Origin of the sequence: Liquorilactobacillus satsumensis DSM 16230 = JCM 12392 (assembly GCF_001435195.1) — a bacterium.
In the GTDB taxonomy this organism is placed as follows: Bacteria; Bacillota; Bacilli; order Lactobacillales; family Lactobacillaceae; genus Liquorilactobacillus; species Liquorilactobacillus satsumensis.
Genome location: NZ_AZFQ01000052.1, coordinates 7,095 through 52,835, shown reverse-complemented (window position 1 = coordinate 52,835; position 45,741 = coordinate 7,095). Strand labels below are relative to the sequence as shown.

Annotated in this window: 46 protein-coding genes; 41 read left to right on the top strand and 5 right to left on the bottom strand. The window is 40.2% G+C overall.

The features are described from left to right. Positions 1 to 87: 87 nt before the first annotated feature. Positions 88 to 774: a hydrolase gene (locus tag FD50_RS08880; RefSeq protein ID WP_390625170.1), complete on the bottom strand. Its 687-nt coding sequence runs from the start codon at positions 772 to 774 to the stop codon at positions 88 to 90. Positions 775 to 1,213: 439 nt separating this feature from the next. On the opposite strand from FD50_RS08880, the gene FD50_RS08875 reads away from it, so the two are divergent. The 9 genes from FD50_RS08875 (at position 1,214) to FD50_RS08835 (ending at position 11,182) form a co-directional block, all read left to right on the top strand. Beyond that, positions 1,214 to 1,858 carry a L,D-transpeptidase gene (locus FD50_RS08875; protein ID WP_056961199.1) on the top strand — a complete coding sequence of 215 codons (645 nt, stop codon included), beginning with the start codon at positions 1,214 to 1,216 and terminating at the stop codon, positions 1,856 to 1,858. 241 nt (positions 1,859 to 2,099) lie between these two features. Then, entirely contained in the window at positions 2,100 to 3,500 is a 1,401-nt protein-coding gene (locus FD50_RS08870; RefSeq protein ID WP_228889349.1) for an amino acid ABC transporter substrate-binding protein/permease, read from the top strand. After that, positions 3,500 to 4,240 carry an amino acid ABC transporter ATP-binding protein gene (locus FD50_RS08865; RefSeq protein ID WP_054757487.1) on the top strand — a complete coding sequence of 247 codons (741 nt, stop codon included), beginning with the start codon at positions 3,500 to 3,502 and terminating at the stop codon, positions 4,238 to 4,240. Before FD50_RS08870 ends, FD50_RS08865 begins: the two co-directional genes overlap by 1 nt. Before the next feature lie 79 nt (positions 4,241 to 4,319). After that, entirely contained in the window at positions 4,320 to 4,583 is a 264-nt protein-coding gene (locus tag FD50_RS08860; protein WP_054757489.1) for a hypothetical protein, read from the top strand. A 188-nt stretch (positions 4,584 to 4,771) separates the two neighbouring features. Beyond that, positions 4,772 to 5,071 carry a DUF2316 family protein gene (locus FD50_RS08855; protein ID WP_054757491.1) on the top strand — a complete coding sequence of 100 codons (300 nt, stop codon included), beginning with the start codon at positions 4,772 to 4,774 and terminating at the stop codon, positions 5,069 to 5,071. 192 nt (positions 5,072 to 5,263) lie between these two features. Continuing rightward, positions 5,264 to 6,118 (top strand): BglG family transcription antiterminator LicT, encoded by an 855-nt coding sequence (gene licT, locus FD50_RS08850; protein ID WP_054757493.1) that lies wholly within the window; start codon positions 5,264 to 5,266, stop codon positions 6,116 to 6,118. A gap of 114 nt (positions 6,119 to 6,232) precedes the next feature. Next, positions 6,233 to 8,059: a beta-glucoside-specific PTS transporter subunit IIABC gene (locus tag FD50_RS08845; protein WP_056961197.1), complete on the top strand. Its 1,827-nt coding sequence runs from the start codon at positions 6,233 to 6,235 to the stop codon at positions 8,057 to 8,059. 20 nt (positions 8,060 to 8,079) lie between these two features. Beyond that, positions 8,080 to 9,534 carry a glycoside hydrolase family 1 protein gene (locus tag FD50_RS08840; RefSeq protein WP_056961196.1) on the top strand — a complete coding sequence of 485 codons (1,455 nt, stop codon included), beginning with the start codon at positions 8,080 to 8,082 and terminating at the stop codon, positions 9,532 to 9,534. Positions 9,535 to 9,976: 442 nt separating this feature from the next. Next, on the top strand, positions 9,977 to 11,182 hold the full coding sequence (locus FD50_RS08835; RefSeq protein ID WP_056961195.1) for an MFS transporter: 1,206 nt from the start codon (positions 9,977 to 9,979) through the stop codon (positions 11,180 to 11,182). 100 nt (positions 11,183 to 11,282) lie between these two features. Here the strand turns inward: FD50_RS08835 and FD50_RS08830 are convergent, their stop codons facing one another. Then, entirely contained in the window at positions 11,283 to 11,621 is a 339-nt protein-coding gene (locus FD50_RS08830; protein ID WP_235803457.1) for a hypothetical protein, read from the bottom strand. 101 nt (positions 11,622 to 11,722) lie between these two features. Between FD50_RS08830 and FD50_RS08825 the strand changes: the two genes are divergently transcribed. From FD50_RS08825 to FD50_RS08810, 4 genes are all read left to right on the top strand, one after another. Next, positions 11,723 to 12,364, top strand: a complete 642-nt coding sequence (locus tag FD50_RS08825) for a histidine phosphatase family protein (protein ID WP_056961194.1) — start codon at positions 11,723 to 11,725, stop codon at positions 12,362 to 12,364. 11 nt (positions 12,365 to 12,375) lie between these two features. Beyond that, positions 12,376 to 13,392 carry a serine hydrolase domain-containing protein gene (locus FD50_RS08820; protein WP_187328412.1) on the top strand — a complete coding sequence of 339 codons (1,017 nt, stop codon included), beginning with the start codon at positions 12,376 to 12,378 and terminating at the stop codon, positions 13,390 to 13,392. A gap of 41 nt (positions 13,393 to 13,433) precedes the next feature. Then, positions 13,434 to 14,402 carry a mannose-6-phosphate isomerase, class I gene (manA, locus tag FD50_RS08815; RefSeq protein ID WP_056961192.1) on the top strand — a complete coding sequence of 323 codons (969 nt, stop codon included), beginning with the start codon at positions 13,434 to 13,436 and terminating at the stop codon, positions 14,400 to 14,402. A 109-nt stretch (positions 14,403 to 14,511) separates the two neighbouring features. Continuing rightward, positions 14,512 to 15,315: a Cof-type HAD-IIB family hydrolase gene (locus FD50_RS08810; protein WP_261909459.1), complete on the top strand. Its 804-nt coding sequence runs from the start codon at positions 14,512 to 14,514 to the stop codon at positions 15,313 to 15,315. A gap of 456 nt (positions 15,316 to 15,771) precedes the next feature. Here FD50_RS08810 and FD50_RS08805 read toward each other — a convergent pair whose 3' ends face one another. Together FD50_RS08805 and FD50_RS08800 are read right to left on the bottom strand one after the other, a co-directional pair. Further along, positions 15,772 to 16,476 carry a type 1 glutamine amidotransferase gene (locus FD50_RS08805; RefSeq protein ID WP_056961191.1) on the bottom strand — a complete coding sequence of 235 codons (705 nt, stop codon included), beginning with the start codon at positions 16,474 to 16,476 and terminating at the stop codon, positions 15,772 to 15,774. Further along, complete coding sequence (locus tag FD50_RS08800) at positions 16,476 to 17,825, bottom strand: Mur ligase family protein (RefSeq protein WP_056961190.1); 1,350 nt, start codon at positions 17,823 to 17,825, stop codon at positions 16,476 to 16,478. Before FD50_RS08800 ends, FD50_RS08805 begins: the two co-directional genes overlap by 1 nt. Before the next feature lie 215 nt (positions 17,826 to 18,040). Here FD50_RS08800 and FD50_RS08795 point away from each other — a divergent pair, with 215 nt between their 5' ends. From FD50_RS08795 to sufB, 25 genes are all read left to right on the top strand, one after another. After that, the gene (locus tag FD50_RS08795) at positions 18,041 to 18,625 is read left to right on the top strand and encodes a thymidine kinase (RefSeq protein ID WP_056961360.1); all 585 of its coding nucleotides are present in this window, start codon (positions 18,041 to 18,043) and stop codon (positions 18,623 to 18,625) included. Positions 18,626 to 18,692: 67 nt separating this feature from the next. After that, on the top strand, positions 18,693 to 19,775 hold the full coding sequence (gene prfA / locus FD50_RS08790) for a peptide chain release factor 1 (protein WP_054757507.1): 1,083 nt from the start codon (positions 18,693 to 18,695) through the stop codon (positions 19,773 to 19,775). After that, on the top strand, positions 19,768 to 20,643 hold the full coding sequence (gene prmC, locus FD50_RS08785) for a peptide chain release factor N(5)-glutamine methyltransferase (protein WP_056961189.1): 876 nt from the start codon (positions 19,768 to 19,770) through the stop codon (positions 20,641 to 20,643). Before prfA ends, prmC begins: the two co-directional genes overlap by 8 nt. Further along, positions 20,630 to 21,658, top strand: a complete 1,029-nt coding sequence (locus FD50_RS08780) for an L-threonylcarbamoyladenylate synthase (protein WP_056961188.1) — start codon at positions 20,630 to 20,632, stop codon at positions 21,656 to 21,658. The genes prmC and FD50_RS08780 overlap by 14 nt, the downstream gene beginning before the upstream one ends. Positions 21,659 to 21,716: 58 nt before the next feature. Further along, positions 21,717 to 22,346: a uracil phosphoribosyltransferase gene (gene upp / locus FD50_RS08775; protein ID WP_056961187.1), complete on the top strand. Its 630-nt coding sequence runs from the start codon at positions 21,717 to 21,719 to the stop codon at positions 22,344 to 22,346. Positions 22,347 to 23,026: 680 nt separating this feature from the next. Continuing rightward, positions 23,027 to 23,740, top strand: coding sequence for a F0F1 ATP synthase subunit A (gene atpB, locus FD50_RS08770; protein WP_056961186.1), 714 nt, complete (start codon positions 23,027 to 23,029; stop codon positions 23,738 to 23,740). A gap of 17 nt (positions 23,741 to 23,757) precedes the next feature. After that, positions 23,758 to 23,979: a F0F1 ATP synthase subunit C gene (gene atpE, locus FD50_RS08765; protein WP_056961185.1), complete on the top strand. Its 222-nt coding sequence runs from the start codon at positions 23,758 to 23,760 to the stop codon at positions 23,977 to 23,979. Between the two features lie 61 nt (positions 23,980 to 24,040). Continuing rightward, complete coding sequence (gene atpF / locus FD50_RS08760; RefSeq protein ID WP_056961184.1) at positions 24,041 to 24,565, top strand: F0F1 ATP synthase subunit B; 525 nt, start codon at positions 24,041 to 24,043, stop codon at positions 24,563 to 24,565. Beyond that, positions 24,552 to 25,094 carry an ATP synthase F1 subunit delta gene (gene atpH / locus FD50_RS08755; RefSeq protein ID WP_056961183.1) on the top strand — a complete coding sequence of 181 codons (543 nt, stop codon included), beginning with the start codon at positions 24,552 to 24,554 and terminating at the stop codon, positions 25,092 to 25,094. Before atpF ends, atpH begins: the two co-directional genes overlap by 14 nt. A gap of 22 nt (positions 25,095 to 25,116) precedes the next feature. After that, positions 25,117 to 26,628: a F0F1 ATP synthase subunit alpha gene (gene atpA, locus FD50_RS08750; protein WP_056961182.1), complete on the top strand. Its 1,512-nt coding sequence runs from the start codon at positions 25,117 to 25,119 to the stop codon at positions 26,626 to 26,628. An 18-nt stretch (positions 26,629 to 26,646) separates the two neighbouring features. Then, positions 26,647 to 27,594: a F0F1 ATP synthase subunit gamma gene (locus tag FD50_RS08745; protein ID WP_056961181.1), complete on the top strand. Its 948-nt coding sequence runs from the start codon at positions 26,647 to 26,649 to the stop codon at positions 27,592 to 27,594. Positions 27,595 to 27,615: 21 nt separating this feature from the next. Next, on the top strand, positions 27,616 to 29,025 hold the full coding sequence (gene atpD, locus FD50_RS08740) for a F0F1 ATP synthase subunit beta (RefSeq protein ID WP_056961180.1): 1,410 nt from the start codon (positions 27,616 to 27,618) through the stop codon (positions 29,023 to 29,025). Positions 29,026 to 29,039: 14 nt separating this feature from the next. Further along, a complete protein-coding gene (locus FD50_RS08735; RefSeq protein ID WP_056961179.1) occupies positions 29,040 to 29,465 on the top strand; it encodes a F0F1 ATP synthase subunit epsilon in 426 nt (141 codons plus the stop codon). A gap of 330 nt (positions 29,466 to 29,795) precedes the next feature. Beyond that, positions 29,796 to 30,032: a DUF1146 family protein gene (locus tag FD50_RS12550; RefSeq protein ID WP_315972239.1), complete on the top strand. Its 237-nt coding sequence runs from the start codon at positions 29,796 to 29,798 to the stop codon at positions 30,030 to 30,032. 55 nt (positions 30,033 to 30,087) lie between these two features. Further along, the gene (murA, locus tag FD50_RS08730) at positions 30,088 to 31,392 is read left to right on the top strand and encodes a UDP-N-acetylglucosamine 1-carboxyvinyltransferase (RefSeq protein ID WP_056961178.1); all 1,305 of its coding nucleotides are present in this window, start codon (positions 30,088 to 30,090) and stop codon (positions 31,390 to 31,392) included. Positions 31,393 to 31,569: 177 nt separating this feature from the next. Further along, the gene (mreB, locus tag FD50_RS08725; protein ID WP_056961177.1) at positions 31,570 to 32,577 is read left to right on the top strand and encodes a rod shape-determining protein; all 1,008 of its coding nucleotides are present in this window, start codon (positions 31,570 to 31,572) and stop codon (positions 32,575 to 32,577) included. Positions 32,578 to 32,601: 24 nt separating this feature from the next. Further along, the gene (yidD, locus tag FD50_RS08720; protein ID WP_056961358.1) at positions 32,602 to 32,853 is read left to right on the top strand and encodes a membrane protein insertion efficiency factor YidD; all 252 of its coding nucleotides are present in this window, start codon (positions 32,602 to 32,604) and stop codon (positions 32,851 to 32,853) included. 21 nt (positions 32,854 to 32,874) lie between these two features. Further along, positions 32,875 to 33,096 carry a DUF2969 family protein gene (locus tag FD50_RS08715; RefSeq protein WP_054757533.1) on the top strand — a complete coding sequence of 74 codons (222 nt, stop codon included), beginning with the start codon at positions 32,875 to 32,877 and terminating at the stop codon, positions 33,094 to 33,096. An 87-nt stretch (positions 33,097 to 33,183) separates the two neighbouring features. Continuing rightward, a complete protein-coding gene (locus FD50_RS08710; protein ID WP_235803456.1) occupies positions 33,184 to 34,383 on the top strand; it encodes an FtsW/RodA/SpoVE family cell cycle protein in 1,200 nt (399 codons plus the stop codon). 483 nt (positions 34,384 to 34,866) lie between these two features. Further along, positions 34,867 to 35,220 (top strand): arsenate reductase family protein, encoded by a 354-nt coding sequence (locus tag FD50_RS08705; RefSeq protein ID WP_054758127.1) that lies wholly within the window; start codon positions 34,867 to 34,869, stop codon positions 35,218 to 35,220. A 120-nt stretch (positions 35,221 to 35,340) separates the two neighbouring features. Beyond that, on the top strand, positions 35,341 to 36,120 hold the full coding sequence (gene sufC, locus FD50_RS08700; RefSeq protein ID WP_056961175.1) for a Fe-S cluster assembly ATPase SufC: 780 nt from the start codon (positions 35,341 to 35,343) through the stop codon (positions 36,118 to 36,120). Between the two features lie 12 nt (positions 36,121 to 36,132). Beyond that, positions 36,133 to 37,425, top strand: coding sequence for a Fe-S cluster assembly protein SufD (sufD, locus tag FD50_RS08695; protein ID WP_056961174.1), 1,293 nt, complete (start codon positions 36,133 to 36,135; stop codon positions 37,423 to 37,425). Beyond that, positions 37,406 to 38,644, top strand: coding sequence for a cysteine desulfurase (locus tag FD50_RS08690; protein WP_056961173.1), 1,239 nt, complete (start codon positions 37,406 to 37,408; stop codon positions 38,642 to 38,644). The genes sufD and FD50_RS08690 overlap by 20 nt, the downstream gene beginning before the upstream one ends. Next, positions 38,631 to 39,071, top strand: coding sequence for a Fe-S cluster assembly sulfur transfer protein SufU (sufU, locus tag FD50_RS08685; RefSeq protein ID WP_056961172.1), 441 nt, complete (start codon positions 38,631 to 38,633; stop codon positions 39,069 to 39,071). The genes FD50_RS08690 and sufU overlap by 14 nt, the downstream gene beginning before the upstream one ends. A 61-nt stretch (positions 39,072 to 39,132) precedes the next feature. Further along, positions 39,133 to 40,536, top strand: a complete 1,404-nt coding sequence (gene sufB / locus FD50_RS08680; protein ID WP_056961171.1) for a Fe-S cluster assembly protein SufB — start codon at positions 39,133 to 39,135, stop codon at positions 40,534 to 40,536. 419 nt (positions 40,537 to 40,955) lie between these two features. Here sufB and FD50_RS08675 read toward each other — a convergent pair whose 3' ends face one another. Continuing rightward, the gene (locus tag FD50_RS08675) at positions 40,956 to 41,621 is read right to left on the bottom strand and encodes a GIY-YIG nuclease family protein (RefSeq protein ID WP_054758143.1); all 666 of its coding nucleotides are present in this window, start codon (positions 41,619 to 41,621) and stop codon (positions 40,956 to 40,958) included. 511 nt (positions 41,622 to 42,132) lie between these two features. Between FD50_RS08675 and FD50_RS08670 the strand changes: the two genes are divergently transcribed. The 3 genes from FD50_RS08670 to FD50_RS08660 all read left to right on the top strand — a co-directional run bounded on the left by FD50_RS08670 (position 42,133) and on the right by FD50_RS08660 (position 45,709). Next, the gene (locus tag FD50_RS08670; protein WP_156653523.1) at positions 42,133 to 43,386 is read left to right on the top strand and encodes a hypothetical protein; all 1,254 of its coding nucleotides are present in this window, start codon (positions 42,133 to 42,135) and stop codon (positions 43,384 to 43,386) included. Positions 43,387 to 43,402: 16 nt separating this feature from the next. Then, positions 43,403 to 44,551: a hypothetical protein gene (locus FD50_RS08665; RefSeq protein ID WP_056961169.1), complete on the top strand. Its 1,149-nt coding sequence runs from the start codon at positions 43,403 to 43,405 to the stop codon at positions 44,549 to 44,551. Positions 44,552 to 44,869: 318 nt separating this feature from the next. Beyond that, positions 44,870 to 45,709: an aminoglycoside phosphotransferase family protein gene (locus FD50_RS08660; protein ID WP_056961168.1), complete on the top strand. Its 840-nt coding sequence runs from the start codon at positions 44,870 to 44,872 to the stop codon at positions 45,707 to 45,709. The last annotated feature ends 32 nt before the right edge of the window (positions 45,710 to 45,741 follow it).

Below are 45,741 nucleotides of genomic sequence, written 5' to 3'. Positions count from 1 at the left end.
TATGTTCGTAATTTCGAGTTAGCACTCAAATTTTCCCGACTTATGTCACACTCGCTAGTTTATTTTTGGAGTATCTCTTAAAAATAATTAATTTTCGCGACGATATTGCTCCATCTTTTTTTGAAATGTGGCTTCGGTCACTCCATATGCTGTGAAAGAAATTGCGTTCGCTCCAGCTTCAATTGTTTTCATAATCTGTGCATCACCTTTTCCTCCCGAAGCGATGATGGGGAAGTTAGGATCGAGCCCATTTTTACTGAGTTCTTGACGAACCCATGCAACCAATGCAGGTGTTTCTTTACCACCAGCGACATTGAAGGCTTTTACGCCCGCTTCGATGCGTTCTTTAAGATCTACACTTTGATTGACAACTGTATAGATGATCGGAACATCGACAACTTTTACCACGCTCTGAATTGTTTCAATGGTTGTGGGAGCGTTCAGCACCACTGCCTGAGCACCGCTTTCTTCAGCAAAAAAGCCGACAACGGCAGAACGGAGTCCCTTCGTTAGGCCACCACCGATTCCAGCTAAGATTGGAATATTCGAGACTGTTGAAACTGCGTCTAAGATTCGGGTGTTAGGTGTCCAAGGATATACGACTAAGACGGCATCTGCATTGCAGTTTGCAATCACTGCTACATCAGTTGTATAGACAATGCTCTTGATTCTTTTACCGAAAAGGTTGATACCAGAGACGCGGCGAATAATTTCCGGGGTTTCAACAATATCGGATCTTAGTTTTGACGATAAATTAGGAATTTTTTCATTGATCTGTTTCATAAATTAAGGACCTCATTTCTGACATTAAGATAGCAAAAAATTAAATTCAAGTTTTTGTTTTGAAATCGTTATTTTAACACCACTGCTATTATGCAAGCAATTACACATAAAATCAAAGAAAAATGGTTAAAAATTAAGGCGGATCAGGAAATGAACGGCAAAAAGTTCAAATTTCATTAATATCTCCGAAATTTGGTTATTTTTTGTAAGTTAGCGCCTAATATTAGAATAGAATTGTAAAGAATCTGGTTCAAAGTGGGGCGAGGCGTGCTGAATTTGTTATAATGAAAATTATTCATGCAGTTGTTGGAGTTTTTTTGCTGACATTTTTTTAATGTCGAGCAGTTGAAGACGCAGCATTTTGGAATTACTGATTTTGCTGGAATCTGAGTAAACAGCTAATCAGATTATTTTGGGAGGAACATTGGAAATGAGAAGAAACATTGCGTTGGTTGTGCTAGTGATAATTGTTTTGGGATTGGTCGGTTGGAAACTGTCAGGGCAATCCACAGCACAAAAGAAAACTGATAGTTCTACTAAGCAGACGGCGGTAAAAACAAATGGAAAGCAAAAAGCTCAAAAACAAAAGACCCAAAAAAAATCAGTAATGCGAACCCCGATTGATTGGAGAAAATCTTCCGAAACAGTTGCTTATCCAGATTTAAGTAAAGTACAGAATTTTTGGATTGAAGTTTCTACCAAAAATCAACGGGTTTATTTAAAAGATGGTGCTAAAGTTATCTACACGATGTATGCTTCTACCGGGAGTGGGGAGAAAACCGCGACGGATGACAATAGCACTCCGCTTGGAACTTATGCAGTCCAAGAAGAAAAGGGTGACTTTTTCTATAATGCTGCTTCGGGTGAAGGAGCACATTACTGGGTTTCTTGGAAAGATCATGGGATCTATCTTTTCCACAGTGTTCCCACTGATCAAAGCGGCAACTATATTGTAAGCGAGGCTGAAAAGCTCGGGAAACATGCTGCTTCTCATGGATGTGTGCGTCTATCAGTTCCGGACGCAAAGTGGATGTACGAAAACTTAAAAGTTGGTACAAAAGTTGTGATCAAATAATGGATAAAAGATTAAATGGAAGGAAAAGTTCCATTGAAGTTTTTGCTTATAAAAGTTTGGCAAGCTTTTAGCTTTGAAAGACAAAGTGTTGGTTAGTATAAACCGCTATCATCAAAGTCCTTGCTCTTTCTCTGATAATTTTATGATATACTTATAACTATTATGAGAAATAGGAGTAGGTTAGATGAAAAAGATTTTTGTTTTATTCAGCTGTATTTTCAGTTTTACAATCGCTGGAATTATGTTTTCACAGTCGACAGTCCAGGCTGCTGAAAAAACATATACGATCGGGACCGACGTGACTTTCCCACCTTTTGTGTATGCGAACTCAAATAACAAGTATGTCGGAATCGATATGGAATTGATTCGCGCAATTGCAAAACAAGAGGGATTCAATGTTGACATTAAGCCAATTGGGTTTAATGCCGCAGTGCAGTCACTAAGTTCAGGACAAATTGATGGTGTGATTGCTGGGATGACGATTACAGATGAACGGCGGCAAAAATTTGATTTTTCAACGCCATACTATGAATCAGGGATTGTCATGGCAGTTGCTCCCAAGAGCAGCATTCAGAATTTGAGTGCATTAAAAGGTAAACGGGTTGCAGTTAAAACCGGAACCTCAGGTGCTGATTACGCCAATTCGATTAAAGATCGCTACGGGTTTAAGGTCGTGACTTTTGACGACTCAGATAATGTTTATAACGATGTCAAAAATGGTAATTCAGCAGCTTGTTTTGATGACAGTGCTGTTTTGAACTATGGAGTTAAAACTGGTCTTGGCTTGAAGATTGTTACTAAACCTACGAACACGGGCAAATATGGATTTGCAGTTCAAAAGGGCAAGAATCAGGAATTGTTAGCCAAGTTCAATAGTGGGTTGCAAAAGCTTAAGAAGAACGGCAAGTACGCACAGATTATTGAAAAGTATACTGGAGCTGCCGCGACTAGTTCAAAGAAAGCTTCTAATCAGAAAAGTGAAGCAGAAAGCCACACCTTCTTTGGTCTACTTAAGCAAAATAAAGATGCTCTGTTGAGCGGTGTCTGGGAAACCATTGAATTGACGGTTGTTTCAATTATTTGTGCAACAATCTTCGGTGTGCTGATTGGTCTTTTGGGGGTACTTCCTAGCAAATTTGCGCAAGGTGCTTCCACCACCATAATTTATATTTTCCGTGGGTTACCGTTGCTTGTGCTTGCATTATTTATTTATAATGGGATTCCAAGTTTGACTGGCTCGAAAATTCCAGCGTTTGTCGCAGGAATTATTACCCTTACTTTGAATGAAGGGGCGTATACAGCTGCTTTTGTTAAGGGTGGAATCGAGGCCGTAGATGTTGGACAGATGGAGGCAGCACGTAGCTTGGGCCTTCCATTTGGAAAAGCTATGCGCAGGGTTATTTTGCCACAAGGTTTGAAGATTATGGTACCTTCATTTATTAATCAGTTTATCATTACCTTAAAAGATACTTCCATTCTGTCAATAATTGGAATTCTTGAACTTACTCAGACTGGGAAGATTATCATTGCCCGTAACTTAGAGGGCTTTAAAATCTGGACAATTATTGCGGTGATCTATTTGGTGATTATCACTGTCTTAACATTATTGTCCAAATGGGTTGAACGGAGGGTCAAAGACTAATGAAACCATTAAAAGTTGATGTCTCGGATTTAAATAAAAGTTTTGGTGACAACCATGTTCTAAAGGGAATTGATTTCAAAGTTGCAAACAATGAAGTGGTTGTTCTAATCGGACCATCTGGTTCTGGTAAAAGTACATTGCTACGTTGTTTAAACAGACTTGAAGAACCAACCTCAGGTAAAGTTGTGATTGATGGCAATGATATCAGTGACAAGAGTACAGATATTGATAAGGCTCGTCAAAATATCGGCATGGTTTTTCAGCACTTTAATCTTTTCAATAACCTGACGGTTGGTGAAAACATTGAACTAGCACCCACGGAGTTAGGCAAAGATAACAAAGAAGAAGCGCGCGCCTTAGCCAAAAAGTTATTACAGACAGTTGGGCTTGAAGATAAGTACGAAGCCATGCCACAATCACTTTCAGGTGGTCAAAAACAGCGTGTAGCCATTGCACGTGCACTTGCGATGAAACCTGATATAATGTTATTTGATGAACCGACGTCCGCACTAGATCCTGAGATGGTCGGGGATGTTCTTGCTGTCATGAAAGATCTTGCAAAAGATGGAATGACAATGGTGGTTGTCACACATGAAATGGGCTTTGCTAAAGAAGTTGCTGATCGAGTTGTCTTTATGGCTGATGGAAAAGTCATGGAAGAAGGCAGTCCGGATGCGATCTTTGATAATCCACAAAATGAACGGACAAAGTCATTTTTGGAGAAGGTTATCAATGTCTAATTAGACTGTGTGGTGCAGAGCATCTCTTTTAGGGAGCGACTACGGTTTGTGACTTTCAATTTTTAAGAGGTGGTCAGCAATGTTCAAAGTTTTACTGGTAATGCATAGTCGTGATGAGGGATACTACCGCATGAACAAGGTCAGCTTTGAAAGCATGCCTGTTGCAGGTCAATATATCTATAACTCTGACGGCTTAGCCTATCAGGTGGAAGAAGTTGCCCTTTTTGCTGGATATGTAAGTGAAAAAGGTGCCATTGCAGTTTTAGTGGTACATCCGCTTGCAAAAGATACACCTGTTAGCAAGATCTACGGGTTAGATATTGAGCGTGATCTTGATGATTGATGAAGCGCTTGGCAGTTTTTAAGGCGTAAATGAAGAATAATTGAGAGGTTTTGACAAAATTACGATTTTGTTGGAACCTCTTATTTTTGGGTACAGGTGAGACAGGCTTGCAGTTAATTCTGATTAATTGCCTTAAGTTAGTTAAAAGAGTATCATAACTGCAATCGAAGTGGAAAGGTGTGCGTGAAATGTCGTTAAATAAAAAAGAACGTGAAAGAACAATTAACGAATTGCAGAGTAATTTCAGGTTACTAGGAAAGTCTTTGGCTGAAGTTGCGATACAATTAGGAACAACCCCCCAGAGAGTTGCTGAAATCTTAAAACTTGAAAATGTTGCAATTGAAGATCCCTGGATTTTGCGGCAATATTTGAATGAACAGCTTGTGCAAATGGGGAGAAAACCGTTTCCGTATTCTAAATTAACGGGTGATTATCATGCTTATTGGTTTTTAAATTCCAGCATAATCGAACGCCAAGTGTTATCTTAATTGAAGGGCTTTCAAAAAAGCACTTGCAAAAACAATAATCAGGGTGTATGATTACTTTTGTTGAAGGATTGTTACCGCTAACATTAAAGTGGGCAAAACCTGACACACGGTTTTCGGCATGGCCAATTAAGCGGTTATCCGAAAGAAGGGTGTGCAGGTTTTTTATTTTATTAAAATACTGGAGACGAAGAGATGAAGATTAAGCAGATTTTTAACAATAACGTTCTTTTAGCTGCAGAAAAAAAGCAGGAAGTCGTTTTGTTAGGACGTGGAATCGGTTTTCAGAAAAAGCGTGGAATGGAGGTCGATCAAAGTAAAATTGAACAAGTTTTTGCACCTACAGATGATAAATGGTTTTCATTATTCCATGACTTGCTTAGTGATGTTTCTCCAGCCTATTTGGAACTTGCCGCTAAAATTGTGCAGATGGCCTCAGATGAATTAAATACAAAGTTTAATGATTATCTGCTGATCTCATTGATGGATCATATCAGTTTTGCTGTAACACGTTATCAAAATAAGCAAAAAATCCGTAATGAAATTTTGTGGGAGATTAAAAATTATTATCCGGCAGAATATCAGACCGGTGAAAAAGCACTTGAACTAATAAATGAGCAATTTGCGGTGGATTTACCGTCAGATGAAGCAGGTTTCATTGCAATGAAGTTCGTTGAGAACAGTTGGGAACATCCTGAAAGTAATGGGACCGCTAAAATGACGGCGTTGATCGGGGATATCCTGCAGATTGTGCAGTATCAACTAAAAATCACATTTAAGCTTGAATCAATTAGTTATCGTCGTTTCCTGGTTCACTTACGTTTTTTGACCGAGCGGATGTTGCAACATCGAGTGAAAACAATTGAAGAGGGTGATCGGTTTTTATTGGAACATTTAGTCCGCAAATATCCGACGTCATATGAATGCACTAAAAAGGTAGCACTTTTTATTAAAACTAAAATGAAAATTGAATTGTCTTTAAACGAACAGATTTATTTAACGATGCATATCCAAAGAATCATAGATGAACTTAATCAACAAGCTGAATAACAGTGGGATTGTAACTATTGAATTAGGCAAAACCCGGGTCAAGCTGAACCAAGGACTGCTTTGTCCTTGCTTGAGCTTGATCCGGGTTTTTATTTAAAATTAGGGGTGAATAAAATGGACTATGAAAAACTAGCAGCGGCGATCTTAAAAGACGTTGGCGGCAAAGAAAATATTAATACAGCATGGCATTGTGCGACTCGGTTGCGTTTTAAATTAAAAGATGAGCACCAAGCTGATACAGCTGCACTTGAGGAGTTAACGGGTGTAATTACCGTTGTTAAATCAGCAGGTCAATATCAGGTAGTGATTGGCAATGCAGTTGCCAATGTTTTTGAAGCTTTAGCGCGTTTAGCGGGGTTGGAGAACGAAGACCGGCAAAAAGAAGTTAAGGAAACTGATAAAAATATTGTCAATCGCTTTATCGGTTTTATCTCTGGAACTTTTACACCATTCTTAGGTGCATTGGCAGGAGCTGGGATTTTAAAAGGACTACTAGCATTATTTGTAGCACTAAAATGGTTGAATACAACTAGTGGCACCTATGAAATCTTATATGCTGCTGGAGATGGCCTCTTTAATTTCTTACCTATCTTCTTAGCTTTTACAGCAGCCAAAAGATTGAAGGTTAATCAATTTGTGGCGGTTGCACTTGCCTCAGCATTGGTCTATCCGACGCTTGTGACAATTGCCAGCAAATCACAAACAATCGCGTTTCTAGGAATTCCAGTAATTCCAACAACATATACTTCGTCAGTTATTCCAATTTTGTTGGCGGTTTGGGTATTATCTTACATTGAACCGGTGCTTGACCGAATTTTTCCAGAAGCAGTTCGAAACATTTTTACACCGCTTTTTTCATTAGCAATTATGGTACCGCTCACGATGCTGGTGGTGGGGCCCTTAGGTTCATCGATTGGCAATGTTTTGGCAACCGCAATTTCAGCAATTTACAATTTTGCTCCTCCTTTGGCGGGTGCACTGATGGGTGCCTTTTGGCAGGTCTTTGTAATTTTCGGCGTGCATTGGACCTTTGTCCCAGTGATGATGAATAATATTGCCAAAATGGGTTACGATCCGTTACTGCCGATCTTGTCCGCAGCAGTCTTGTCACAGGCCGGTGCTGCTTTAGGAATTTTCTTGAAAACTAAAGATCAAAAGCAAAAGGCATTAGCTGGCTCGGGTGTTGTCACCGGAATTTTTGGAATTACAGAACCAATTATTTATGGATTGACGCTTAAATTAAAACGTCCATTTATCTGTGCAGTAATTGCCGGTGGCGTAGGTGGTGCAATTATTGGTGGCTTTCAAGCCAAGGCCAGTTCCTTTACATTACCAAGTTTATTAGCTTTACCAACGTATATTGGCAAAGGATTCAGCGGAGTTGTCATCGGAATTGGGGTTGCATTTCTTTTGGGGGCACTTTTGACTTACTTTTTCGGATTGAGGGGAGTGTCACAGCAGGCTGAAACAAATTCGAAAGAAAGCGAACAACTCATAGCGCCTGTTGCAGGAACAATTTTACCCTTAACAAGTGTTGCAGATGAAGTTTTTGCTTCAGAAGCAATGGGAAAAGGAATTGCGATTAAACCAGATGATGGTCATGTAACTTCACCAGTTGCTGGGACCGTTAGTGCTGTCTATCCTACGGGTCATGCAATTGGATTGATTTCTGATCAAGGAGCAGAGATTTTGATTCACATTGGGATTGATACTGTTAAATTAAATGGTAAGTACTTTGAAACAAAGGTCAAAAAGGATCAGCATGTTAATCCCGGTGACGAATTAGTAACTTTTGCACCTGACAAAATCGCGGAAGCTGGATATGATAACACTGTGATGTTAATTATTACCAATAGTAAACAATATACAGTTGCGACAACTGCAGAGACTTTGGCGCAGGATAATAATTGGTTACTGAAGTTGCAGTTGGCACATAATTAAAGATAAGGAGTTGGAGTGTAATGTATAAAAAACAATTTCCACAGCAATTTCCAGATAACTTTCTATGGGGCGGCGCAACTGCCGCAAATCAAATTGAAGGAGCTTGGAATATTGATGGCAAAGGTCTAACGACAGCTGAAGTTGTTCGGAAAGCAGAAGATCGAAAAAAGATGTCAATGAATTTAGTTGACGAGGAATCCATTAAAGAAGCAATTCAGGATCAGACAACTACTAATTATCCTAAGCGGCGTGGGATTGACTTTTACCATCACTATCAAGAAGATATTCGCCTTTTTGCAGAAATGGGATTTAAGGTTTTTCGTTTCTCGATTGCTTGGGCGCGAATTTTTCCAAACGGTGATGACGCAGATCCCAACGAAAAAGGTTTAGCATTTTATGACCGCGTTTTGGATGAGCTTGAAAAATATCAGATTGAACCTTTAATTACACTTTCACATTACGAACTACCATTGGCATTAACACAAAAACAAAATGGCTGGTTGAGCCGTAAAACAATTACAGCGTTTGAAAAATATACCCGGGTAGTTTTTGAAAGGTATCGTGGGCGTGTGCGGTACTGGTTAACTTTTAATGAAATTAACACTGGTACATGGGGATTTCATGAAACAGGAGTTGTCGAAACTAATTTAAGTGCTGTAGAAAAAGAAACGGTCAGGTACCAAGCACTGCATCATCAGCTGGTTGCCAGTGCACTGGCAACCAAACAATTGCATGAAATTGATCCAAAGGCAAAGATGGGCTGTATGCTCGCGCGTATGCAAACATATCCAGCTAGCTGTCGTCCTGAAGATGTCCGGGCGGCGCAGCTTGAAGATCAAAAAAATCTGTTCTTTACTGATGTGCAGGCGCGTGGAGAATATCCTGAATTTATGAATCGTTACTTTGCTGAGCATGGAATTGAACTTCAAATGGAACAACAAGACGAAACGGTGCTTGCGGAAAATCCGGTTGATTTTGTGAGTTTCAGTTATTATATGACGACAGTTACAAGTGCGCAGCAAGGAGAAGAAGTTAATGGAAACATGGCAACTGGTGGGCGGAATCCTTATCTAGAAGAATCTGATTGGGGGTGGCAGATTGATCCAGTTGGGTTACGCATCACGCTTAATGAGATGTGGGATCGTTACCGCAAACCACTCTTTATCGTTGAAAATGGCTTAGGTGCACTTGATCAGCTGGAAGCTGGCAAGGTGCATGATGATTATCGGATTGATTACCTGCGTAAGCATATTATTCAAATGAAGGAAGCAATTAAAGATGGCGTCGAACTAATGGGCTACACGATGTGGGGACCAATTGATTTGATTAGTTTCTCTACTTCTGAGATGTCTAAACGGTATGGCTTTATCTATGTAGATCAAGATGATGATGGCAAAGGGACATTAAAGAGAATTAAAAAAGATTCATTTTACTGGTTTAAACAGGTCATTGCTACGAATGGTGCACAACTTTAAAGTTGCACAGGCGTTAAAAAAATTGTAAATATTCAGAATTTTTGAAATGGCAGGGTTGTTGGAACTTAAGACTTAACAGTTGAAAGGGGATCCTTTTTTCGATGAAAAAGTCGAATAAGCAAAATTCTTTTGAATTAATTTTTTTGAATTGCTTGGATTGTGTTTAGACCACTCATCTGTTATTTTAATAAATATAGCAAGTACCACTTACATTCTCCCTGATTGTAGGTGCTTGCCATTACAATATTTCTCATAATAAGGGTTGCAATTAGCGAATGCTTTTGGTGACCCTTTTTGTTTGTTTGATTTTTTGGCGAATGCGGACTTTTTAACATTGCTATGCAAATTTGAAATTTTTTCTAAAAACTTTAAATAGGCTAATTACCAAATTAATGGTACGATAATAATTGTTTATTTTTCTTTTGGAGGGAGTTTCAGTTGAATGTATAAAGAGGGAAATCAGGAACCAAATGTTTGGCGGCGCAGTTTCCTAACGCTCTGGTTTGGCTGCTTTATTACAGCCTTGGGTTATTCAATGACGATGCCCTTCATTTCACTTTACTTGGATACTTTAGGACATTTTAACAATTGGCAGTTGAACTTATATTCAGGTGTAGCTTTTTCAATTACGTATCTTTCACAGGCAATTGTTTCGCCTTTTTGGGGGAGTTTAGCTGACAGAAAAGGAAGAAAATTGATGTGTTTGCGTGCATCAGGTGTTATGGCATGTACTATTTTTCTAATTGGAACTGCCCATAGTGTGTGGATGGTCATTTTACTGCGGCTCTTGCAAGGGGCATTTTCTGGTTACATTAATAACGCTACAGCGTTGATGGCGGCTGAGACAACTCACGAAAAAAGTGGACAGGTCATGGGTAATTTGATGACAGCAAATGTTTCAGGGACACTGTTAGGACCTCTTTTTGGAGGGCTAATTGCTGGCTTTGTTGGCTATCGTGGGACTTTCTTTATCACAGGAATCTTGATGGCCGTGGTTTTTGGGTTGACTTTCCTGTATACCAAGGAACACTTTAAACCAATTCCGGCTAAGAAGATGAAATCGATGGCGGTGATTTTTAAGGGGCTAGCAAATCGACGCTTGATTATTACGATGTTTCTAACGACTTTACTGGTACAATCTTCACTGATGTCGATCGCCCCAATTATTAGTTTGTTTGTCCGCGAACTGATGCATAATCAGGGAAATGTTTCGCTAATAAGTGGGGTGGTTGCTGCAATGCCAGGTTTTGGCACGCTCTTAGTTGCATCTAAAGTGGGACATCTGATGGATCGTAGCAAACCAGAGAAAGTCCTAATCTTTGGCTTATTGATTACAATTTTAGTTTTTGTGCCAATGTTCTTTGTAACCACTCCTTGGCAATTGGGCGGCTTGCGTTTTATTCTTGGACTTTCAAGCGCGGCCTTGTTACCGGCAGTTCAAACTATTTTGACAATTGATGTACCGGCTGAAGCTTTTGGCAGGGTTTTTAGCTATAATCAATCGTTTCAAGCAACTGGCGGGGTTGTAGGTCCACTGCTGGGATCGTTAGTCTCAAGCCTCTTTGATTATCAAAGTGTCTTCTTGGTAACTTCATTGTTAATTCTATTGAATTTGGTGGTTGTTTACCGCGTAGTGCAACATAGTTGATTGAACAGACTGTAGTACTAAAGGTTTCATTGGCAAAAAAATTGAATAATAAAACAGCCTGTGGTGTCTGGTTTTACCAGTTGTTACCGGCTGTTATTTTTTATTCAAAAGAAAGTTCAATAAAATAGCGATCTTTTTGTGACAGGTAGGCAGTTGTTACCCAAGTTTCAAGGAAGCCCTTTTTAGGCAGCTGCATTTTTTGCATGTAAAAGTCGAGCAATGCGCCATGTTGCGCTACAAAATCGTCGCTTAAGCGATTGACCATTAAACGATCTTGTGGGAAATAAAGATCTGCATCTGCGACAGGAGCATCTGCGCTGACACTTAGTCTGACCACATTGTTGTAGCCGGTTTTTAAGATTCGAAATTTATCAGGGTGTCGTTTTAAAAATGACAACAGATGGAAAATAGAATCAGAGTTGCTTGCCACAATTATCATTCCTTTAATGTTTAGCTCAATTGTAGCAGTAATTTTGGTATAATTGAACTGTTCCTGTAAGATCTTGAAATTTTTTTAGTTGGAGATGGGAGGTGATCACAGTGGTAGTTCATTTTTATTTGGTTCGGCATGGTCAAACAAGATTAAATAGAATGCACAGGCTTCAAGGAATTACAGATTCTCCGTTGACTAAAAAGGGGGCTGCAAGAGCTTATAAGTTAGGAAAGCGGTTGAATCAAGTTGAATTTCGAGCAGTCTATGCCAGTGACTTAAAAAGAACTCAGGCAACTGCTGAGATCATCATTGCGGAGAATCAAGGACCGCGGCCTGCGATTCACTGTGATCCAGGTCTTAGAGAATTGAGCTTTGGTTCTTATGAAGAAATGAAAAATCGGCGAATGATTCCGGCAGTTTTAAGTAAAGTTAAACCTGGCCAAATCTTTTCAATTGTGCGGGGACCAAAGCGAGTTTCACGCGTTGTTGATCTTTTTAAAAGTGCCAATCATGGTTTCAAAGTTGAAAATGCACAAGAATTAAATCAGCGGATTACTAGAACATTAATGCAACTGGGGAAAAAATATGAAGCTCAAGGCGGCAATATTTTAATTGTGTCACACGCACTTATCTTGTCAGTTTTTATCGAAAACCTTAGTGGCAATCTTCCATTTCTCCTGTTGCAAAATACGCATCTTAGCAGAGTGGATTATGAAAACGGAAAGTTTAAAATTATTGAAATAGAATAAAAACGAATGAAGTGAAAAAATTGTTTAATCAGAAAACAACTGCACTTTTACACCAACTTGCTGCTAGCGGGATTGTGCCTGGTGTCTCTTATGCAATGCTACATCAGGGGCAACTGCAAGCAGAAGTTTTTGGAAATAAGGAAATCGAACCAGTCGTTAAACCGCTCACTGCAGGTTTAAAATATGATGTGGCTTCATTGACTAAAGTGGTTGGGACCACCACGGTACTTTTGCAATTAGTGCAGGCGCAACAGATTAATTGGGATGATCCGGTTCAAAAATATTTACCGCGCTTTTTTGATACTCGTGTTACGCTGCGTCATTTATTGACACATACTGCTGCTATTACTGGATACATTCCCAGACGCAATGAGCTGAGCGCCCCGCAATTGCTGGAGGCCTTTTATCATCTTCAGATTGGAGAATGGTTTGGTAAAAAAGTAGTATATACAGATATTGGCTTAATTTTTTTGGGTCTCATCATTGAGCATTTGTATCAGCAGCCTGTTCAAAAAGTAATCACCGAAAAGGTGCTGCAGCCTTTGGGGTTGAATGAAAGTACTTTTCAGCCGCAGGCAACAGAATGTGTTCCGACTGAGATTAAACCTGGGAGGGGACTCATCTGTGGGGTGGTTCATGATCCTAAGGCATTTATTTTAGGGCAGCAGTGTGCTTCGGCGGGACTTTTCACAACGCTCCATGATTTAGTTAAATTTTCACAGTGGATGCTAGCTAAGGAACAGCCGCATCCGTTAGTTTCTGCAAAACTGATTGATCAGCTTTTTTTTGATCAGACTCCGACCCATACTTTAGGGAGGTCCTTTGGGTGGGACTTGCGCTATGATCCCCAAGGAAATGCGTGCCTTTACCACACTGGATATACCGGGACTTTTATGTTACTTGATAAAAAAGGGCAAAATGCACTGATTGTTTTAACAAACCGAGTGCATCCGCACACACCTAATGACGAGTTTTTGCGGAAGCGAGATGAGATTGTCGCTGCATATTTAAGTGAAAAGGGCTTATAATATCAAATGTAAATGATTGAGACATGAAGGGAGTAATTTCAATGTTAATGGAACCGCTTTTTTTAAAGCCTGTTTTTCAGGAAAAAATTTGGGGTGGTGACCGGCTTCAAACAGAATTCGGATATCAGATTCCAAGTAAGCATACGGGTGAATGCTGGGCAATTTCGGCACATCCGCACGGGCCGGTAACGGTTGAAAATGGAGTTTATCAAGGAAAAAAATTAAATGAACTCTGGGATGAGCACCGTGAGTTATTTGGCAATGCCCCTGGCGATGTTTTCCCACTTTTAACAAAAATTCTTGATGCACGAACAGCTCTTTCTGTTCAAGTGCATCCTGATGATCAATATGCTATGGAACATGAACACGAGCTTGGTAAAACAGAATGTTGGTATGTAATTGCGGCCGCTGCGGATGCGGAAATGATCTATGGGCATCATGCCAAAACACGGGCGCAGCTTGCAGAAATGATTACTAAGGGTCAATGGGATCACCTTTTACGGCGAATTCCTGTTAAACCTGGTGATTTTTTATATGTCCCAAGTGGTACAATTCATGCGATCGGCAAGGGTGTAATGGTGCTTGAAACACAACAAAGTAGTGATACGACCTATCGTGTTTACGACTTTGATCGCGTTGATAAAAAGACGGGTAAAAAGCGGGCGCTCCATCTTCAGCAATCAATTGCAGTTACTAATGTCCCGCATAGTGATCCTAAATTAAAAATTACTACAACTCAAAATGAAGATGCACAAGTCACGACCTTCATTAAAACTGACTTTTTTAGTGTTTATCGCTGGAAACTTACGCAAGGAGCAGCAACCTTTAAACGAACCACAGCACCATATACACTACTATCTGTACTTTCAGGAATTGGCGAGTTGCAGCTGGCAGGGAAAAAATACCCGTTACATAAGGGGCAGCATTTAATTTTGCCGTTTGCTGTAAAAGAGTGGCAATTAAGTGGAACCCTTGAAATTATTGCTTCAGAGCCCGGAGAAAAAGCGTAACTTAGTCTAGTTTGTGTATTTTTAAATTATTAAAGTGTAAGCCTTACCAAAAAATTACTTGTGGTTAAGTACAAAAATTGGGAGAATACAGTAATTGGAGGAGTTGAGAATTTTGGCGAAAGTTAAATTGATTGCAACTGATATGGATGGAACTTTCTTAAATAAAATGATGGATTACGATCGGCAACGCTTTGAAAATCTTTATGCACAATTGAATTTACAGAATATTAAGTTTGTAATTGCAAGCGGAAATCAATATTATCAGTTACACTCTTTTTTTGCTGACCACCCAGAATTGGTCTGCATTGCAGAAAATGGTGCTTATATCAGAAATCAAGCGGAAGTTTTTCAAGCAACCAGTTTTTCAAATTATAGTAAAAATGAAATACTTGCGCGTTTGACTGGAATTGAGGATATTCAGGTACTGCTGAGTGGAATGAGAAGTGCGTACTACCTGACAAGTGCAGCGCCAACTTTTGTTAAGCTTTCACACCAATATTATCCGCGGTTAGTAGCTGTAGACAATTTCGAGTCGGTTAGCGATCAAATTATGAAATTTTCGCTAAACTGTCCTCCGGCGGAAACTGAGCAGCTTGTGGAACAATTACGTGAACGTTTGCACGGAATTGCAGAACCGACTTCTAGTGGTCATGGTGGGATTGATATTATCCAACCAGGAATGAATAAGGCAGCAGGACTGCAGCACTTGGGCAAGCAGTGGGGAATCTCGCTTGCTGAGATGTGTGCTTTTGGTGATGGAGGAAATGACTTGGAGATGTTGTCTGCGGTTGGTGAAGGAGTTGCCATGGCGAATGCTGCGCCTGTGGTTAAACAAACTGCACCTTGTCAAACGGTTTCTAATGAGGAGCAGGGTGTTTTGAGTTATATTGAGCAGATTTTGCGGAGAAGATAATGCACAGTTTTTAACGCTTGAATGGTTGCTGGAAGAACACGTTAAAGCAGAAGTGTTGAATTGCAGCGGTTAACCACGGTGGTCTAAGCAAAGGATTACGCTGTAACGCGGGGTTGGTTACGCGTAATACAAGGTTAGCCAACAAGTGGTTGCTGAAAAAACATGTTAATGCAAAAAAGAGAGCGTGACATAAGTCGGGAAAATTTGAGTGCTAACTCGAAATTATGAACATAGCGAGTACTTTGCTATGAGTAATTCGAAGTTAGACGGAGAATTTTGACTTATGGAACACGTTTATTCGGAATAAAAGAGGGGCTGTGACAAAATTTAGCTTTTGTCACAGCCCCTTTATACAGTAACTTAATGTACCTCAGCAAGAACCTTTTGAAAGAGCACTTGTCTCGTAATTTTTTAAGTGGTATTAAGATCACCACTTAATATTAGCAAGTTGATAAATTAGTAAGTAGGCTTAATTTGTAAGTGTTCTTGTTGTGAAAAATCAGTCGTTGGATACTTGCGTTTAAGGGCCAATAAAAGCAGTCGTTTAGCGAGTTCCCCATTACGCGCAAGGATTGGGCCATGGAAGTATGAGCAAAAGACGTTTTTATAGATAGCACCTTCTGTTTTGTCTTTGCCGTTATTGCCATGACCACTGAGCACATCACCCAGCGGACGTTCGTTTTGACCAAGGAAGGTAATTCCGTTGTGATTTTCAAAACCGTGATACTTTTGTCCAGTTTCTTTGTTTTTAATCACAATGTCACCAATAAAACGATGATTATCTTGACTTTCAGTGTAGTGGGGCAAAGCACCAATTCCATTAATCCGTTCACCTTGTGCACCAATATAATATTTTCCAAGCAGCTGATAACCACCGCAAATGGCGAGTACCGGTCCGTCTGTTTCAATAAAAGTACTTAAGGCTGCTTTTTTTTCTTGGATATCACGTGAAACGATCATCTGTTCATAATCTTGACCGCCACCGAAGAAGGCAAGATCAAATTTTTGCGGATCGAATGGTTGACCAATACTGACAATTTCAGTGTTAAGGGTGACATCCATCTTTTTGGCATAGTATTCAAGAACTAAAAGATTACCGATATCACCATATGTGTTTAACAAATCCCCATACAGGTGTGCTACATTCAGTGTATATTTCATTAAGCCATTCCCTCCTTAATGTAGCCTTGACTGGCAAGCAGTTTACGCAGTTGCAGTACAGCTGTATAGGTTGCCAGAATATAGACGCGTCGAGTCGGCATTTGTTTGACAGCTGTGAGGACTGCTTCCAAGTTTTCACGTTTAGTGAACGTATTTGCTGGAACACCGGCTACCTCAAGCCTAAATGCAATATCACGGTAGCGTTCCCCACCTGCAAGTACGGCGGGGATGCGTGCAAAGGGCAGATTTTCAAAACGACCGTCCCAGATCCAACTGGTATCAATGCCATCTGCATAGTTGGCATTCAATAGCACAGCTAAAGAAAATTCCTGTGGATCAGTTTTAATCATCTCTAAGACTTGGTCAAGACCAACAGGATTCTTAACGAGAATTAAGGTAACTTCCTTATCATCAACTTTAATGACTTCTTGGCGGCCAAAGATTTTCTCATCTTTGTCGCCGAGCGCTGTTGCAATCTTGGCAGGAGATACTTGGAAAAAGCGCCCGATACTATAAGCTGCGAGTGCATTGTAAATATTGTATGTGCCTCCGATGTGGAGCGCCATGGGCTGGTCATTAATTTCAAATGTGGAACTTTGTGGAGTTTGGGCAATTAATTTTGTGACCGCATAGGCCAATTCAGGGCGCTTAAAGTCACAATTAGGACAATAATATTTGCCCAAGTTGCTATAGGTTAGCTGTTTATAGCGCAAAATGTGCTGACACTGTGGACATAAAAGACCGTCAGTATTGGGCAAAGCCTGTTGTTCTTTATCTTTTACCGCATCAAAGCCGTAGTAGATGATTGGATTAGGAAGTTTTACGCTATTAAAAATAGGTGCATCTCCATTAGCAATTACAGTTGCCTGGGGAGCCAGTTTTATCCCTGCAAGTATTTTCTTGTAGGTCGTATAAATCTCACCATAACGGTCCAATTGATCGCGAAAAATATTTGTCAGTACAAAAAGTTTGGGGTGAACATAGCGTGTAACAAGTGCTACATTTGCCTCATCAGTTTCAAGCACAGCAAGTTGTTTACCCGACTTAGTTTTTTGTGCCGTCAAAAAAGCAGTTACGATCCCCTGTTTCATGTTTGAACCGCTTGGATTGGTTAAAACGTGCTGGTAGGTTGTCCGCAGTACTTTCACAGTCAAAGCCGTAGTTAGCGTCTTACCATTTGTTCCGGTAATGATTGCTACCTCATAATGTTGGGCTAAGGTTTGCAACACATCGGGATCAAGTGCTAAGGTTATTTTACCGGGTAAGGCGGTGCCGCCGTGTCGGAAATTGTGTAAGAACCAGTAAGAAAAACGACCAGCAGCAATGGCTGTTGAGCTTTTGAGCGACATGTATAATTCCTCCATTGTGTAACATAATTATGACTTCAATTAATAATAACATTCTGTATGATAGCACAAAAATAAAAAGAAACGGGTAATTTGACTTTATTTTAGTTAAATTACATTTTTTGAGACACTAACAGCGTGAATTGAACTTGCTTAGTGAAATTTGCTGTAAAATCATATATACTAAATAGGAAAGTCTAAATTTGGGGTTGGTTTTTTTGGCGCAGTTATTTTTCCGATACGGTGCAATGAATAGCGGAAAAAGCATTGAAATTTTAAAAGTTGCACATAATTATGAAGAACAACATAAAACAGTTGTAATCATGACTAGTGCAGTAGATGACCGTGAACAGGTCGGTTGGATTACTAGCAGAATTGGGTTGAAACGCAAGGCTTTGCCCATCTATGCTGAAACGGACCTACACAAGGTAGTTAGCAGAATTGATCATAAAATTGCATGTGTTTTAATTGATGAAGCTCAGTTTCTGTTAAAACATCATATTTTGGAATTGGCGCGCATTGTAGATGAATTACGGATTCCAGTAATGACATTTGGGCTTAAAAATGATTTTCGAAATGAATTATTTGAAGGGTCAAAGTATTTGTTGTTATATGCGGATAAGATTGAAGAAATGAAGACGATCTGTTGGTTCTGTAATAAAAAAGCGATTATGAATTTACGGGTCAATAATGGTAAACCAATTTATAGTGGGGAACAGATTCTGATCGGAGGAAACGAATCTTACTATCCCGTTTGTCGGCGTCACTACCTTGCACCACCCCTGGGTTCTTTAAAAAGTTAGTTTATGTAAGTTGTTTTGCGCACTATATATATATAGAAGAAAAGTTTTTGATGGAGGAAACTTTATAATGAAAGATTTATTTGACAGACTGCAGACACTTGAAGATCGCTATGAAGAATTAGGCGAATTATTGTCTGATCCGGAAGTAATTTCCGACACACAGCGCTTTACCAAGCTGTCAAAAGAAATGGCAGATTTACGTGAAACAGTTGAGAAGTACAATGAATATAAAAAGGTAAATCAAACTATTTCTGATGACGAGGAAATGCTTGGTGAAAAACTAGACGATGAAATGGCTGCAATGGTTAAGGATGAATTAACCATTGCAAAAAATAAACGCGAAAAATTGGAAGATGAAATCAAAATCTTGTTGCTACCGAAGGATCCTAACGATGATAAAAATATCATTATGGAAATTCGCGGAGCTGCTGGCGGAGACGAAGCTAGTCTCTTTGCGGCTGATTTATTTAACATGTATGCAAAGTATGCTGAAAAACAGAACTGGACAATTGAGGTGCTGGATAAGAATGTTACCGAAGTTGGTGGTTTCAAAGAAATTGCATTGCTGATTAATGGACAAAGCGTTTATTCGAAGCTGAAGTATGAAAGCGGCGCGCATCGGGTACAGCGAGTGCCGGTCACAGAGTCGGCTGGTCGCGTGCACACCTCAACGGCAACCGTGGTAGTCATGCCGGAAGAAGAAGATGTTGAAATTGAACTTGATCCTAAAGATATTAGAGTCGATGTGTACCGTTCATCTGGTGCCGGTGGGCAGCATATTAACAAGACCTCATCAGCTGTTAGGATGACCCATTTGCCGACGGGAATTGTTGTTGCAATGCAGGACCAGCGTTCACAACAGCAAAACCGTGAAAAAGCAATGAAGATTTTAAAGGCCCGTGTGTATGATTACTATTCATCAAAAGAGCAGCATGAATATGATCAAAACCGTAAATCAGCGGTCGGAACGGGTGATCGCTCAGAACGGATCAGGACTTACAATTATCCTCAAAACAGGGTGACTGATCACCGAATTGGATTAACGTTGAATAAGTTGGATCGCATTATGAACGGTGAGCTTGAAGACGTGATTGATGCGTTGGTTCTGTATGACCAGACTAAAGCGTTGGAGAATTTGCAAAATGAGTAATTTGACTTTTTTTGAGGCTCAGAAATGGGCTTTTTCTTTTGTAGAGAAACATGACGGTGAGCGCAGTGCAATTGAACTTCTACTTAAGGGGTTGCGCGGCTGGTCTTCTGTTGAACTTCTTTGTCATTATAGTGAACAATTAACCCCTGCAGAGCTTGTTCAATTTAAAAAATGGGTTAAATGTTATAATGACGGTTGGCCTGTGCAATATTTGTTAGGTAAGGCGTCTTTCTTTGGACATGAATTTAAAGTTAATGAGAATACATTGATTCCACGTCCTGAAACGGCTGAATTAGTTGAATGGGTTTTAGCAGATTATCCTGCGCAGATTCAGCAGTTGCGCGTGGCGGATATTGGAACAGGGACGGGCGCAATTGGAATTTCACTGCAAAAGGAGCGACCTGCTTGGGAGGTTACATTGACAGATATTTCTCCAGCAGCGCTTCAAGTTGCCCAAGTAAATGCAGCTAGGCTAAAGGCACATGTCAGGCTTTTAGAGGGAGATCTTTTTGCCCCTTTGACAGGTCAGTATCAGGTGATTGTTTCAAATCCACCCTATATTGCAGTAAATGAGCAGCGCTTTATGGACAAATCTGTGTTGGAGCATGAACCGAATGCAGCCTTGTTTGCAAGTGAAAATGGTTTGCATTTCTACCACAGAATAGCTGCAGAGATTAAGCCATTTATATCAGCTGAGACATGTTTATACCTTGAAATTGGCTTCCAGCAAGGAATGGCTGTCAAAAAAATTTTTAATGAACACTTCCCAACAGCTAGTGTGACTGTCAAAAGAGACCTTGCGGGAAATGAACGTATGGTCAAGGTAGAATTTAACATAAGAAGGGATGAAAGTAATGCTGATTACTAAAATTTATCAACCGGATGAAGTTGCAAAAGCTGCAGCAGAGCTCAGAAAGGGAGAGTTAATTGCGTTTCCAACTGAAACAGTTTATGGACTAGGTGCGGATGCAACTAATGAGCAAGCTGTTAAGCGAGTTTATCTGGCTAAAGGACGACCAACTGATAACCCATTGATTGTGACCGTGTCATCGATTGCAATGATGAAGAACTACGTTGTTGAGTTGAGTGAACCAGCCAAGCGCTTATTAGCTAAATATTGGCCAGGACCGTTGACCTTAATTTTTAAAATCAAACCAGGATCACTTTCAAAAGCAGTCACAGGGGGGCTGACCACGGCCGCTTTCAGAATGCCGGCAAACGAAGTGACACGGAAACTGATTTCTGCGGCGGGCGTGCCGCTGGTAGGCCCATCTGCTAATTCATCGGGAAAGCCGAGCCCCACGACCGCACAGCATGTCTACCATGACCTAGAGGGCAGCATTGCCGGGATTGTGGATGATGGGCCAACCCAGGTCGGTGTTGAATCGACAATTATTGATATGTCAGCTGCGATACCCGCAATTTTACGGCCAGGTGCAATCACTGCTGAGGAATTAACAACGTTTCTTGGTCAGGAAGTGATGACTGATCGGCATCATGTTGGCCAAACAGAAGTTCCTAAGGCACCCGGAATGAAGTATAAGCACTATGCTCCAGATGCACAGGTTTTAATAGTAGCAAACGAGCAGTGGCAACAAGCTTTACGCTGGGCAAGTAGGCAAACTGAAAAAGTCGGTGTGATGGCACCAGCAACAATTTTGCAGGCAGACTTGCCAGCCAATTGTCAGGGCTTTAACCTTGGACCGGATGTTGAAAGTGCCAGTCGTCGGCTTTTTGCGGGACTCCGTTATTTTGACAGTGATTTCAAAGTAAATTGGATCTTAGCAGCTGGTTTTCCTGAAGAAGGGTTAGGGACAGCTTATATGAATCGACTTAGGAAATCGGCCGGTGATCAATTTTTTACTACTGAATCAACTGATTAAGCTAGCCAAAAGCAAGATTATCCGCTAGAATATATTGGGACTATAAAGGAGTGGCGAAATGGGAAAATTTGAAGTATTGGATCATCCCTTGATCCAACATAAATTGACGATTATTCGGAATAAGAATTGTGGGACACGTGAATTCAGGGAGGTTGTCAATGAAATTGCTGAATTGATGGCTTATGAGGTGTCACGTGACATGCCTTTGGAAGACTACGAGGTTGAAACACCAATTACTAAAACAACTAAAAAACATTTAGCCGGTAAAAAAGTGGTAATTGTTCCAATTCTGCGGGCTGGTTTAGGAATGGTGGATGGCATCTTGGAGCTGATTCCGGCGGCTAAAGTCGGACACGTAGGGATGTATCGCGATGAAAAGACTTTAAAACCAGTTGAGTATTTTGTTAAAATGCCTGACAGTTTATCGAGCCGCGAGATCTTTGTCGTGGATCCGATGTTAGCAACTGGTGGTTCCGCAATCATGGCAGTTGATGCATTGAAGAAAAGAGGAGCAGTGACTATCAAATTTGTCTGTTTGGTAGCTGCTCCAGAAGGGGTCAAAGCATTCCGCCAAGCACATCCGGATGTTGATATTTTTGCAGCCGCTTTGGATGACCATTTAAACGAAAATGGTTATATCGTTCCTGGCTTGGGCGATGCAGGTGACCGTTTGTTTGGTACTAAATAAGAAGTAGTAATAATGAGCAAGCAACAGATAAAAGTGTGAAAAACAAAAAGGTGCTCCGTTTGCCTAAATAAAAGAGGGGGCTGTGACAAAAGTTAAATTTTGTCATAGCCCCTCTTTTATTGGCTATAACTAAAGAGAATAAACGTGTTCCATAAGTCAAAATTCTCCGTCTAACCTCGAATTACTCATAGCAAAGTACTCGCTATGTTCGTAATTCGAGTTAGCACTCAAATTTTCCCGACTTATGTCACACTCTCTTCTATTTTTATTGCGGATAAACGGTTACTATCAGGCAAGAGTCGATGACCAATTTAGAGCACGCGGTCTTAGCATACCTGCAACGAGCGTCAAAAAATCAAAAAGTTTGCTAATGGACATGCTGGGTGAATTTAACGGTAAGAAGTAATATTGATCCTTGAAATCTTTTGAAAAATTTTGCGCAATTGCGCACAAGCACTTAAAAATACGTACCTTTTCAATTTCTTTTTATTTTGTTAATTTTTTAAAAAACCGCTTGTGGCAATATAGATAGCGCTTTAATCGTAATTTTTAAGATTTTGTGTTTTTTGTAGATTGGTGGTATGATCTTTTGTGTACTCAAAGGCGCGTCCTTTGGGGGTTTTGCAACACTTTTTACAAAATTGATGGGTCATGCGTCAGAAGAAAAGAGGTGAGACTTGGTGAATGAAGGAGCATCTGTTCAAGAATTTTTTGGAATTCCTTTCAATATTAGCAATGATTTACCGGGGCTAGTAGCAGCAATGATTGTTTTCTTTACGATGCTTTGGCTATCAAGAAGAATTCAACTCAAACCTTCTGGCAGGCAGAACTTTATTGAGTGGATAATTGATTTTACAAACGGTATTATTAAGAGTACAATGCCGGGCAAAGAAGGCAGCAAATTTGGGCTTCTAATCTTCACGTTGTTTTCATTTATATTTGTGTCGAACCAACTTGGTTTGATGTTTCAGGTAGATGTAAACGACGTTGGATATATTCAAAGTCCGACAGCAAATGCAATGACAACAATGACGCTTGCTTTTATCGTTTTGTTGACAGCACATTTCTTGGGTGTCAAAAAATTCGGATTCAAAGGTTACTTTAAGAACACGTATCTGAGCCCGCTTCCCTTTCTACTTCCGCTAAGCGTACTTGAAGAATTTACAAACTTTCTAACGCTGGCTCTTCGTTTATACGGTAATATCTATTCTGGTGAAGTTTTGCTGAAACTGATTTATCAGTTTGGTAAGTCATTTGGAATTGCGTCATTTATTCCTGCTGTTCCACTTGAAATTATTTGGCAAGGCTTTTCCGTTTTCATTGGGAGTATCCAAGCCTATGTTTTTGTTACATTGACAATGGTTTATATTTCTCAAAAGGTTGAAAAAGAGTAAACAAGGAGGATTTTATTATGAGTTCATTAGCTTTAATTGGTGCAGGCCTTGCAGCTGCTGGTGCTGCGATTGGTGCAGCTATTGGTAACGGTCTTGTTATTTCTAAAATGCTTGAGGGGATGGCACGTCAGCCAGAACTTGAAGGTAAACTGCGGACAAATATGTTCATCGGTGTTGGTTTAGTTGAAGCTGTTCCAATCATCGCAATCGTGATTTCATTCCTGTTGTTGGCAAAATAGGCGATCTTTTATTTTGGACAATTCGGTTTCCGAAGCAATATAAAAGAGGAGGTGTCACTAAATGGGCTTAACATTTGTGTTAGGTGCTGCTACAGGTGTTGAATGGGGCGATATGCTTTTCTATGCGGTACTCTTTGTAGTATTGCTGGCTTTAATTAAGCATTATGCATGGGGTCCCGTGACCGATATGATGGAAAAACGGGCTACCAAAATTGCAAACGATCTTGATTCTGCAGAAGAAGCACGTAAAAATGCGGAACAAGTTGAAGAACAACGTGTTTCAGCTTTGAAAGATTCTCATGCAGAAGCATCTCAAATAATTGAGCGTGCACGCAAAAATGGTGAGCAACAAAAAACCACAATTGTCGCGGATGCGCATGGTGAAGCTCAAGCTTTGAAAGATACTGCAAAGCAAGACATTGAACGCGAGCGTCAAGATGCACTTGAAGGTGTGAAAAATGATGTGGCGGAGTTGTCACTTGAAATTGCTTCAAAGGTTATTTCTAAGAATTTACAAATGAATGACCAAAAAGCCTTGATTGATTCATATATTGAAGGGTTGGGGAAGCAAAATGAAGTTAAGTAAAACAATGGTTGCGCATCGTTATGGTAACGCCCTGTTTGCTCTTGCAAAAGAAAAAAATGTTCGGGAAGAATTGCTTGCTGAGTTGCTGGAGATGAAAAAAGCGTTGGCGGAAGAACCACAGTTAATGGTTTTTCTTACCAGTAAGCAAATTGAACCCGGGGTGCGGCGTGAAGTTATCGAAAAATTAGCTGCGTCTTCTTCTGAACTTGCAGCTAATCTTTTGAGAATGTTGTTTGACTATGGGCGCATTGCTGATTTGGATGTTATTATCACTGAATATGTACGTCTAAATGACAGTTTTGAGAACACAGTGCGTGCAACAGTTACAACTGCAATTCCTTTAGCAGAGGAGCAAAAGGACAGATTAACATCCGCGTTTGCAAAGATTGTCGGAGCAAACAAAATTATTCTTGATGAACGAGTTGATCCTAGTGTGATTGGTGGAGCTATTTTAAGATCAAATGATTATGTTTATGATGGTTCACTAAAACTAAAAATCGCTCGTATCAGAAGGATGCTATTGAAATGATTAATAAAGAGGTGAAACTTCTATGAGCATTAAGGCTGAGGAAATCAGTGCTCTGATTAAGCAACAATTAGCAAACTATCAAGATGAGCTCAGAGTTGATGAAGTCGGGACAGTTACATATGTCGGTGATGGGATCGCTCGTGCAACTGGTCTGGATAATGCCTTAGCAGGAGAGTTGTTAGAATTTGATGATGGTACTTATGGTATGGCTCAAAACTTGGAGTCAAATGATGTTGGTATTGTTATTTTAGGTTCTTTCAAGGGAATCCGTGAAGGTGATAGTGTAAAACGCACCGGTCGTATTATGGAAGTTCCAGTAGGCGAACAAATGATTGGCCGTGTTGTTAATCCTTTAGGACAGGCCATTGATGGTCTGGGTGAAATAAAAGTTGAGCGGACTCGTCCAATTGAAAAAAAGGCACCAGGTGTTATGCAACGCCAATCAGTTAATGAACCACTTCAAACTGGTATTAAGGCGATTGATGCGTTAGTTCCAATTGGTCGTGGTCAGCGTGAATTAGTAATTGGGGACCGTAAAACAGGTAAAACTTCAATTGCGATTGACACAATTATTAACCAGAAGGATCAAAACATGATTTGTATCTATGTTGCGATCGGACAAAAAGAATCGACTGTTAGAAGTCAGGTTGAAACGCTACGCAGTTTTGGCGCGATGGAATATACAATTGTAGTTGCAGCGGGTCCTTCTTCTCCAGCACCGTTATTATGGCTTGCACCATATGCGGGAGCTGCCATGGGTGAAGAGTTCATGTATAATGGTAAACACGTTTTAATTGTATATGATGATCTTTCAAAACAAGCCGATGCATACCGTGAGCTGTCCTTGATTTTGAGACGTCCGCCTGGTCGTGAAGCTTATCCTGGTGATGTTTTCTATCTGCATTCTAGGTTGCTGGAACGTGCGGCTAAGTTGAGCGATAAATTAGGCGGCGGTTCAATGACTGCATTGCCATTTATTGAAACCAAAGCTGGGGATGTTTCTGCATATATTCCGACAAACGTGATTTCAATCACAGATGGTCAGATTTTCTTAGATAGTAATAACTTCTATTCTGGAATTCGGCCTGCGATTGATGCCGGAACTTCTGTTTCACGTGTTGGTGGTTCTGCTCAGATTAAAGCGATGAAGAAGGTTTCAGGAACTTTGCGGCTGGATCTTGCTTCTTATCGTGAACTGGAATCTTTTGCTCAATTTGGTTCTGACTTGGATGAAGCAACCCAAGCTAAACTTGCTCGTGGTCGGCGGACAGTTGAAGTCTTGAAACAGCCACTGCATAAACCACTCGTTGTTGATAAACAAGTTTTGATTTTATATGCTTTAACACATGGCTTTTTAGATGCAGTTCCAGTAGATGATATTACACGCTTTCAAAATGAGTTATTTGATTTCTTTGACAGCAATCATAAGGATTTGCTTGATGGAATCAAGAAAACGGGTAACTTACCTGAAACAGAAAAACTTGATGCTGCTATCAAAGATTTTGCTGCCGGCTTTCAGTCTACAGCTAAATAGGAAGGTTGGTGAGAGCTAATGGGAGCTTCTTTGCAAGAAGTTAAGCGCCGTATTTCTTCGACAAAGAAAACAGAGCAGATCACAGGTGCCATGCAAATGGTGTCAACTGCTAAACTGAGTCAAATCCAGCGACATGCTACTGGATATCAGGCATATGCAGAAAAGATCCGCAGTGTCATTACTCATCTTGCAAAATCACACCTTTTGGATAGTGGGGTTGCCAGCAGTTCAGCAGCTTCAAACCATGCAGATGGAGATCAGATTAATGGTTTGGAAATGCTTGTCAAACGTCCTGTAAAAACGACAGGAATTATTGTGGTTACTTCAGATCGTGGGCTTGTTGGCAGTTACAATAGTAATGTGATCAAACAGACATTGGACCTGATCACAAATGGTAACCATTCTACTGATGACATTGTAATTATTGCAATTGGTGGAACAGGCGCAGATTTCTTCAAAAAGCGTGGCTTCAATGTTGCCTACGAATATCGCGGTGTAAGTGATATTCCTAAATTTAGGGAGACACATGAGTTGGTGAAGCGAATCATTACAATGTACAGTGAAGAAATTTATGACGAATTGTATGTTTGCTATAACCATTTTGTCAATTCAATGACTTCTGAGTTTAGAGCAGAACCAATGCTGCCAATTTCAGCAATGAATATCGGGAGCGAAGGTCTTGGAGAAGAGTCAGCGTCCGGCTTTACGGCTGAATATGAGATGGAACCTTCTGAAGATGCAATTTTGGAAGTTGTTTTACCGCAGTATGCTGAGAGCTTAATATATGGCTCGATTCTTGACGCTAAGACTGCAGAGCATGCATCTAGTTCGACTGCAATGAAATCAGCGACTGATAATGCTAAGGATATTATTTCATCCTTGGAATTACAGTATAATCGTGCACGCCAGAGTGCAATTACAACTGAAATCACTGAAATTACTGGTGCACAAGCAGCTCTGGATTAAGATGATGGGAGGAATGAGTAGATGAGTTCTGGTAAAGTAGTTCAAGTTATCGGACCTGTTATTGACGTTCAATTTCCTCTTAGTGAAACTTTGCCTGATATCAATAATGCATTGAATGTTGAGCGCGGAGACGGCTCAAACTTAGTCGTCGAAGTTACACTTGAACTTGGTGATGGTGTAATGAGGACGATTGCGATGGATTCCACAGATGGGGTTCAACGTGGTGCAAAAGTTGAGGATACTGGTTCATCAATCAGTGTTCCAGTCGGCAAGGAAACATTAGGAAGAGTTTTCAACGTCTTAGGTCAAACAATTGATGGTGGCGAGGAATTCGGTCAAGATGCAAAACGCAATCCGATTCACCGTGATGTTCCTCCGTATGATCAATTGAATACAAAAATTGAAATTCTTGAAACAGGAATTAAAGTTATTGACTTGTTAGCACCTTACATTAAAGGTGGGAAGATTGGATTGTTTGGTGGTGCCGGTGTTGGTAAGACAGTTTTGATTCAAGAACTGATCCATAACATTGCCCAAGAACATAATGGTATTTCTGTTTTCACGGGTGTTGGAGAAAGAACTCGTGAGGGGAATGACCTTTACTTTGAAATGAAAGAATCCGGTGTTCTGGAAAAGACTGCGATGGTGTTTGGTCAGATGAACGAGCCACCTGGTGCACGTATGCGGGTTGCGCTGACTGGTTTGACGATTGCGGAATATTTCCGTGATACTGAAGGACAAGATGTCTTGCTCTTTATTGACAATATCTTCCGCTTCACACAGGCTGGTTCTGAAGTTTCTGCTTTGTTGGGACGGATTCCTTCAGCCGTTGGTTATCAGCCGACGTTGGCAACTGAAATGGGTCAATTGCAAGAAAGAATTACTTCAACGAAAAAGGGTTCAGTTACTTCAATTCAGGCTGTTTATGTCCCTGCCGATGATTATACTGATCCTGCTCCAGCTACAACCTTTGCGCATTTGGATGCAACTACTAACTTGGAGCGGAGTTTGACACAGCAAGGAATTTATCCAGCCGTTGATCCTTTAGCTTCAACTTCAAGTGCTCTTTCGCCAGAAATTGTTGGGGAAGAACATTATAAAATTGCGACAGATGTACAGCATGTATTACAACGTTACCGCGAATTGCAGGATATCATCTCAATTTTAGGGATGGATGAATTATCTGATGAAGAAAAGGTAATCGTGGCACGTGCACGTCGGATTCAATTCTTCTTATCACAGAATTTCCACGTTGCTGAGCAGTTTACCGGCGTTCCAGGTTCTTATGTTCCTGTCAAAGAGACGGTTAAGGGCTTCAAGGAAATTCTTGAGGGCAAGTATGATGATCTTCCTGAAGATGCCTTTCGTTCTGTCGGACGGATTGAAGAAGTCGTTGAAAAAGCTAAAAAGATGACTAGCAAGAGCAAGTAGGGAGGTAACGCGAAATGGCTGAAGAAAAGCTATTGACAGTTAATGTGGTTACCCCTGACGGCAGTGTTTATGATGAAAAAACTCCAATGGCGGTTTTTAAAACCACTGTTGGCGAGCTGGGAATTCTGCCAGAACATATTCCGTTATTGGCTTCACTCGAAATTGATGAAGTCCGGGTTAAAGTTCCCGGAACTGAGGACAAATTTGATGAGATTGCTGTCAATGGAGGGTTTGTAGAGTTCTCCAATAACATTGCAACAGTCGTAGCTAATAGTGCCGAGCGTAAAGAAAATATTGATCTTGCGCGTGCTGAACGTGCACGCAAGCGTGCACAGGAACGTTTGGAAAAAGCGCGGCAAGAGCAAAATATCGATAAGCAACGACGTGCTGAGATTTCATTACGGCGTGCACTTAATCGCTTGAATATTTCTAAACACTAGTTACTAAACAACAAGATTGCTCTAAAGTTATGAAGATTGAGGTGTTAACAGGTACATACCAAACCTGTTAATGACCAGCACAAGTTAAATAGAGATTATGTTAAAGTGAAAGCTTTGACGTAATCTCTATTTTATTTTCATTGGATATTTAGCATAATTTTTTTATTATTTTAGTAGACTTTTCATAAAAAATAAATTTCTTTTTTAGGTCTGAAATATAAGGTTTGCGTAATTCGCCAAAATAAAATATTAAAATATTACAAAAATGTTACTTGACACAAGACGTCATATTTTTTTTATGATATTATTAAGCTATGGATTTTGGAGGGTATGAAAATGAAATACGAAGGAATTATGGCTTTATTAAATCTTATCAGTAGCTTTGCATTTATTTTGCTTACGTTCTTTTGCCTGCAATCTTTAAGGCTCGATAGGTACATATCCTCACAAAGACAGAGAAATTTTAGTTTTTTGATTATTTTGATTTCGGTTGCGATCGGCTACGCTTGTAGTTCGTTTTTTATTGATTTTATCAATAATGTGCGGAACTTATCGTATCTTCTGTAAGAGAAATTTTGTGGTTTAAATTAATTTCAGCGAAACTTATTTGGAGGAATTCACATTGGAAAAAATAATTGTTCATGGAGGAAACAGGTTAGAAGGTACAGTTCAGGTTGAAGGTGCGAAGAACGCTGTTTTGCCGATTATGGCTGCCAGTTTATTAACTGACGAAGGAACTGTGCATTTGGATAACGTGCCTGTCTTGTCCGATGTGTACATGATGAATAATGTTTTACGTTTTTTGAATGTCAAAGTTGAGATGAATGAAAAAGAAAAGACAGTTGATCTAAATGCTGCTGCGAAGCTTTCATATGAAGCTCCCTTTAAATATGTTTCGAAAATGCGTGCTTCGATTGTGGTCTTTGGACCGCTCTTGGCACGCTTAAAACATGCGAAGGTTGCGATGCCTGGTGGCTGTGCGATTGGATCACGTCCAATCGATCTGCATCTTAAGGGACTTGAGGCTATGGGAGCCCAAGTTGAACAGCATGATGGTTTTATTGAGGCGACAACAACTGGTTTGGTTGGCGCCGACATTTACCTTGATTTTCCAAGTGTGGGTGCGACAGAAAATATTATGATGGCTGCAACCCTTGCAAAGGGGACGACGGTTATTGAAAATGTTGCGCGTGAACCAGAAATCGTGGATTTAGCTAATGTTTTAAATAAAATGGGCGCCCAAGTTTCCGGAGCAGGAACTGAGCGCATCAAGGTTGTAGGGGTAGCTGAACTTCACGGGGTTGCGCATACAATTGTTCAGGATCGTATTGAGGCTGGAACTTTCATGGTTGCAGCTGCGGTTACGGGCGGTAATGTGTTGGTCGAAAATGCAATTGCAGAGCATAATCGTCCTTTAATCTCTAAGCTTGAGGAAATGGGCGTCTCCGTGCAGGAAGAAAGCCAAGGAATTAGGGTGATTGGAACCACTGCAATTAAACCGACAAATGTTAAAACGATGCCTTATCCTGGCTTTCCGACTGACATGCAGCCGCAAATTTCAATTTTACAGTTACTTGCTCAAGGAGAAAGTTTAATTACTGAAACCGTATTCGAAAACCGTTTCATGCATTTTGATGAATTAAGACGGATGAATGCCAAATTTAGAATTGACGGTAATTCAGCTTATTTGCAAGGACCAACACACTTCCATGGTGCTGAAGTGGCGGCAACTGATTTACGCGCAGCTGCAGCCTTAGTTTTAGCTGGATTGGTGGCAGAAGGGTATACTCAAGTCACTAATTTGAAGTATTTGGATCGTGGTTATTATCATTTCCATCAGAAATTAGCGGCTTTAGGTGCTGAAATTACACGGGTTAGTGAAGATGAAGTGACGACTGAACAGTTGAAAAAAGCAAGTCGCTTATAAATTGTTTCTTTTTTGCTAAGAAGTTTATTTTTTGGTTAGAGAAAGCTGATTTATACGATTGGATATTTTTGTGCTTACCTATTTATGCTATAATTAAATAGGTTTTTTGAGTGTAAGTTAACGGTAAGAGCAACCGCCGGATGGATACATAATGGGGCTGATTAAAGGAGAATAATTATGGCTAAAGATATTGGGATCGATCTGGGAACTGCTAATGTTTTAATAAATATCAAGGGTAAGGGAATCGTTTTGAATGAGCCTTCAGTAGTTGCAATCGATACCCAGACTGGTCGTGTTTTAGCTGTCGGGTCAGAGGCATATAAAATGGTCGGACGGACCCCCAGCAACATTCGAGCAATTCGTCCCTTAAAAGATGGAGTAATTGCAGACTTTGATATGACAGAACAGATGCTTTCCTACTTTATTAAAAAATTGAATGTTAAGGGGATCATGTCAAAACCTAATATTTTGATATGCTGTCCTACAAGTACGACTTCGATTGAACGCAAGGCAATTAGACAAGCCGCTGAAAAGTCAGGCGGCGGCGGTTCTGTCTATCTAGAAGAAGAGCCTAAGGTTGCTGCAATCGGAGCCGGACTTGACATCTTCCAACCGCGCGGCAGTATGGTCATTGATATCGGTGGTGGGACTAGTGACATTGCAATTATTTCGTTAGGGGATATTGTTGTCAGTCGTTCACTGCGAACTGCCGGAGACCGTTTGAATATGGACATTATGACTTATATGCGCAAATCACATGGGCTTCAGATTGGTGAACATACCGCGGAAAAGATTAAGATTGAAATTGGGACGGTTGTTCCTGGTCATCGCACAAAGGAAATGGAAGTACGTGGACGAGATATTGTAAATGGTCTGCCGCGGACGGTCACACTTTCTTCAGACCAGATTGAAAAGGCATTGCATGACACAATGCTTTCAGTTATTGAAGCTGCCAAAGAAGTTCTTGAGCAGACACCACCTGAGTTGGCAGCTGATATTATTGATCGTGGAATCGTCCTGACTGGTGGCGGTGCACTTCTTGATGGCATTGACAGCTTGTTTGCTAAATATCTGAAAGTTCCGGTCGTAGTAGCAGATACTCCTCTTGATGATGTTGCGTTGGGAACAGGCTTTTTGCTGGAACATATTGAAAAAAACAGTAAAAAGAACAGAAAGGCTAAATAAAGCGAATGAGGGGTGGAGAGAATGATGAAAAAAATCCTGCTCTTATTGATTCGGATGTATCAAAGGGGAATTTCCCCTTTTTTTCCGCCCAGTTGTCGCTATTATCCGACTTGTTCTAATTATATGTTGCAGGCAATTCAAAAGCATGGTGCTGCGAAAGGATTCTTAATGGGGTTCAGTCGTATTTTAAGGTGTCATCCTTTTGTACGCGGAGGGTACGATCCTGTACCTGAAAAGTTCAGTCTGAGACGCAACCCAAAAAATAATAAAATATGATGAAACTTTAGGAGGAGTAGCGTGTCTAAAAGAGAGAAAAATATTGAGATTGTGGAAGAAGAACAGGAAGTAAACGGCACTCCGGAAACTAATTTAAAAATTGGGACGGTAAGTGTGGGCTCTGTCAAGCAGGATGGGCAAAAATTCATCGCTGTCTTTCCAAACGGAGAAACTTTTAGAACTGGATCGCATAAGGAAGCAGTTAATTTGCTGATTCGGGAATATCATCTTCACCGCAATTAAGACAGTTGAGGGGGGCTGTGACAAAATGCTTGTTTTGTTACGGCTCTTTCAATTTAAAGCATGGCTTTATTTTTAAGGAGGGCAATTTTGGCACAAAGACAGCTGACGAGAGAAGATAACGCGGATGTACGGATTGATTATGGAATCATTTTTTCCGTACTGACTTTAGCTGTGATTGGAATGGCCTCAATTTTTGTGGCTGCCAACCACGATACCAGTACAACCAGTATTGGTAAGATGCTTGCGATGCAATTGGTCTGGTACTTGATCGGAACGGTTGCGGTGGTGATCATCATGCAATTTGATGCTGAACAGTTATGGAAACTGGCACCGATTGCTTATGGAATTGGGATTACTATGTTGGTACTTGTTCTGTTTATGTATAGCAGGAGTTATTATGCAGACACTGGTGCTAAGAGCTGGTTCTCGTTTGCAGGGATAACTTTCCAACCTTCTGAGGTTATGAAGCCGGCATATATTATGATGCTGGCACGTGTTGTGGCGCAGCACAACAATGAGTATCCGGTTCACACGGTTAATAGCGACTGGCACTTGCTTGGAAAAATGTTCGCTTGGAGTGTACCAATTCCAATTTTGCTTAAACTTCAAAATGACTTTGGGACAATGCTTGTTTTCTTCGCGATTCTTGGTGGAGTAATCCTTGTATCTGGGATTACCTGGAAAATTATCATCCCAGTCGCTTCAATTGTGGGAATAGTGGGGTCATTGTTGATTGCACTTGTAGTATTTTGGCGAGGTATTTTACTGAATATTGGTTTTAAAACTTATCAATTTCAACGAATAGAAGCATGGCTTGATCCTTCAGCTAATACATCAGATAGCAGTTATCAGCTCTGGCAAAGTATGAAAGCAATTGGTTCTGGTAAGTTGTTTGGGAAAGGTTTTGATGTCTCAAATGTATATGTCCCCGTGCGCGAATCTGATATGGTTTTCTCTGTAATTGGAGAAAATTTTGGTTTCATTGGAGGATGTGTTTTGATTTTCTTGTATCTCTTGTTGATTTTCCAGATGATTCAGGTCACATTTGATACAAAAAATGAATTTTATGCTTACCTCTCAACCGGTGTTATTATGATGATCTTATTCCATGTTTTTGAAAATGTGGGGATGAGTATTGGATTATTACCTTTAACAGGGATTCCGTTGCCGTTTATCAGTCAAGGAGGTTCGTCTTTGATTGGTAATATGGTTGGAGTTGGTTTAGTCATGTCAATGAGGTATCATAATAAGAGTTACATGTTCAGCAGCAGTCGTGAATTTCACTAACCTAGGTAACAAGATGTAATAATGCAAAGTTTGGAAAAGTAGGTTACCAAATAAAAATCATATTTGATGTGTATCAAATAAAGAGAGTGTGACATAAGTCGAAAAAATTTGAGTGCTAACTCGAAATTACTTATAGCGAGTACTTTGCTAAATTCGCAGTTAGACGGAGAATTTTGACTTATGGAACACGTTTATCCGGAATAAAAGAGGGGCTGTGACAAAAGTTAACTTTTGTCACAGCCCCTTTATTAGCTACTCAATCCTTCTATTCGTAATGATTTGCAGCCGATTACTAATTACGTAGAGTTTTAAAAGGTACCTATTTTGCAAAGTAACATTATTGGTGCAGCATCTCTATTGATGAGCTAATTTATAGCCAAAAGTTTTCAGAAACAATGCAAAACTTCTCATTATCTATGTAACATGTTCATTTTTTTTTGTATAATAGAATTATTAAAATTAAATGAAAGAGAGCGTGTGTCTATGAAAAAATTTTATTGTTATCGCAGGTGCAGTACCTGTGCTAAAGCACGCAAATGGTTAGTACAAAACAACGTACCTTATCACGAAATTGAGATTGTCGAAACTCCACCAGATAGTACAGAGCTATTGCGGTTGATTGCAACTAAAAAACATCCACTCAAGTACTTCTTTAATACAAGTGGCATTAAGTATCGTGAATTAAAGCTTAAGGATCGGATTGCTGATTTAAGTGATCTCGAAGCAAGCAAGCTTTTGGCTAGTGATGGTAAGCTGATTAAACGACCATTAATGATTGAAGGAGAGCATTTCACTTGTGGTTTTAAAGAGGATCTTTATCAACGTGAATGGCTCTAACGACGGTATTTTATGGATCAGCAAAAGGTTATCTAAATTATGTGCTTGATCGAAGCTAATTGAAATCAAGTAACAGTTAGGCTAGAATGAGAGCGAGTTTTTAAATTGGAGGAAGCAACTATGACAACGCTTGAAGTGAAAGATCTGCATGTTTCAATTGAAGGAAAAAATATTCTCAAAGGTGTCAACTTAAAAATGAAGACAGGTGAGATCCACGCAATTATGGGTCCAAATGGAACTGGTAAATCAACGCTTTCTGAAGCAATTATGGGACATCCTGCATATCAAGTTACACAAGGTGAGGTGTTACTTGATGGTGTAAATATTTTGGATAAACCGGTTGACGAAAGAGCACGTGCTGGTCTTTTCTTGGCAATGCAGTATCCGGCTGAAATTCCGGGAGTGACAAATGCTGAGTTTATTCGCGGTGCAATTAATGCACGCCGTCCGGAAGACGATCCAATGTCAATTCGAGCTTTTCTTAAAGAGCTTGACAAAACAATGTCAGTACTTGATATGACAGAAGAAATGGCTGAACGTTATCTGAACGAGGGCTTTTCAGGTGGCGAGAAGAAGCGCAATGAAATTTTACAAATGATGATGATTAAACCCAAGTTTGCAATTCTCGATGAGATTGATTCTGGGCTTGATATTGACGCATTAAAAGTTGTTTCACGCGGAGTTAATAAAATGCGGGGACCAGAGTTTGGTTCATTAATTATTACACATTATCAGCGCCTGTTGAACTACATTGTGCCAGATGTAGTTCATGTTATGATGGGTGGCAGGATTGTTAAGCAAGGCGGCCCTGAACTTGCTAAGAGACTGGAAGATGAAGGCTATGCAGGGTTACGTGACGAGTTGGGACTTGATATTAAACTCGTCGATGAAGAAGCTTAGAGGAGAGATAATATGACAGTTGAAACCAAGGACTACCTTGAGATCAAAGAATATGCACAAAAGGTGGGCGAACCCGACTGGTTCACTGCCCTGCGACTCAAAGCATTAGAAGCATTGCCGCAGCTGACTCTTCCTTCGTTCGAGAAAATCAAATATCAACGGTGGCCAATTCAGTTAAAAGGGGCACTTAAGCAACGCCATTCTAAACCAGAATTACTACAGCAGCTTTCTTTAAAAGATGCTGCTCATTTAGTAGTTCAGTTAGGCCAAGAAACTGTAACTACAAAGGGATTGGACCTCTTTGAAGAGCAGGGTGTGATTATCTGCGACTGGCAAACTGCTTTACGTGAACATCCCACATTGGTAAAGAAGTACTTCATGAAAAAAGCAATTAAAGTTGATGAAGACTTATTGACAGCGCAGCATGTAGCTTACTTGACTAGTGGTCTCTTTGTTTATATTCCTAAAAATACGGTTTTAAAGGATCCTTTAACCTCCTATTTTGTACAGGATGCAACAGAAAAGCAAGATTATGTGCACCATGTAATTATTGTCGCTGAAGAAAATAGTGAATTTTCATATTTGGAAAACCTGACAACCTTAGGGCAAACCGAAACAACAGCTAATATCATTGTGGAAGTGATTGCGGGAACTAACAGTCATGTTAAGTTTGCAAGCGTGGATCGTTTAGGACGCAATACAACCACTTATCTTAATCGCAGAGGTCATCTCGGGACAAACGCCAAGATCGATTGGTCGATGGGGATGATGAATGACGGTAATATTGTGGGAGATTTTGATTCTGATCTTGTCGGAGACGGGTCTCATTCAGAAGTCAAAGTAGTGGCAATCTCAACGGGCAATCAAGTCCAAGGAATTGACACACGGGTGACTAATAGCGGCAAACATACGATTGGTCATATTCTGCAACATGGTGTCATTTTATCACGCTCCACACTGACTTTTAATGGTATTGGACATATCATAAAAGGTGCAAAGGGTGCCGATGCACAGCAGGAAAGCCGTGTGCTGATGCTTTCCACTAAGGCTAAAGGGGATGCAAATCCTATCTTGTTGATCGACGATAATGACGTAACAGCTGGGCATGCCGCCAGTGTAGGACGGGTTAATCAAGAACAGCTTTATTATCTGATGAGCAGAGGCTTGCCAAAGAAGATTGCTGAACGCCTTGTGATTCGCGGCTTTTTAGGACCAGTGTTAGCAGAAATTCCGTCACAACTGATTCGTGAACAACTCAAAGTTACAATAGAAAGGAAGCTTGTTGATGGACAAAAAGATGAATAATTATGAACAGGACTTCCCAATCTTGAAACAAAAAGTTAATGATGAACGGTTAGTATACCTAGACAACGCTGCCACTTCGCAAAAGCCGCGCGCTGTGATTGCGGCACTAACAAATTATTACTATCATGATAATGCAAATGTTCATCGTGGTGTCCATACTTTGGCGGAACGTGCTACTGAAAAGTTTGAAGAAGTGCGGCTTAAAGTCAAAAACTTTATTAATGCTCCTAGTGAGCGTGAGATTATTTACACTAAGGGTACAACTGAGGGTTTAAACTGGGTTGCTCGAAGCTACGGAATGTCTCATCTTAAGCAGGGGGATGAGATTGTCATTTCTTACATGGAACATCATAGTAATCTTGTTCCTTGGCAGCAATTGGCACAAAAGACGGGTGCACAGTTGAAGTATATCGAACTACTTGCGGATGGACGACTTGATTTGGAAAGTGCACGCCAACAAATTACTGATAAAACGGCGATTGTTGCGTTGACGCATGTCTCTAATGTCTTAGGAGTCGTTAACCCGATTGCTCAGGTTGCAAATCTCGCTCATAGTCATGGGGCAATTATGGTAGTTGATGGGGCACAGTCAACCCCGCATATGAAAATTGATGTACAGTCTTTAGGCGCAGATTTTTTTGCTTTTTCGGGACACAAAATGCTTGCACCTACAGGAATTGGAATCTTGTGGGGGAAGAGTCGTTATCTCAATGAAATGCCGCCTCTTGAATTTGGCGGCGAAATGATTGATTGGGTGCAGCTCCAGGAGACAACTTTTAAGGAAATTCCATGGAAGTTTGAAGGTGGTACGCAAAATATCGCGGGAGTTGTGGGTTTAGGCGCAGCTATTGATTATCTTTCGCAAATTGGAATGGAACAAATTGAGGCGCATGAACAGGCTTTAAGCGCACAAGCATTGCCAGCATTGGAACAAATCAAGGGCTTAAAAATCTATGGACCATTGAATCCGGCGCTGCGAACAGGAATTATCTCATTTAACCTTGATCAACTTCATCCGCATGATGTCGCGACTGCGCTTGACATGGAGGGAGTTGCTGTCAGAGCAGGCCATCATTGTGCACAACCATTGATGAAATATCTTGGAGTCGCTGCAATGGCGCGGGCAAGCTTTTACCTGTATAATACCGAACAAGACGTTGAACAGTTAGTCAAGGCAATTAAGGCAACGAAGGAGTTCTTTAAAAATGGCACTGTCTAGGTTGGATAATTTATACAGGCAGATGATTCTTGATCATGCAGCTCATCCGCACCATCATGGTAAACTAACCAATGCCAAGCAGCAATTGGAATTGCGTAATCCAACTTGTGGCGATGTTTTACAGCTTGAGGTTAGTCTTGACGATGGAAAGATTAGTGAAATCGCGTTTTCTGGAACAGGGTGTACGATTAGCCAAGCTTCAGCCAGCATGATGACGGACGAGGTCTTGCATAAGACACCGGCACAAGTAGAGAAAATGGTCACGACTTTTTCAGAACTGGTAACTGGTCAAGATCCTGCAAATGCTGATGAGATTTTAGGCGATGCAGCGATCCTGGAAGGGGTTACGCAATTTCCAGCACGAATCAAATGTGCAACTCTGGCGTGGAAAGCTATTTATCAGATATTAGCAGAAGTTCAGGATTAGAATTAGAGACGCAGTGTAGAGTTTAAGCGAATGAAGCAAGATAAGAGAAGGAGGCCCAGCAATGGCTGATGCAAATCAACTTGGCTTAGGCGGCGAGTATAAGTATGGGTTTAAAGATAATATTGCCCCCATTTTAACGACTGGTGAGGGTTTAACCGAAGAGACAGTCCGTCAAATTTCGGCAGCAAAAAATGAACCTGATTGGATGCTGGATTTTCGCCTTAAGGCATTTAAACGTTACCAAGAAATGGAATTGCCCGATTTTGGACCAGATTTGTCTGTATTGGATTTGGACCACATTAATTACTTTAGGCGTGATAGTGATCGGATTGCGCGTAAATGGGAAGATGTTCCAGCCGACATCAAAAAGACGTTTGATCGGTTGGGAGTCCCAGAAGCTGAACGAAAATATTTAGCAGGTTCTTCGGCGCAGTATGAGTCAGAAGTTGTTTACCATAATATGCGCAAGGATTTCGAAGATTTGGGAATTGTTTTTATGGATACAGATTCTGCAGTGCAGGAATACCCTGACTTAGTACGCAAGTATTTTGGTAAATTGATTCCGCCATCTGACAATAAATTTGCGGCACTGAACTCAGCCGTGTGGTCAGGTGGGACCTTTATCTATGTACCTAAAGGGGTACGGACTGAGATTCCAATTCAAAGTTATTTTCGGATTAATGCTGGTAATAGTGGACAATTTGAAAGAACGCTGATTATTGTTGATGAAGGTGCCAGCGTGAATTATGTCGAAGGATGTACCGCACCTAATTATTCGCAAGACAGCTTGCATGCTGCCGTAGTGGAAGTGAATGTTTTACGCGATGCGTATTGCCGGTATACCACTATTCAAAATTGGTCTGATAATGTATACAGCTTAGAGACTAAGCGCGCGCGTGCGCAGGAAAATGCCACAATGGAATGGGTCGACGGAAACTTGGGTTCAAAAGTCACAATGAAGTACCCAAGTGTCTATCTGAATGGCGAAGGTGCCCGGGGAACAATGTTATCAATTGCTTTTGCTGGCAAAAATATTGACTCTGATACAGGAGCACGGATGATTCACAATGCCAAGAATACTTCAAGTTCGATTGTTTCTAAATCTTTGTGTAAAGATGGAGGGCGGGTCGACTATCGTGGAAAGGTTCGTTTTGGACGGCATAGTGATGGTTCATTTTCACACGTTGAATGTGACACGATTATTTTAGATGAAAAAAGTGCAAGTGATACAATTCCTTTCAATGAAATTAAAAATGGAAATGTTTCAATGGAGCATGAAGCTAAAGTCTCAAAGATTTCAGAGGAGCAGTTATATTATTTGATGAGTCGCGGAATTTCTGAGGAAAAAGCGACTGAGATGATTATTATGGGATTCGTGGAACCTTTCACCAAGGAACTTCCGATGGAGTATGCAGTTGAGTTGAATAGGCTGATTGAATATCAGATGGAAGGTTCGGTTGGTTAAATTCTCAGTTACGCGGAACCAAACACGACGTTAATAGATATTAAAGAGAGTGTGACATAAGTCGGGAAAATTTGAGTGCTAACTCGGAATTACGAAGATAGCGAGTACTTTGCTATGAGTAATTCGAAGTTAGACAGAGAATTTTGACTTATGGAACACGTTTATGCAGAATAACTAGAAGGAGTGTGCGACATAAGTCGGGAAAATTTTGAGTGCTAACTCGAAATTACGAACATAGCGAGTACTTTGCTATGAGTAATTCGAAGTTAGACGGAGAATTTTGACTTATGGAACACGTTTATCCGGAATAAAATAGGGGCTGTGACAAAAGTTAACTTTTGTCACAGCCCCTATTATGACTAATTTTTTAAAACAGGTTAGGCACACAACCCGCCAAGATTAAACGGTATTGCGATAAATTACCCAAGTTCTTGGTTAACCATGGGTTTGATCGCTGAAACGAGAATATCGTTATATTTAAACCAATCAAAACCGTTTCTATCGTGACCCTGCTTTTCCGCGGATAAGCAGTGATAAAAATCATAGCAACAAATTGCTGCGCGTGAAAGAGTATGTTTTTGACCACAATAACAAAGTACATGGTTTTTACCATCGAGCACAGTGACCTGAATTTTAGGATCTTCCTTAAATGAAAGCTTTGCACCCGCAGGAATGCTCAGATATTTAAAAGTTCTATTAGGACGTGAACCGATTTTACGCGTAATTATCTGATAAGTTTTACCGGTAATTTTTGAATTATATTCTTCTGGGCGAATTAAGGCTGCGTGTTCATCGTTGAAGGTCAGCAGATCGAAAGCTGTTTTGACCTGATTATAGGTTGCTTTAAAGAATTCTTTGGAGGTGCTTTCGCGTTTGTCAGCTAAAGCACTATGTAATAAACGTTCGGCGTGTTTATAGTTATTGAGCTGGACTGCAAATAGTAGTAGTGTTGGTTTCCCATCTGGAATACCAGTATTATTTAGTTGTGCTAATCGATTTGTTAAATTTTTTGTTTGTCCAATTTTGATATACCCAGGAAAAGATTTATTTTCCAAGGCGTAGACGAATCCTAGATCTTCTTCCATTGCAATGTGCTCCTTAATCCAACATTAAAATCATAATTTCAAACTGCTTTTTACTAAAATTCTCGTTGACAGCGATGGCTGTTAACCAAGCGAAAGTTTGCAATAATGTTACTGCTTATTTTCAAAAAATTCAAGCTAAAAAAAGAATTGTCTAGCAAAATGAAAGTTTTCTGTGTTAAAATAAGAGCGTGGAATTGATCTCTTGATATTAAGGGGGGTGAGAGGTATTGAATGCATTTCCGAAAAACTGTTGCTTAAGTGACTGAAAGGAAGTGATCCTTATATCTCCTAGCAAGTAGGTGACTTGCCTTTGTAAGATATGAAGGGGGCAAAGATAATCTTTTCCCGAATTCAATATATTCCACATTAATAAGAAGAAATTAACAGTCAGGTTGTGACAAAGCAGATGTTTTGTTGCAGCCTCTTTAATTTGGAAAAATAACAAAAGCTGCAGTGATTTGGTGGAAAGTTGCAGAAGTTGACCAAGTGGCAGTTCTGGAAAGGAAAAAAGATGAAAAAGGTCTTTTTGGTAATCATTGGATTTATCGCAATTTTTTGTGGAGTTGGTTTTTTTCAGGAAATGATCTGGCGGCAGTATCAAGTTCCAAAAATTAGTGGTCAAAAAGCAACACAATTCGATATCAGCAGTGCAACTGAAGAAATTATGCAAAGATACAATAAAAGACTGACAGGGTGGCGGGTACCATATAATTATCGCATCGGCCGTGGATACACAGGAACGATCAGTGATATTGGCAATGATACTACCATGGTCAAAGTAAAAATTTATCCAGCTAGTTTAAACCGGCAGGCACTGAGATTTTTTAAGGGAACTGCACAGCATGGACAAGCCATTAATAGTACAACTTTTTGGAAATTTTCTGCTGACAACAAGCAGTGGCATGTCGATTCTGTTAAAGGAAAACTTACGAAAAGTGTTCCTGCAGCGAGAAAAATGTTTTCTTCAAAGGAGTCAAGTAATAAGCAGCAAGAATCCTTGCCGATACAAACTCCGCAAAAAAATAGTAATGCGCAGTATCGTTTTTTGACAGAAAACAAAAAATTGTATGTCACGTATGATGGTGGCAAGAGCAAGATTGAAGTTCCAGGTGGTTATACGAATGTTTTTAGAACGGCATCTGAAACTAGCAATGAGGACCTAAATAGCGGCAGTTATTTAATTTCACCACAATTTACAGCATTTATTGCTTACCAAGATAAACAAACGGGACTCCTTTTTCGTTTGCGGACAGGTTCTTGGCATTTTTCAGCATTACCAGAAAATGGTTATCGGGCAAATGCATTTATTTCACAGGTGGGAGGGACTTTATATGTGACGTATGCGGTTAACCGTTCCCTAGGGACAGACTATTATGAAACTGTCAAAACCACCGATTTGAGATCTTGGACGGCGGTCCCATTAAAGGAGACCGTTCTTAGTAATTTGAGCTGCGTCTTTTGGGAAAATACTAGGGAGTGTTACTACGCCTCTAAGCTCCATGGGTTACAATATTCAAGTGATGGTGGGCAGAACTTTACTAGTGTAAGCTATGACATTCCTAATAGTTTTAAGCAAACTACGGGTGAGTCGCCCTTTAATTCTCCAGTAAATATGTATTATGCAGCAGGAAAGCTGTACTTAAGAGTTGGGCAAGGCGAAGCGGGCGATTATGCAAAAAAGGGGCAGTTGCAAGAAGGACTCTTTGTAAGAAGTGAGACTGCAACCAATTTTAAATTTGTCAAGGAACAGCCTGCGCGAGATTAAAAAGGAGAGACTTTCATTGAAAAAGATGCGTGTTTTAATTGCGCTTGTGACTGCAATTTGTGCAACATTTTATTTATATAATGCAGCCAAGCTTTATTTTGTTTTTCACGACTTTCGCCAAGGAACGCAGCTTTTAGTAGCAGGAGGGGCCGTCAGCTTATTGTATTTTAGGGAGGCTTACTTAGGACTGCATGTTTCCCAAGTACCTGCGCTTGCTCCCAGTGTTATCTGGAAAAAGAGTGAAAGGCAGCTGCTATTAACTACACTTGCTTTTTTAGCTGCTGAAGTTGGGATTAGCATTGCTGCTTTGCGTTATGCAGAACTTCTTAGTTATCTGAGTGTGCTGCCGTTACTGCTTTTTTATGGGTTGTTGCTTTGGCTTTTCCGAGTTTGGGTACATCATAAGACACACAAAAATGAGCAACTGCAAGCAAAGATTAGGACCTTAAGTCTGCAGCCTTTATTCAAAGGAGAACTGGCAAAAGATCAGCGCGCCTATCAACTATTGCAGCACAGTATAAATTTGCGTTTGTTTTCTTTTGAACTTTACTTGTTTTTTATTTTGATATTATTTCTAACCTTTATCATGTCAAATAGTTCTAGTCAATTTGGAATTTCATGGATGTTTCTTATAAGTAGTCTGATCATATTTTTTGGGGCGTTAGTAGTGTGTGAGAACAGCCGACTTTTAAGCTTAAAACATAAAATTGATCAAGGACACTATCAAAGTGTCTGGGGATTCATCAAACTTTATTTTGCGGTGCCGCAAACCAAGATGACGTTGATTAGTACCGTAATTAGTGAGTATGCTATCGCGGTTTTATATGCGTTGGGGGCTTATCAAGAATGTCATCATTTGGCAAAAGCATTAATATTTACCCCTAGAATACAGCCGTATGTTCTCCGATATCAGTGTGCAGCTTTAATTGAACTTGGAGAAAAGAACGCAGCACAACAGATACTTGACCAACTTAACGAGCGGCTTACAAAAAGCAGTTTAAAGAAAAGACACCAACAGTTGTACGTCAGTGCCGCAATTTTTCAAGCATATTTAGAAGGTGAAAATCAAGTTGCGCGCGCACTTGTGTCAAAACTGCACAGCAATACTGCGACACAACGATTGCTTAAGGAGCGTTTACTTAAACAAATTCAAAAACGTGATTAGAAGAGGTTAGTGCGTACGCCGTTTTATGAAGCCAAGAGCTTAACTTCTATCTCGCATATCTGGTTTAGCAGTGCAGACAATTCCGCTAATCAAAGTGAAGATAAAAAGGGAAAAAACGAGAAGCACGTCAAAGAACTACTGACTTTGTTTTTAGACATGTAATTGCCCCCAAAAAGTAGATTTTATTAGTTTATCAGTCTTAGGGTAACTTGTGACAGTGTACAATACAAGTAATTCAGATTGACCGCACCAAGGGGTTCTTGCCATTTGAGAAATAGTTCAGTACAATATAATTAGTTTAGAATGGGGATGAGAAGGTTGCTGGTCGATTTTTTAAATGATTATTATCAAGCTGATTTGAAGAGTATCCATGATGTTGCAGGCAATCAGCATTTGGTGGGGAATAGCAAAATTTATAAATGCCCCTTGTTTGTTAAAATTTTTAAGGATCCTGAAATGTTTTATGCAGAACAGCATGTAAATCAGGTATACTATCCAGAGGTTTATCTTGATAGTGTAATTTTTGAAGATAATTATGTCGTTACGCTTCACGATCGAGAACTTAAAGATCTTGATGAGCGTGAGATAAACCAAGAACGTGCTTATCATTTTGGCCAGCTTCTCGGCAACTTCCATCTGCAGTTAACGGGAAATGTTAAAGTTGCAGAGTCTAAATTGAAATTATCTGAACAATTACAAGAAAAGGTACAGGCTTTAACCGGTAGTATTTATCAGGCAGATACTGAAATTGTGCTGGAACTTTTACAAAAAGACTTTGACCAGAGTGATCTTGAGTACGAGCAGATCCCTAAAGTCGTACTTCATGGTGATTTTAGTGTACGTAATATCATGGAATATCAGGGAAATGAGATCTTGATTGACTTTGAACGTGCACATATGGGAACTGCGTATCAAGACTTTATTAAATTTTTTTATAATGAAGTCAGGGAACCTGCATTACGGAATATTTTTTTGAAAGGCTACAGTGCAGTGCATGAGTTTGAAATTCCGGGACATGCTTTACAACGTTGCCTTCTGTTTCTCTGTGCGCTAGAAATTTGTGAATATAATCTAACTCACCCAGGGCGTAAATTTGGTTCGATGGCGGCAGGGATGATTAAAACGATTAAAAATAAAGATGCGATTCTTTCGCTTTAATAACTTACAGCCATACTGTAGGCTAAAATAAG

What these genes read in the sequence shown, in the direction of transcription:
- FD50_RS08875 (WP_056961199.1), top strand. Translation starts at nt 1,214, where the DNA reads ATGAGAAGAAACATTGCGTTGGTTGTGCTAGTGATAATTGTTTTGGGA.
- FD50_RS08870 (WP_228889349.1), top strand. Translation starts at nt 2,100, where the DNA reads ATGTTTTCACAGTCGACAGTCCAGGCTGCTGAAAAAACATATACGATC.
- FD50_RS08865 (WP_054757487.1), top strand. Translation starts at nt 3,500, where the DNA reads ATGAAACCATTAAAAGTTGATGTCTCGGATTTAAATAAAAGTTTTGGT.
- FD50_RS08860 (WP_054757489.1), top strand. Translation starts at nt 4,320, where the DNA reads ATGTTCAAAGTTTTACTGGTAATGCATAGTCGTGATGAGGGATACTAC.
- FD50_RS08855 (WP_054757491.1), top strand. Translation starts at nt 4,772, where the DNA reads ATGTCGTTAAATAAAAAAGAACGTGAAAGAACAATTAACGAATTGCAG.
- licT (WP_054757493.1), top strand. Translation starts at nt 5,264, where the DNA reads ATGAAGATTAAGCAGATTTTTAACAATAACGTTCTTTTAGCTGCAGAA.
- FD50_RS08845 (WP_056961197.1), top strand. Translation starts at nt 6,233, where the DNA reads ATGGACTATGAAAAACTAGCAGCGGCGATCTTAAAAGACGTTGGCGGC.
- FD50_RS08840 (WP_056961196.1), top strand. Translation starts at nt 8,080, where the DNA reads ATGTATAAAAAACAATTTCCACAGCAATTTCCAGATAACTTTCTATGG.
- FD50_RS08835 (WP_056961195.1), top strand. Translation starts at nt 9,977, where the DNA reads ATGTATAAAGAGGGAAATCAGGAACCAAATGTTTGGCGGCGCAGTTTC.
- FD50_RS08830 (WP_235803457.1), bottom strand. Translation starts at nt 11,621, where the DNA reads ATGATAATTGTGGCAAGCAACTCTGATTCTATTTTCCATCTGTTGTCA.
- manA (WP_056961192.1), top strand. Translation starts at nt 13,434, where the DNA reads ATGTTAATGGAACCGCTTTTTTTAAAGCCTGTTTTTCAGGAAAAAATT.
- FD50_RS08805 (WP_056961191.1), bottom strand. Translation starts at nt 16,476, where the DNA reads ATGAAATATACACTGAATGTAGCACACCTGTATGGGGATTTGTTAAAC.
- FD50_RS08800 (WP_056961190.1), bottom strand. Translation starts at nt 17,825, where the DNA reads ATGTCGCTCAAAAGCTCAACAGCCATTGCTGCTGGTCGTTTTTCTTAC.
- prfA (WP_054757507.1), top strand. Translation starts at nt 18,693, where the DNA reads ATGAAAGATTTATTTGACAGACTGCAGACACTTGAAGATCGCTATGAA.
- prmC (WP_056961189.1), top strand. Translation starts at nt 19,768, where the DNA reads ATGAGTAATTTGACTTTTTTTGAGGCTCAGAAATGGGCTTTTTCTTTT.
- FD50_RS08780 (WP_056961188.1), top strand. Translation starts at nt 20,630, where the DNA reads ATGCTGATTACTAAAATTTATCAACCGGATGAAGTTGCAAAAGCTGCA.
- upp (WP_056961187.1), top strand. Translation starts at nt 21,717, where the DNA reads ATGGGAAAATTTGAAGTATTGGATCATCCCTTGATCCAACATAAATTG.
- atpE (WP_056961185.1), top strand. Translation starts at nt 23,758, where the DNA reads ATGAGTTCATTAGCTTTAATTGGTGCAGGCCTTGCAGCTGCTGGTGCT.
- atpF (WP_056961184.1), top strand. Translation starts at nt 24,041, where the DNA reads ATGGGCTTAACATTTGTGTTAGGTGCTGCTACAGGTGTTGAATGGGGC.
- atpH (WP_056961183.1), top strand. Translation starts at nt 24,552, where the DNA reads ATGAAGTTAAGTAAAACAATGGTTGCGCATCGTTATGGTAACGCCCTG.
- atpA (WP_056961182.1), top strand. Translation starts at nt 25,117, where the DNA reads ATGAGCATTAAGGCTGAGGAAATCAGTGCTCTGATTAAGCAACAATTA.
- FD50_RS08745 (WP_056961181.1), top strand. Translation starts at nt 26,647, where the DNA reads ATGGGAGCTTCTTTGCAAGAAGTTAAGCGCCGTATTTCTTCGACAAAG.
- atpD (WP_056961180.1), top strand. Translation starts at nt 27,616, where the DNA reads ATGAGTTCTGGTAAAGTAGTTCAAGTTATCGGACCTGTTATTGACGTT.
- FD50_RS08735 (WP_056961179.1), top strand. Translation starts at nt 29,040, where the DNA reads ATGGCTGAAGAAAAGCTATTGACAGTTAATGTGGTTACCCCTGACGGC.
- FD50_RS12550 (WP_315972239.1), top strand. Translation starts at nt 29,796, where the DNA reads ATGAAAATGAAATACGAAGGAATTATGGCTTTATTAAATCTTATCAGT.
- mreB (WP_056961177.1), top strand. Translation starts at nt 31,570, where the DNA reads ATGGCTAAAGATATTGGGATCGATCTGGGAACTGCTAATGTTTTAATA.
- yidD (WP_056961358.1), top strand. Translation starts at nt 32,602, where the DNA reads ATGAAAAAAATCCTGCTCTTATTGATTCGGATGTATCAAAGGGGAATT.
- FD50_RS08705 (WP_054758127.1), top strand. Translation starts at nt 34,867, where the DNA reads ATGAAAAAATTTTATTGTTATCGCAGGTGCAGTACCTGTGCTAAAGCA.
- sufC (WP_056961175.1), top strand. Translation starts at nt 35,341, where the DNA reads ATGACAACGCTTGAAGTGAAAGATCTGCATGTTTCAATTGAAGGAAAA.
- sufD (WP_056961174.1), top strand. Translation starts at nt 36,133, where the DNA reads ATGACAGTTGAAACCAAGGACTACCTTGAGATCAAAGAATATGCACAA.
- FD50_RS08690 (WP_056961173.1), top strand. Translation starts at nt 37,406, where the DNA reads ATGGACAAAAAGATGAATAATTATGAACAGGACTTCCCAATCTTGAAA.
- sufU (WP_056961172.1), top strand. Translation starts at nt 38,631, where the DNA reads ATGGCACTGTCTAGGTTGGATAATTTATACAGGCAGATGATTCTTGAT.
- sufB (WP_056961171.1), top strand. Translation starts at nt 39,133, where the DNA reads ATGGCTGATGCAAATCAACTTGGCTTAGGCGGCGAGTATAAGTATGGG.
- FD50_RS08675 (WP_054758143.1), bottom strand. Translation starts at nt 41,621, where the DNA reads ATGGAAGAAGATCTAGGATTCGTCTACGCCTTGGAAAATAAATCTTTT.
- FD50_RS08670 (WP_156653523.1), top strand. Translation starts at nt 42,133, where the DNA reads ATGAAAAAGGTCTTTTTGGTAATCATTGGATTTATCGCAATTTTTTGT.